The 57671-nt window shown below is 64.7% G+C and carries 46 protein-coding genes and 2 pseudogenes (1 of these 48 only partly in view); 22 read left to right on the forward strand and 26 right to left on the reverse strand.

The annotated features are described in order from the left end of the window. Positions 1 to 195: 195 nt before the first annotated feature. The 8 genes from J1M87_RS15360 to J1M87_RS15395 form a co-directional block, all read right to left on the reverse strand. Positions 196 to 3960 (reverse strand): multifunctional oxoglutarate decarboxylase/oxoglutarate dehydrogenase thiamine pyrophosphate-binding subunit/dihydrolipoyllysine-residue succinyltransferase subunit, encoded by a 3765-nt coding sequence (locus tag J1M87_RS15360; protein WP_206490245.1) that lies wholly within the window; start codon positions 3958 to 3960, stop codon positions 196 to 198. Between the two features lie 110 nt (positions 3961 to 4070). Continuing rightward, on the reverse strand, positions 4071 to 7829 hold the full coding sequence (locus J1M87_RS15365) for an ABC transporter ATP-binding protein (RefSeq protein WP_241257026.1): 3759 nt from the start codon (positions 7827 to 7829) through the stop codon (positions 4071 to 4073). 246 nt (positions 7830 to 8075) lie between these two features. Next, the gene (locus J1M87_RS15370) at positions 8076 to 8846 is read right to left on the reverse strand and encodes an ABC transporter permease (RefSeq protein WP_206490246.1); all 771 of its coding nucleotides are present in this window, start codon (positions 8844 to 8846) and stop codon (positions 8076 to 8078) included. Continuing rightward, positions 8843 to 9904, reverse strand: coding sequence for an ABC transporter ATP-binding protein (locus J1M87_RS15375; protein WP_206490247.1), 1062 nt, complete (start codon positions 9902 to 9904; stop codon positions 8843 to 8845). The genes J1M87_RS15370 and J1M87_RS15375 overlap by 4 nt, the downstream gene beginning before the upstream one ends. 108 nt (positions 9905 to 10012) lie before the next feature. Then, on the reverse strand, positions 10013 to 10861 hold the full coding sequence (locus tag J1M87_RS15380; protein ID WP_206490249.1) for an LLM class F420-dependent oxidoreductase: 849 nt from the start codon (positions 10859 to 10861) through the stop codon (positions 10013 to 10015). A 43-nt stretch (positions 10862 to 10904) separates the two neighbouring features. Next, positions 10905 to 11624, reverse strand: coding sequence for a hypothetical protein (locus J1M87_RS15385; RefSeq protein ID WP_206490251.1), 720 nt, complete (start codon positions 11622 to 11624; stop codon positions 10905 to 10907). A 47-nt stretch (positions 11625 to 11671) separates the two neighbouring features. After that, positions 11672 to 12688 (reverse strand): glutathione S-transferase family protein, encoded by a 1017-nt coding sequence (locus tag J1M87_RS15390; protein WP_206490254.1) that lies wholly within the window; start codon positions 12686 to 12688, stop codon positions 11672 to 11674. Between the two features lie 71 nt (positions 12689 to 12759). Then, positions 12760 to 13503, reverse strand: a complete 744-nt coding sequence (locus J1M87_RS15395) for a GNAT family N-acetyltransferase (protein WP_206490255.1) — start codon at positions 13501 to 13503, stop codon at positions 12760 to 12762. A gap of 173 nt (positions 13504 to 13676) precedes the next feature. Between J1M87_RS15395 and J1M87_RS15400 the strand changes: the two genes are divergently transcribed. From J1M87_RS15400 to J1M87_RS15410, 3 genes are all read left to right on the forward strand, one after another. Further along, positions 13677 to 13880, forward strand: a complete 204-nt coding sequence (locus J1M87_RS15400) for a cold-shock protein (protein ID WP_008714360.1) — start codon at positions 13677 to 13679, stop codon at positions 13878 to 13880. A gap of 303 nt (positions 13881 to 14183) precedes the next feature. Continuing rightward, positions 14184 to 14801 carry a PadR family transcriptional regulator gene (locus J1M87_RS15405; protein ID WP_206490256.1) on the forward strand — a complete coding sequence of 206 codons (618 nt, stop codon included), beginning with the start codon at positions 14184 to 14186 and terminating at the stop codon, positions 14799 to 14801. Then, the gene (locus tag J1M87_RS15410; RefSeq protein ID WP_206490258.1) at positions 14798 to 16252 is read left to right on the forward strand and encodes a DHA2 family efflux MFS transporter permease subunit; all 1455 of its coding nucleotides are present in this window, start codon (positions 14798 to 14800) and stop codon (positions 16250 to 16252) included. Before J1M87_RS15405 ends, J1M87_RS15410 begins: the two co-directional genes overlap by 4 nt. Positions 16253 to 16265: 13 nt before the next feature. Here the strand turns inward: J1M87_RS15410 and J1M87_RS15415 are convergent, their stop codons facing one another. Beyond that, positions 16266 to 17411: an acyl-CoA dehydrogenase family protein gene (locus J1M87_RS15415; protein ID WP_206490260.1), complete on the reverse strand. Its 1146-nt coding sequence runs from the start codon at positions 17409 to 17411 to the stop codon at positions 16266 to 16268. An 87-nt stretch (positions 17412 to 17498) separates the two neighbouring features. On the opposite strand from J1M87_RS15415, the gene J1M87_RS15420 reads away from it, so the two are divergent. Next, entirely contained in the window at positions 17499 to 18290 is a 792-nt protein-coding gene (locus J1M87_RS15420) for an enoyl-CoA hydratase/isomerase family protein (protein WP_206490262.1), read from the forward strand. A gap of 10 nt (positions 18291 to 18300) precedes the next feature. Next, complete coding sequence (locus tag J1M87_RS15425; protein ID WP_206490264.1) at positions 18301 to 19242, forward strand: adenosine deaminase; 942 nt, start codon at positions 18301 to 18303, stop codon at positions 19240 to 19242. Position 19243: 1 nt separating this feature from the next. On the opposite strand, the gene J1M87_RS15430 is transcribed toward J1M87_RS15425, so the two are convergent. Both J1M87_RS15430 and J1M87_RS15435 read right to left on the reverse strand, forming a co-directional pair. Beyond that, positions 19244 to 20731 (reverse strand): molybdopterin-dependent oxidoreductase, encoded by a 1488-nt coding sequence (locus J1M87_RS15430; protein WP_206490266.1) that lies wholly within the window; start codon positions 20729 to 20731, stop codon positions 19244 to 19246. Positions 20732 to 20792: 61 nt separating this feature from the next. Continuing rightward, the gene (locus tag J1M87_RS15435; protein ID WP_206490268.1) at positions 20793 to 22106 is read right to left on the reverse strand and encodes a D-arabinono-1,4-lactone oxidase; all 1314 of its coding nucleotides are present in this window, start codon (positions 22104 to 22106) and stop codon (positions 20793 to 20795) included. Positions 22107 to 22205: 99 nt separating this feature from the next. Between J1M87_RS15435 and J1M87_RS15440 the strand changes: the two genes are divergently transcribed. Together J1M87_RS15440 and J1M87_RS15445 are read left to right on the forward strand one after the other, a co-directional pair. Further along, a complete protein-coding gene (locus J1M87_RS15440) occupies positions 22206 to 22847 on the forward strand; it encodes a TetR/AcrR family transcriptional regulator (protein ID WP_206490270.1) in 642 nt (213 codons plus the stop codon). A gap of 72 nt (positions 22848 to 22919) precedes the next feature. After that, positions 22920 to 24134 (forward strand): alanine racemase, encoded by a 1215-nt coding sequence (locus tag J1M87_RS15445; protein WP_206490273.1) that lies wholly within the window; start codon positions 22920 to 22922, stop codon positions 24132 to 24134. Here J1M87_RS15445 and J1M87_RS15450 read toward each other — a convergent pair. Then, positions 24104 to 27586, reverse strand: a complete 3483-nt coding sequence (locus J1M87_RS15450; RefSeq protein WP_206490635.1) for a bifunctional RecB family nuclease/DEAD/DEAH box helicase — start codon at positions 27584 to 27586, stop codon at positions 24104 to 24106. The genes J1M87_RS15445 and J1M87_RS15450 overlap by 31 nt on opposite strands. An 81-nt stretch (positions 27587 to 27667) precedes the next feature. Here J1M87_RS15450 and J1M87_RS15455 point away from each other — a divergent pair, with 81 nt between their 5' ends. Next, positions 27668 to 28285, forward strand: coding sequence for an alpha/beta hydrolase (locus tag J1M87_RS15455; RefSeq protein ID WP_206490275.1), 618 nt, complete (start codon positions 27668 to 27670; stop codon positions 28283 to 28285). A 59-nt stretch (positions 28286 to 28344) separates the two neighbouring features. Here the strand turns inward: J1M87_RS15455 and J1M87_RS15460 are convergent. Then, positions 28345 to 30131 (reverse strand): annotated as a pseudogene (locus J1M87_RS15460) (long-chain fatty acid--CoA ligase). Between the two features lie 279 nt (positions 30132 to 30410). On the opposite strand from J1M87_RS15460, the gene J1M87_RS15465 reads away from it, so the two are divergent. From J1M87_RS15465 to J1M87_RS15480, 4 genes are all read left to right on the forward strand, one after another. Then, positions 30411 to 32201 carry a DEAD/DEAH box helicase gene (locus J1M87_RS15465; protein WP_241256970.1) on the forward strand — a complete coding sequence of 597 codons (1791 nt, stop codon included), beginning with the start codon at positions 30411 to 30413 and terminating at the stop codon, positions 32199 to 32201. Between the two features lie 99 nt (positions 32202 to 32300). Continuing rightward, positions 32301 to 32804, forward strand: coding sequence for a 2Fe-2S iron-sulfur cluster-binding protein (locus J1M87_RS15470; protein ID WP_206490277.1), 504 nt, complete (start codon positions 32301 to 32303; stop codon positions 32802 to 32804). Beyond that, the gene (locus tag J1M87_RS15475) at positions 32801 to 33814 is read left to right on the forward strand and encodes a xanthine dehydrogenase family protein subunit M (protein ID WP_206490279.1); all 1014 of its coding nucleotides are present in this window, start codon (positions 32801 to 32803) and stop codon (positions 33812 to 33814) included. The genes J1M87_RS15470 and J1M87_RS15475 overlap by 4 nt, the downstream gene beginning before the upstream one ends. Then, positions 33811 to 35874, forward strand: coding sequence for a xanthine dehydrogenase family protein molybdopterin-binding subunit (locus J1M87_RS15480; protein ID WP_206490281.1), 2064 nt, complete (start codon positions 33811 to 33813; stop codon positions 35872 to 35874). Before J1M87_RS15475 ends, J1M87_RS15480 begins: the two co-directional genes overlap by 4 nt. A 5-nt stretch (positions 35875 to 35879) precedes the next feature. On the opposite strand, the gene J1M87_RS15485 is transcribed toward J1M87_RS15480, so the two are convergent. From J1M87_RS15485 to J1M87_RS15500, 4 genes are read right to left on the reverse strand one after another with little or no spacing between them, the layout of a single operon-like run. Further along, entirely contained in the window at positions 35880 to 36626 is a 747-nt protein-coding gene (locus tag J1M87_RS15485) for an amino acid ABC transporter ATP-binding protein (protein WP_274610940.1), read from the reverse strand. Next, positions 36623 to 38113: an ABC transporter permease subunit gene (locus J1M87_RS15490; protein ID WP_206490283.1), complete on the reverse strand. Its 1491-nt coding sequence runs from the start codon at positions 38111 to 38113 to the stop codon at positions 36623 to 36625. The genes J1M87_RS15485 and J1M87_RS15490 overlap by 4 nt, the downstream gene beginning before the upstream one ends. A 39-nt stretch (positions 38114 to 38152) precedes the next feature. After that, a complete protein-coding gene (locus J1M87_RS15495) occupies positions 38153 to 38635 on the reverse strand; it encodes a RidA family protein (protein ID WP_206490285.1) in 483 nt (160 codons plus the stop codon). Between the two features lie 14 nt (positions 38636 to 38649). Further along, positions 38650 to 39204: a histidine phosphatase family protein gene (locus J1M87_RS15500; protein WP_206490287.1), complete on the reverse strand. Its 555-nt coding sequence runs from the start codon at positions 39202 to 39204 to the stop codon at positions 38650 to 38652. Between the two features lie 78 nt (positions 39205 to 39282). Here J1M87_RS15500 and J1M87_RS15505 point away from each other — a divergent pair, with 78 nt between their 5' ends. The 3 genes from J1M87_RS15505 to J1M87_RS15515 all read left to right on the forward strand — a co-directional run bounded on the left by J1M87_RS15505 (position 39283) and on the right by J1M87_RS15515 (position 42735). Further along, positions 39283 to 40458 (forward strand): acyl-CoA dehydrogenase family protein, encoded by a 1176-nt coding sequence (locus tag J1M87_RS15505; protein WP_206490289.1) that lies wholly within the window; start codon positions 39283 to 39285, stop codon positions 40456 to 40458. A gap of 16 nt (positions 40459 to 40474) precedes the next feature. Continuing rightward, the gene (locus tag J1M87_RS15510; protein ID WP_206490291.1) at positions 40475 to 41602 is read left to right on the forward strand and encodes an acyl-CoA dehydrogenase family protein; all 1128 of its coding nucleotides are present in this window, start codon (positions 40475 to 40477) and stop codon (positions 41600 to 41602) included. A gap of 224 nt (positions 41603 to 41826) precedes the next feature. Then, positions 41827 to 42735: a phosphodiesterase gene (locus J1M87_RS15515; RefSeq protein ID WP_206490638.1), complete on the forward strand. Its 909-nt coding sequence runs from the start codon at positions 41827 to 41829 to the stop codon at positions 42733 to 42735. Here the strand turns inward: J1M87_RS15515 and J1M87_RS15520 are convergent. From J1M87_RS15520 to J1M87_RS15530, 3 genes are all read right to left on the reverse strand, one after another. Further along, on the reverse strand, positions 42732 to 44231 hold the full coding sequence (locus J1M87_RS15520; RefSeq protein WP_206490639.1) for a stealth family protein: 1500 nt from the start codon (positions 44229 to 44231) through the stop codon (positions 42732 to 42734). The genes J1M87_RS15515 and J1M87_RS15520 overlap by 4 nt on opposite strands. 153 nt (positions 44232 to 44384) lie before the next feature. Then, positions 44385 to 44747 carry a VanZ family protein gene (locus J1M87_RS15525; protein ID WP_206490293.1) on the reverse strand — a complete coding sequence of 121 codons (363 nt, stop codon included), beginning with the start codon at positions 44745 to 44747 and terminating at the stop codon, positions 44385 to 44387. A 10-nt stretch (positions 44748 to 44757) separates the two neighbouring features. Then, positions 44758 to 45429 (reverse strand): bifunctional 2-polyprenyl-6-hydroxyphenol methylase/3-demethylubiquinol 3-O-methyltransferase UbiG, encoded by a 672-nt coding sequence (locus tag J1M87_RS15530; RefSeq protein ID WP_206490296.1) that lies wholly within the window; start codon positions 45427 to 45429, stop codon positions 44758 to 44760. A gap of 80 nt (positions 45430 to 45509) precedes the next feature. Here J1M87_RS15530 and J1M87_RS15535 point away from each other — a divergent pair. Next, positions 45510 to 45984: pseudogene (locus J1M87_RS15535) on the forward strand (phosphoribosyltransferase). A 1-nt stretch (position 45985) separates the two neighbouring features. Here J1M87_RS15535 and J1M87_RS15540 read toward each other — a convergent pair. Then, the gene (locus J1M87_RS15540) at positions 45986 to 47020 is read right to left on the reverse strand and encodes an NADPH:quinone reductase (RefSeq protein ID WP_206490297.1); all 1035 of its coding nucleotides are present in this window, start codon (positions 47018 to 47020) and stop codon (positions 45986 to 45988) included. A 97-nt stretch (positions 47021 to 47117) separates the two neighbouring features. Here J1M87_RS15540 and J1M87_RS15545 point away from each other — a divergent pair, with 97 nt between their 5' ends. Next, positions 47118 to 47627: a DinB family protein gene (locus J1M87_RS15545; RefSeq protein WP_206490299.1), complete on the forward strand. Its 510-nt coding sequence runs from the start codon at positions 47118 to 47120 to the stop codon at positions 47625 to 47627. A 3-nt stretch (positions 47628 to 47630) separates the two neighbouring features. On the opposite strand, the gene J1M87_RS15550 is transcribed toward J1M87_RS15545, so the two are convergent. Both J1M87_RS15550 and J1M87_RS15555 read right to left on the reverse strand, forming a co-directional pair. Beyond that, positions 47631 to 48125, reverse strand: a complete 495-nt coding sequence (locus tag J1M87_RS15550) for an SRPBCC family protein (protein ID WP_206490301.1) — start codon at positions 48123 to 48125, stop codon at positions 47631 to 47633. Further along, positions 48122 to 48946, reverse strand: coding sequence for an SDR family oxidoreductase (locus tag J1M87_RS15555; protein WP_206490303.1), 825 nt, complete (start codon positions 48944 to 48946; stop codon positions 48122 to 48124). The genes J1M87_RS15550 and J1M87_RS15555 overlap by 4 nt, the downstream gene beginning before the upstream one ends. A 102-nt stretch (positions 48947 to 49048) precedes the next feature. Between J1M87_RS15555 and J1M87_RS15560 the strand changes: the two genes are divergently transcribed. Beyond that, complete coding sequence (locus J1M87_RS15560) at positions 49049 to 50095, forward strand: iron-siderophore ABC transporter substrate-binding protein (RefSeq protein WP_206490305.1); 1047 nt, start codon at positions 49049 to 49051, stop codon at positions 50093 to 50095. Positions 50096 to 50275: 180 nt separating this feature from the next. Here the strand turns inward: J1M87_RS15560 and J1M87_RS28705 are convergent, their stop codons facing one another. Next, complete coding sequence (locus J1M87_RS28705; RefSeq protein WP_241256971.1) at positions 50276 to 50476, reverse strand: hypothetical protein; 201 nt, start codon at positions 50474 to 50476, stop codon at positions 50276 to 50278. Positions 50477 to 50570: 94 nt separating this feature from the next. On the opposite strand from J1M87_RS28705, the gene J1M87_RS15570 reads away from it, so the two are divergent. Then, entirely contained in the window at positions 50571 to 51554 is a 984-nt protein-coding gene (locus tag J1M87_RS15570) for a DoxX family protein (RefSeq protein ID WP_206490307.1), read from the forward strand. A 138-nt stretch (positions 51555 to 51692) separates the two neighbouring features. Here J1M87_RS15570 and ilvD read toward each other — a convergent pair whose 3' ends face one another. Together ilvD and J1M87_RS15580 are read right to left on the reverse strand one after the other, a co-directional pair. Beyond that, entirely contained in the window at positions 51693 to 53534 is a 1842-nt protein-coding gene (gene ilvD / locus J1M87_RS15575; RefSeq protein WP_206490310.1) for a dihydroxy-acid dehydratase, read from the reverse strand. Between the two features lie 61 nt (positions 53535 to 53595). Beyond that, entirely contained in the window at positions 53596 to 54147 is a 552-nt protein-coding gene (locus J1M87_RS15580) for a PH domain-containing protein (protein ID WP_307830822.1), read from the reverse strand. A 257-nt stretch (positions 54148 to 54404) separates the two neighbouring features. On the opposite strand from J1M87_RS15580, the gene J1M87_RS15585 reads away from it, so the two are divergent. The 3 genes from J1M87_RS15585 to ilvC all read left to right on the forward strand — a co-directional run. Continuing rightward, entirely contained in the window at positions 54405 to 56363 is a 1959-nt protein-coding gene (locus J1M87_RS15585) for an acetolactate synthase large subunit (RefSeq protein WP_206490314.1), read from the forward strand. Next, positions 56360 to 56863 carry an acetolactate synthase small subunit gene (gene ilvN, locus J1M87_RS15590; protein WP_206490316.1) on the forward strand — a complete coding sequence of 168 codons (504 nt, stop codon included), beginning with the start codon at positions 56360 to 56362 and terminating at the stop codon, positions 56861 to 56863. The genes J1M87_RS15585 and ilvN overlap by 4 nt, the downstream gene beginning before the upstream one ends. 62 nt (positions 56864 to 56925) lie before the next feature. Beyond that, positions 56926 to 57671: the 5' portion of a ketol-acid reductoisomerase gene (gene ilvC, locus J1M87_RS15595; protein WP_170944858.1), read on the forward strand. It continues 256 nt past the right edge of the window; the window shows 746 of its 1002 coding nt (coding positions 1-746); the start codon lies at positions 56926 to 56928; the stop codon falls past the right edge of the window.

Raw genomic sequence — 57671 nt, forward strand, 5'->3', positions numbered from 1 at the left:
CGCCTGCGTCAATGGACCCTTGCACTCCTCAGACGTATGCAAGGGTTCATTCACGCAGCCCCTAACTCTGCGTGAATAGACCGTTGTACTGCTCAGACGTATGCAATGGTCCATTGACGCGGAACGGGGGGAGCCCAGAAACGACAACAGCGGCCCACTCCCGAAGGAGTGGGCCGCTGTCGTTACCGAACTCTTCTAGCCTTCGCCGACCGCGTTGAAGGCCTCGTCGATGATTTCGAGCTGCTCGACGGCGTGGACCTTGCTCGAGCCCGAGGACGGGGCGGACATTGCGCGACGCGAGATGCGCTTGATTCCGACCAGCTTCTCGGGCATGAGCTCGGGCAATGCAAGACCGAAGAACGGCCATGCACCCTGGTTCGCGGGCTCTTCCTGGACCCAGCGGAACTCGGTTGCGTTGGGGTAGCTCTCGAGAGCCTCCCGGATCCGGTGCACCGGCACGGGGTAGAGCTGCTCGACTCGCACGATCGCGACGTCGTCGCGGTTGTCCTTCTGCTTGCGAGCGAGGAGCTCGTAGTAGAGCTTGCCGCTGACCATGAGCACGCGCTTGACCGCACTGCGGTCACCGGTGCCGGTGTCGTAGGTGGGCTCGTCGAACACCGAGTGGAACTTGCCGTCGGTGAAGTCCTCGATATTGCTCACTGCAGCCTTGTTACGCAGCATCGACTTCGGGGTGAAGACGATCAGCGGGCGACGGATGCCGTCACGCGCGTGCCGACGCAGAAGGTGGAAGTAGTTCGCAGGCGTCGAGGGAACTGCCACCGTCATCGATCCCTCGGCGCACAGCGTCAGGAAGCGTTCGATGCGACCGGACGTGTGGTCGGGGCCCTGGCCCTCGTGTCCGTGCGGCAGCAGCAGTACGACGTCGGAGAGCTGACCCCACTTGGCTTCGCCGGACGAGATGAACTCGTCGATGATGGACTGCGCGCCGTTGACGAAGTCGCCGAACTGCGCTTCCCACATCACCAGCGCGTCCGGGTTACCCACGGAGTAGCCGTATTCGAAGCCCACGGCGGCGAACTCGCTCAGTGCGGAGTCGTAGACCATGAACTTGCCGGGGTTGTCGCTGCCGATGTTCTGCAGCGGCGTGTACTCGGCACCGGTCTTGCGGTCGATGATCACCGAGTGCCGCTGCGTGAACGTGCCGCGGCGGGTGTCCTGGCCGGAGAGACGGATGTTGCGTCCTTCGTCCACGAGCGATCCGAGCGCGAGGAGCTCGCCGAAGGCCCAGTCGACCTTGCCCTCGTGCGCCATCTCGCGACGCTTCTCGAGCACCGGCTTGACGCGGGGGTGCACGTTGAAGCCGTCGGGTACATCGAGGTGGGCGTCGCCGATGCGGTGCAGCACCGACTTGTCCACAGCTGTCTTGAGCTTGGTCGGCAGCTGCTGGTCGAGCTCCACGGACTCGCTGGGCTCGGGGGTGTACTTCTCGAGTTCGCGTACCTCGTTGAAGACGCGTTCGAGCTGGCCCTGGTAGTCGCGGAGGGCGTCCTCGGCTTCCTTGAGCGAGATGTCTCCGCGGCCGATGAGCGATTCGGTGTAGCTCTTGCGGACGCTTCGCTTGGTGTCGATCACGTCGTACATCGCCGGCTGGGTCATCGAGGGGTCGTCGCCCTCGTTGTGGCCGCGGCGGCGGTAGCAGATCATGTCGATGACGACGTCCTTGTGGAACTTCTGACGGAAGTCCACCGCCAGCTGAGCAACCCAGGCGCATGCCTCCGGGTCGTCGCCGTTGACGTGGAAGATCGGGGCGGCGATCATCTTCGCCACGTCGGTGCAGTACTCGGAGGAGCGCGAGAACTCCGGCGAGGTGGTGAAGCCGACCTGGTTGTTGACGACGATGTGCACAGTGCCGCCGGTGCGGTAGCCGCGCAGATCGGACAGGTTCAGGGTCTCGGCTACGACGCCCTGACCCGCGAACGCAGCGTCACCGTGCAGCATCAGCGGCAGAACGGAATATCCGCCCTGGCCGGTGCCCTTGTCCAGCATGTCCTGCTTGGCGCGGACGAGGCCTTCGAGAACCGGATCGACGGCTTCGAGGTGCGACGGGTTGGCGGTGAGCGAGACCTTGATGTCGTTCTCGCCGAACATCTGGATGTAGGTGCCCTCGGCACCGAGGTGGTACTTCACGTCGCCGGAGCCGTGAGCGGCGGCCGGGTTCATGTTGCCTTCGAACTCGGTGAAGATCTTCGAGTAGGGCTTGCCGACGATGTTGGCGAGCACGTTCAGCCGGCCGCGGTGCGGCATGCCGATGACAACCTCGTCGAGGGCGTATTCGGCGCTCTGGTCGATGACGGAGTCCATCATCGGGATGACGGACTCGGCACCTTCGAGCGAGAAGCGCTTCTGCCCGACGTACTTGGTCTGCAAGAACGTCTCGAACGCCTCGGCTGCGTTGAGCTTGCTCAGGATGTATTTCTGTTGCGCCACAGTCGGTTTGACGTGCGTGGCTTCGACGCGCTCCTGCAGCCACGACACCTGCTCGGTTTCGAGGATGTGCGTGTATTCGACGCCGACGTGGCGGCAGTACGAGTCGCGCAGCACGCTGAGCACGTCCCGCAGCTTCATCTTGTCCTTGCCGTGGAATCCGCCGACCTTGAACTCGCGGTCGAGGTCCCACAGCGTGAGGTCGTGGCTGATCACGTCGAGGTCCGGATGCATCCGGAACTTGTCCTTGGTGAACTGCAACGGATCGGTGTCGGCCATCAGGTGACCGCGGTTGCGGTACGCGGCGATGAGCTCGAGCACGCGGGTGTTCTTGTCGACAGTGCCCTCGGGCAGATCCTTGCGCCAGCGGATGGGCTCGTACGGGATCTTGAGCGAATGGAAGAGCTCGTCGTAGAACTCGTCGCTGATCAGCAGGTTGTGGATGGTCTTGAGGAAGTCGCCGGACTCCGCGCCCTGGATGATGCGGTGGTCGTATGTCGAGGTCAGCGTCATGAGCTTGCCGACACCGATCTCGGCGAGGCGCTCGTCGCTGGCTCCCTGGAACTCGGCGGGGTATTCCATCGCACCGGCACCGATGATGGCACCTTGACCGTTCATCAGACGCGGCACGGAGTGGACGGTTCCGATGCCGCCGGGGTTGGTCAGCGAGATGGTGACGCCCTGGAAGTCGTCACCGGTGAGCTTGCCGTCGCGGGCGCGGCGAACGATGTCCTCGTACGCGTTGTAGAACTGCGTGAAGGTGAAGTCCTGGGTGTCCTTGATGGCGGCGACGACGAGGGAACGATTCCCGTCCTTGCCGGGCAGGTCGATCGCGAGGCCGAGATTGATCGATGCCGGGGTGACTGCGTTCGGCTTGCCGTCGACCTCGGCGAAATGACGATTCATGTTCGGGAACGCCTTGACGGCTTGCACGATGGCGTAGCCGAGAAGGTGTGTGAACGAGATCTTGCCACCGCGGGTACGCGCGAGATGGTTGTTGATGACGAGGCGGTTGTCGACCATGAGCTTCGCCGGGATCGCACGCACACTGGTCGCGGTGGGGATCTGCAGCGAGGCAGACATGTTCTTCGCGACCGCAGCTGCGGCACCGCGGAGGACCTTGCTCGACTCTTCGCCGAATTCGGCTGCGGCGGGCTTGGCCGGAGCTGCCTTCTTCTCGGCAGGCTTCGGTGCATCGGACTTGGGAGCAGCGGCCTTCGGTGCCTCGGTCTTCGCTGCGGACTTCGGCGCAGCGGACGCGGCAGGCTTGGCCGGAGGTGCAGGTGCTGCAGGGGGAGCAGACTTGGTGGAGCTACCGTTCGAGGCCGCGCCGTTTCCGGACGCACCGTTGGAGTCAGCGGCTGTCTGGTCCTCGGTCACGGCATCGGGGTCGTACCCGGTGAGAAACTCGTGCCAGCTTGCGTCGACGGAGGAAGGGTCCTGCTTGAATCGCTGGTACATCTCGTCGACCAGCCATTGGTTCTGTCCGAATTGGGTAGTAGAGCTGCTGCTCACGGCAGTAGTTCGCCTCGTTTCTGTCTTCGTTCCCGTTCAGCGCGCGTACACGTCCAGGCTAGACCTTTGGTCCAGCTCACATGCGTCCGGGACGTAGCTGTGATATGTACTCACCGGTAACCATCGGCCTCGTTGTCGATGACTCCTTGGACTATCGAATTATTCCCTCGGTTCGTTTCGGCTGCAGTCCACAATTGTTCGTAGAAGCCGCCGCTGGATCGAAGTTCGGTGTGGTTCCCCACTTCCACGATACGGCCGCCGTCGACCACCACAATGAGATCTGCCCGCGCTGCGGTCGCCAACCTGTGCGCGACGACCACGGCGGTTCGGGTGCGCGCGACGGCGTTGCTGGCCGCGAGCACCGTCCGTTCGGTCGCCGGATCGAGTGTGGCGGTGGCCTCGTCGAGGAGGAGAAGATCGGGGTCGACCAGCTCGGCTCTGGCGAGTGCGATCAACTGCCGTTGTCCCGCCGACAAACCTTGCCCGCGTTCTCCGACGGGTTGATGCATACCGCCGCGAAGTGCAGCGATAGTGCTCAGAGCGCCGACCGAGCGTGCCGCGTTCTCGATATCGGCCCGGCTGGCGTCGGGTCGGCCGTAAGCGATGTTCGACGCCACGGTGCCGGTGAACAGATGCGCCTCCTGCGGTACGACGCCGAGCCTTTGCCGGTAGTCCGACAGGCGATAGTCGCGCAGATCGTGGCCGCCGACCCGCACCGATCCCGAGGTCGGGTCGTAGAAGCGGGCCAGTAATTTCACCACCGTGGATTTGCCTGCGCCGGTGCGGCCGACCAAGGCGACCGTGGTGCCGGCGGGAATGGTGAGAGATACCTCACTCAGGGCGTCGCTGTGAGATCCGGCATACCGAAATCCGACGTCGACGAGATCGATGTCGGTGCGTAGCCGCCCGCCGGGAAGTGCTGTGGGGTCTGCGGCGGTGGCCGTTTCGATCGAACTGGTGGTGCGCAGCAGATCGCCGATGCGACCGACTCCGACTCGTGCCTGCTGGTAGCCGTCGAAGACCTGCGAGAGCTGTTGGATCGGGCCGAAGAGCAGCCCGAGGTAGAGCACGAATGCCACGAGGGTTCCCGCGGTGGTCGTGCCGGTCGCAATCTGATGCGCGCCGACGAACACGACGACGGCGAGGGCGATGTCGGAGAGAAACGTGATGAGCGGAAAGAACACCGAGATCGCGGTCTGGGATCGCATTCGGCTGGTCCGGTAGCGGTCGGAGCGTTCGGCGAATCGAGACGCGGCGTACTGCTCACGGCCGTATGCCTGTGCCGCGCGTAGGCCCGTGACGTTTTCTTGAAAATCGGCGTTGACGATCGAGATGCGTTCGCGGGACGTCGAGTATGCCGCTGAGGAGATGCGCCGAAAGATGACGGTGGCCACGGCCAGGGGCGGAACGACGGCCAGCGCCACCAGCCCCAGAACGGTGTCGGTGAACAGCAGTGCTGCCGCGATGCCCAGCACGGTCAGTGCGCTCACCACAGCCGTCGATGCGCCCGTCTGGATGAACGACGAGAGCGCGTCGACGTCGGTGGTCATCCGGGTCATGATGCGGCCCGACAGTTCTCGTTCGTAGTAGTCCAGACCCAGCCGCTGAATGTGCGCGTAACTGCGCACGCGCAGTCCGAAGAGCACTCGCTCTCCTGCTCGTGCGGTGATCACCGTCGTCCAGCAGACGACGAACCAACTCGCCACTGCCAGTGCCACGCCTATCGAGGTGGCGATCCACAGGGTGTTCGAGTCTCCGCGTGCCACTCCGCTGTCCACTGCGTAGCGAACGAGTGAGGGAAACGCGATCGAGGCGAGCGAGTCCAGCGCGAGCAACACCACCACTGCTGCAAGGAGAAGCCGGACCGGGCCGAGCAGCCTCGACAGCCGGAATCCGGGGTCGGGGGTGCGAAGTTCGGATCCCGCGACGCCGGGATTCTCGGTTGCCGGTGGCAAGGCTGCGACGGCTGCCGCAATCGCGGGTGTGGGTGCCAATGAACCGAAGGCCCCTGCCATGGCCGCGCCGTGCGTACCGCCGCCCCCGGGGTCGGCCGGGCCGGGGACGCCGGGCTCGGCTGTCGCTGCCGGGGCGATCTGCGGCCACAGGGCCTCTGCCGAGGGCTCGGCGGTCGGATCCGGCTCCGGCGCGCCTACCTCGTCATTGCTCTCGTCGTCACCGCTCTCGTCGTCACTGCTGGCCAGCAACGTGCGGAACAGGGGACAACGTCGATCGAGTTCCTCGACCGTTCCGGTGTCGATGATGCGGCCCTTGTCGAGTACGGCGACGCGGTCGGCCAGCGTCAGGGTCGAGCGGCGGTGAGCGAGGACGAGCGTCGCGCGGGTTCGGACGCCGCGTAGCGCGTCGTAGATTGCCGCCTCGGTTTCGGCGTCCACGGCCGAGGTGGCGTCGTCGAGGATCAGGATTCGGGGATCGACGAGCAGAGCGCGCGCCAGGGCGATGCGTTGCCGTTGTCCTCCGGAGAGCGTGAGTCCGCGTTCGCCGACGAGGCTGTCGTAGCCCTCGGGGAGAGCGTCGATGAAGGTGGACGCCTGTGCCAGGCGCGCGGCGTGCTCGATGTCCTCCGCAGAGGCATCGGGCCTGCCCAAGGCGATATTGGCGGCGATGCTGTCGGAAAACAGGAACGGCTCGTCGAAGACCAGGGATACGGCCTCGCGCAGCGATGTGGAGTCGAGATCGTCGATGTCGATGCCCGTGGTGCCGGACGTCAGTGCGATCTGCCCCTTCGATGGGCGGTAGAAGCGTGGGAGCAGTAGGGCGAGCGCGGTCTTACCCGAACCTGCATGCCCGACCACGGCGACCGTCTCCCCGGGCGAGATGGTCAAGTTCAGGCCGTCGAGTACGTCCCGCTCGGGCTCGAATCCGAAGGTGACATCGTGGATGTGAACTCCGAGTGGGCCGTCGGGGAGCGCGATCGGGTCAACAGGCTCGGGCTCGGTCGGTTCGGTGTCGACCACCTCGTAGACGCGTTCGACGGCAGCGCGAGAAAGCTGGGCCATGATGACCACCGAGGAGACGGTTCGGGTGACTGCGGACAGCGTCGCGACGTAGGTGGCGAATGCGAGGAACGTGCCGATGGTGATGTGGCCGTGCAGTGCCAGATAGCCGCCCAGAGCGATGACACCGACGAGACCGAGTTGGGGGATGGTGGCCATCGACGGTGCGAACCGCGAGTTGATCCGTGCCGATCGCATCCGCTCGGAGAACAGTGTGCGGCCGAGTGTTTCGATGCGGTCCACCGCGCGCGCTTCCTGTCCGAAGCCCTTCACCACTCGAACCCCGGTGACGGTTTCTTCGACATGCTGAGCGAGGTCGGCGGCCCGTTGCTGCGCCGACCAGGTGGCCGCGAACAGCCTCGGCCGCGTGCGGTACACGACGATGCCGACGGCGGGAACGATCAGAATCGCGACGACGGTGAGCAGCGGCGACAGGTACGCCATCACGATCAGCGCGAGAACGAACTGCAACAGCGCCCCGGCCGACAGCGGCACCATGGCCAGCAGCCCCTGCACGAGCTGCAGGTCGGTGATCGATCTCGACACGACCTGACCGGTACGGATCTCGTCCTGCTTGCGTCCGTCGAGTCGCTGCAGCGAGGCGAGCAGGTCCAACCGCAGATCGTGCTGGACGTCGATCGAGAGTCTTCCGGCGAGCATGCGCCGACCGAATTGGCAGGCGAAGCGCAAGACACCCAGCAGTGCGATGGCGATGGCGACCGTGAGGATCACCTCGCTCTTGCCCGCAGTCGCGTCGTCGATCGCCAGCCTGGTGAGCAGCGGGAAGGAAATATCGATCACTGCGGCGAGCATCGTCACGCCCAGCGCGCCGAGGGCCGTGCGCCGGTGCAGCATGCACTGGGTGATCAGACGCCGAATCCAGCCGGGTGAAGTACTCGACGCATCGTGCCCGGCGGGGACTTCGCTGCTCGGCCGGCCCGGTGCGAGAAGACCGGACCGAACACGGGTGCCCTCGTCGACCGTATCGCGGTTTCTCGCCGCGCTACGGTTCGTCACCGAGTTGCTGTGTGTCATCGATTCACCACGTTAGACCCGCACACCGACAGGTCGTGCCGACGAACGCGCCGAACGGCGTCGACCTCAGTCGATGTCGCGGGTGCGGGCCAGGAACCAACCGGCACCGGTGAGGATCGCGGCCCACAACGCCAGTCCCAGCGGTGCCCACGGCCACGACAGCAGATCGCTGGCATCGTCGAGTTGAGTCGCCGCCATAGTCGGCAGTGTCAGATTCGACGGCAGCACGGTGGCCACCGGTCCGAGTCCCACACCGAACAGGATCAGCGAGAGTAGACCTTCGCCGAACGGGAGCCACGCGACGAGCACGATGGCGGCCCAGGTCGGGGACTTCAGCAGCAGGCCCAGGCCGGCACCGATCATCGACCACAGCACCACTGCCAGGAGGCAGGACACCACGACGCCGATGAACGGGCCGTCGAGTACCACGGTGCGCTCGTTGAAGATCAGCAGGCAGAGCAAGCTGGCCAGTAGTACCACCAGGCCGTATCCGAGGCCGAACAGTGCAGTGACGACGAGCTTGGCCGCGATCACTCCGTCCCGCCCGCGGGCGGTCAGGAAACTGGTGGTGATGGTCTGGTGGCGAAATTCAGTGCCTGCATTGACGGCTCCGAAGATGCCGGCGAACAGAATGGCGGCACCGGCGGCGACGTACAGGCCGATCGAGGCGACCCCACCGGAAATATCCAGGTCCTCTTCGAATTCGCCCAGCTGGTTCGCGATCACGGAGGTGATGACCGACGCGAACACCCCGACGACGATCGGGGCGATCGCCAGCGCCCACCAGAACTTCAGTGTCGTGACCTTGCGGATCTCCGACGTCAGCAGTGCGTTCATCGCGGACCCCCGTTCCAGTTCTGCGGCGGGTCGTAATTCTGCGGCGGCGGGCCGTAACCCGGCGGCGGGCCGTAGCCCTGGTGGTGACCCGGCGGCGGGCCGTACCCCGGCGGCGGCCCGCCGTACGGATTCTGCTGAACGGGTGCGGCGGTGTATTGACCCGCCGTCATCGACAGGAACACCTGCTCGAGGTCGACGTGCTCGCTGGTGGTCCCGAAGATCGTCACCTGCGCGTCTGCCGCGATGCGCGCGATCGTGGCCGCGTCGGTCCCGGCGACGCCGATGCGTCCGTCGGGTAGCAGTTGGCTGTCGTTGAACCCACTCGATGCCAGCGCCAATGCCAGGCCTGCGGGGTCCGATGCGGCCACCAGTACGCGGCTCGGACGCGTGGACCTCAGCTGCGCGATGGAACCCTGATACACGAGTGCACCGGCGCTGACGATCACCAGATTGTCGACGGTCTGCTCGATCTCGCGCAGGATGTGACTCGATACCAGGACCGTTCGTCCCGACGCGGCGAACCCCTTCAGGAAGTCGCGGAGCCAGGCGATTCCTTCGGGGTCGAGGCCGTTGGCGGGTTCGTCGAGTACGAGGATTTCCGGGTCTCCCAGCAGTGCCGTCGCCAGTGTGAGGCGCTGACGCATGCCAAGTGAGAACCCTCCTGTGGCGCGGTCGGCGGCATTGCCGAGGCCCACCAGGTGCAACACGTCGAGTGCGCGGCTGTCGGGCACACCGATCGCCGCGGTGTAGATCTTCAGATGTCCTGCGGCGCTGCGCTTGGGATGCAGACTCAGCGAGTCCAGGACGGCCCCTATGGTGTGGGCCGGGTGCGTGGCCGTATGGAAGGGCGCGCCGTTCACCAGGCCGACACCCGAGGTGGGGCGGACGAGCCCCAGCAGCATGCGCAGCGTGGTGGTCTTGCCGGATCCGTTGGGGCCGAGGAACCCGGTGACGGTGCCGCGTGGCACGACGAAGCTCAGCTCGGACACCGCGCGAACGGTGCCGAATTGCTTGGTCAGTGCCTGCGCTTCCAGCGCTGCCCCCGGATAGCTGGTCATCTGTGCGACATCCCCCTGGCCTTGGATCACCTCGGATACCGGCTGCACTCGGCAACCGGTACCCGAGGCTACGGGGTGCTTCCGACGCTTTCTCGCCAGTACCCGATGTCAGGTATGCAGGGCCGCTGCGATCTCCCGATAGGTGGTGAGCGGATCGCCGTCGTCGGGGAGCGAATGCAGTGTCACGTGCGAGGCGCCGGCGGCGAGGTGCTCGTTCAATCGAGCGGCGATCTCCTCGGCCCCACCGTGCGCGACCAACGCATCGATCAGTCGATCACTACCGCCGTCGCCGATCTCCTCGTCGGAGTAGCCCAGGCGGTTCAGATTGTTGGTGTAGTTGCGCAGGTGCAGGTACGGGTCGTTGACCGGCGGACGGCCGATCGCGCGCGCCTTCTCCGGATCCGACTCGAGGACCACCTTGTGTTCGGGGGCCAGTATCTTGTTCGGTCCCAGTGCTTCTCGCGCCTCGCGGGTGTGCTCGGGAGTGGTCAGGTACGGATGCGCCCCTGCGGTGCGGTCGGCAGCCAACGCGAGCACCTTCGGTCCGAGGGCGGCGAGGACGCGTCGCTCCACCGGCACTCCGGCCTCGTCGAGACCGTCGAGACCGTCGAGATAGGCCACCAGCGCGTCGTACGGCTTGGTGTATTCCTGCGTCGCCTCCGGATGGCCTGCCCCGATTCCGAGGACGAAACGACCCGGGTGCTTGCTCTCCAACCGGTGATACGACGCGGCGACGTCGGCCGCGGCGTCCGACCAGATGTTGACGATGCCGGTGGCGACGACGACGGTCTCGGTGGCGTCGAGAATCTCTTCGGTGGTCGTCAGGTCCGCAGGCGGTGAGCCGCCGAGCCAGATCGTGCCGTAGCCGAACGATTCGATCGACCGGGACAGTTCGGGTGTGAACGCCGAGTGTCGTCGCCAGACGCCGTACTTACCGAGTTCAGGTGTGGAAGTCATGTTCGTAGTCAACGCGGCAGGATCGCTATGATTCCGCGAACTCTCATTCGTCCGGCTCGATGATTCTGTTTTCGGGGAATCGGGCGGGCGGTGGGCCGAATGCGTCACGGGCGTTCTTGATGACGCCCTTGCCGACCGCGCGGTTGCCCGCGCCGCCGATCGCCGCGCCGATCCCGGCGGGAAGCATCTTGCCCACCACCAGCGCGCTGCGCTTGGCCAGATACTTGGTGATGAACTTCTTCACCAGCGACTTGTTCATGTTCGTCATCGCCCCGCCGGGTATGCGGGAGGTGATCAGTGGTCCCCAGTTCTTGGCGGTGGTGCCGACCGTCCGCTGAACGATCTGCATGCCCGACTCACCCAGTGCGACAGACAGAACGAGTGCACGACGCTGTTGGTGGTTCTCGACGGGGATGCCGTGCACGGACGCGACTGAGAGTGTCAGCAGCGCCGAGGACTCGATGAAGAAGGCGGTTTCTGCCCCGACCGCGGCGAGTGAGGTGACAGTTCCGATTCCCGGGACCGCCGCTGCACCGCCGACGGCCGAGCCGCTGCCGGTGACCGCGAGCAGGAACCGCTTCTCCAGGCGTTCGATGATCTGCGCCGGCGTGTCGTACGGGTGCGCCCGACGCACGTGCGCGACATATTTGTCGACGGCGGGACCCTGTAGGCGGCTGGCGTTGTCGAGGATGTTGACCAAGGCCCGTTCGAGCTTGCCTCCGTTCGGGCCGTCGATCTGTGCGTCGTCCTTCTTGCCTGCCATCGATGCCTCTTTCGGTCGCGAGTGTAGTGGCCGGTCGATTCGCAGGTTCAGCGCACCCAGTGATCGGGTGGAACGAGCTCGTCGGATTTCGGAGGCGGGGGAGCGGTGCCGTCACCGAACGGTGATCCGCCGAGGGCTTCACGCCCGTGCGGTTCGAGCCATCCGGACAGGTCGGGGCCCTTGGGCACGATGCCCGACGGATTGACGTCGGTGTGCACCTCGTAGTAGTGCCGCTTGATGTGGTCGAAGTCGACGGTGTCGCCGAAACCCGGGGTCTGGAACAGATCGCGCGCGTAGTTCCACAGCACCGGTATCTCACTGAGTTTGCTGCGGTTGCACTTGAAGTGACCGTGGTAGACGGGGTCGAAGCGCACCAGTGTGGTGAACAGGCGCACATCGGCCTCGGTGATGTGGTCGCCGACGAGATAGCGCCGTGTGGCCAGGCGTTCGACGAGCCAGTCGAGGCGGGCGAACAGTCGGTCGTAGGCCTTGTCGTAGGCCTCCTGGGAGCCGGCGAATCCGCAGCGGTACACACCGTTGTTGACGTCCTCGAACACCAACTGGGCCACTTCGTCGATCTCGCCGCGCAGGGCCTCCGGATACAGATCGGGGGCTCCGTCGCGGTGGAACTGCGTCCACTCGGTCGACAGGTCGAGGGTGATCTGTGGGTAGTCGTTGGTGACGACCTGGCCGGTGGGAACGTCGACGATGGCAGGGACGGTGATGCCGCGCTCGTAATCGGGGAAGCGGGCGAAGTAGGCGTCCTGCAACCTCGGGATCTGCAATACCGAGTCCAGGCCGTCCGGTTCCTCTTGGAAGTTCCAGCTGCGAGGGTCGTGGGTCGGTCCGGGAATGCCGAGGGACAGTGCGTCTTCGAGTCCCAACAGTCGGCGCACGATGATGGACCGGTGCGCCCATGGGCAGGCCCTTGCGGCAATCAATCGATAGCGCCCTGCCTCCACCGGATAGCCGTCACTGCCGTCGGCGGTGATTCGCGTCGAAATGTAATTGGTATCGCGGGTGAATTCCTTGCCCGGTTCCACGTATGCCGCATTGTCGCCCATCGAGTCGACTCCTCACATCGTTCGGTCGGTCATGCACGACGCTACCCAGTTCACCCGCACCTCAATCTCCATCACGAGGTGAGGACGGCCGTGTGGCATGCGCCGATTTCCACGTAACCGAGTCGCGCGCCGAGGCGTCGAGCAATGGCGTTTTCGGGTCGGGATCGCCATTGAGGTATCAGGCCGTCGTCGATTGCATCGTTGGTCGCCAGTCGGCCGACCACGTGGGCGTGACCCCGACGGCGGTGCTCGGGGTCCGTGAGCACGCGCATGTCCGCCAGGATCGACTGCTGTTCGGAGTATCCGGCCGAGGACAGCGAGCTCGCGGAGTCGGCGGGTCGATCGTCGCCGAGCATCGTGAACCAGTGGCGTGAGACCGGTTCGCCGAAGGCCTCCTCGACGTCGGCGGCAGTGCAGTGCGCCGCGAGGTTGCGGGCGTGCGCGGCGTCGTGGGAGATCAACGGGTCGTGCACCTCGATGGAATGACCGATCTCCGTGCCGTAGGCAAGCGTGTGGCTGTCGATGGCGTAGCGCTCGGCGAGGTTCCCGAGCAGTGACGACATCCAGGTTCGGTCCGTACCTGCCTGGTCGGTGATCGATCGCGATGCGCCCACCGCCCAGGCCGGAGCGCTGATGACGGTGGTCTCGGCCAGTCGCAGCACCGTGATGTCCGTGGAGTCGACGACGTGCTCGACGCGTCGCGCGTCGGTGGCGAGGGCGTCGTCGGCCAGGTGGAGTTGTCGACACCAGGCAAGGCGAACGATATCGAGTTTGTGCGAGTCGAAAAGGCCGGCGTCGAGACGGGGGAAATCCACGTATCGAGATTAACCATCGTGGGCTCGAGCGACGTTCTGGTTTTGCCGTCAGGAAGCAATCTTTGGGACTTTTTCGCCCCCGGTGTATCGCTGAGCGCCGAGAGATGGCAGACTCGGCGTTGAGATTAGAGCTTCGACGTGAAGATCTAGCTCGCTTACAGAAGGTTTACAGAATGACGCAGGGCAGTGTGAAGTGGTTCAACGGCGAAAAGGGCTTCGGCTTCATCGAGCAGGATGGTGGCGGACCGGACGTTTTCGTTCATTACTCGGAGATTCAGGGTAGCGGCTTCAAGTCGCTCGACGAGGGCCAGCGCGTGGAGTTCGAGGTGGGCCAGGGTCAGAAGGGCCCCCAGGCTACCGGCGTCCGCGCCATCTGATTCAAGCTTCGTAACCCGATTTCTCCTGGCGGAGTGACCTTCTCGAAGTAATCTCAACCAGAAACTCGGTGACAAGGCCGGATACACGGAAGAAATTCCGAGTATCCGGCCTTTGTCTGTTGGTAGGGCATGTCTGTTTGTAGGGCATATCTGTTGGTAGGGCACCGTCTTCGGTCGGTGTCCTTGTGTGGTTTGTATGTCCGTTTGATCCTCTGATCAGAGGATTGTCCTGGTTGCTTTCGTTCGAGCCCTGACCCTATATTCCAGTTGGAATAATTCGGACGGGGTATCGAGGGGGCAGCGATGCGGGGCGAGGTGGTGAACCCGCTGGGCGTCTCGGTCCTGGCGCTGCTGTCGGAAGCACCGATGCATCCCTACGAGATGTATCAGCTGCTGGTGGAGCGAAAGGAAGACCGGATCGTCAAGGTCCGACCCGGATCGCTTTATCACGCCGTGGCGCGACTGCACGAGCGAGCGCTGGTCGCCGAAGTCGGCACCGACCGCGGCGGCAATCGTCCCGAGCGCACGACGTACGAGATCACGCCTGCCGGACGGCGAATTCTGGTCGATCGGCTTGCCGAGATTCTGCGCACCCCGGTACGCGAATATCCGCGGTTCGCTCTCGGCCTGTCCGAGATGCACAATCTGCCGGCTTCCGAGGTACTCGCGTTGCTCCGGGCGCGCATCGAGGACCTCGGTCGTGAGATCGAGGAACTGTCCGGTTACCAGCGCCTCGCGGCGGAACGCGCAGTGTCCGAAGTCTATTGGGCTGGAATCGATTACACCTATCACATGCTCACGGCCGAAATGAACTGGTTGACGAGCTACGTACATCGAGTCGACAGCGGCGAGCTCGCGTGGCCGCACGAGATCTCTGCACACCACATCACCCCGACCGATCGGGACGAGGAGAGACAATGAACGCCGTCGAGACCGCTCCGCTACAACGCGAGATCAGGCCCTGGCCCGCGCTGTGGGCGCTCTGCCTGGGATTTTTCATGATCTTGGTGGACACCACGATCGTGGCCGTCGCACAGCCTGCCATCCTGGCGGGCCTCGGTACCGACATCAACAACGTCATCTGGGTGACCAGTGCGTACCTGCTGGCCTACGCGGTGCCGCTGCTGGTCACCGGACGTCTCGGTGACAAATTCGGTCCCAAGAATCTGTACGTTGCCGGCCTCGTCGTGTTCACCCTCGCCTCGGCCTGGTGTGGACTGTCGGGATCGATCGAGATGCTCATCGCGGCCCGCGCGGTGCAGGGTCTCGGTGCTGCGATGATCACCCCGCAGACGATGGCAGTGATCACCCGGGTGTTCCCGGCCGAGAAGCGTGGAACGGCCATGGGGGCATGGGGAGCCGTCGCAGGAGTGGCGACCCTCGTCGGCCCCATCCTCGGCGGTGTACTCGTCGACTCGCTCGGTTGGGAATGGATCTTCTTCATCAACCTGCCGGTCGGAGTCGTGGCAATTGCGTTGGCGCTCAAATTCGTCCCGGCGCTGCCCACCCACGACCACAAATTCGATCTGCTCGGTGTCGCATTGAGCGCCGTCGGACTGTTCTGCATCGTGTTCGGCATCCAGGAAGGGCAGAAGTACGACTGGGGTACCGGTATCTGGGTCCTCATCGGCCTCGGACTGCTCGTCTTCGCAGGGTTCCTGTACTGGCAGGCGGTGAACACGAGCGAACCGTTGGTGCCGCTGGCGCTGTTCCGTGATCGCAACTTCTCACTGTCCAATATCGGCATCGCGGCAATGGGTTTCGCAATGTCCGGCATGATGCTGCCGATCATGTTCTACGCGCAGAGCGTCACCGGCCTGTCGCCGACCCGTTCGGCGTTGCTGTTCGTCCCGATGGCGCTGCTGACCGGCATCCTTGCGCCCAACGTCGGCAAACTCGTGGACAAGACGCACCCCCGCTACATCGCTGGATCAGGACTGTTCATTCTCGCTGCGTCGCTGCTGTGGTTCGCCTACGAAATGACGCCCACCACCGCCATTTGGAAGCTGCTGCTTCCCGTCGCGGCCATGGGTGTGGCGAATGCGCTGATCTGGTCTCCGTTGGCGGCCACCGCAACTCGCAACCTGCCGATGAGTCAGGCGGGCGCAGGTTCGGGAATCTACAACACCACCCGGATGATCGGCTCGGTACTCGGTAGTGCTGGTATCGGCGCGCTCATCCAGTCGCGACTGGCCGTCGAACTACCGACCAGTGGATCGGCAACGGGGGCCAACGAATTCGCCGGGCGAGTGCCCGAGATGCTGCGCGACGGATTCACCACGGCGATGGCGCAGTCGCTGATTCTGCCTGCAGCCGTGCTGATCTGCGGCATGATCGCGGTCTGCTGCTACGCCCGGCCCGCATTCAAGTAAGTGTCGCAGGCGCTCACAGTCCCAGATCGCGGCCGATCAGTTCCTTCATGATTTCGTTCGATCCGGCCCAGATCTTGGTCACGCGAGCGTCCTTCCATGCACGCGCGGCGCGGTATTCGTTCATGAATCCGTAGCCGCCGTGCAGCTGCACGCAGTGATCGAGGATCTCGTTCTGCACCTGCGAGCTCCACCACTTCGCCTTGGCCGCGTCGATGGCCGTCAGCTCGCCTTCGCCGTGCGCGGTGATGCAGTTGTCGATGTAGGCCTGTGCCACATCGAGTTTGGTGACGAGCTCGGCGAGCAGGAACTTGTTCCACTGGAGTGAGCCGATCTGCTGGCCGAAGGCCTTGCGGTCCTTGGCGTACTGCAGCGTCTCCTCCAGGATGGGGCGAACGTGACCGAGGTTGGCCGCCGCGCAGCTGATGCGTTCTTGGGGAAGAAGCTGCATCATGTGGATGAAGCCGCCGTCGAATTCGCCGATCATGTTCGCGCTCGGCACCCGCACGTTCTCGAAGAACAGTTCGGCTGTGTCTGATTCGGGCTGCCCGACCTTGTCGAGTTTGCGGCCGCGAGTAAAGCCCTCGGTGCCGTTCTCGACGGCGAAGAGAGTGATGCCCCTGGCCTTCTTCTCGGGCGTCGTACGGGTGGCGACGACGACGAGGTCGGCGGAGTTGCCATTGGTGATGAAGGTCTTGGACCCGTTGATGATGAAATCGTCGCCGTCTTTGACAGCAGTGGTTTTCAGCGCGGCCAGGTCGGAGCCGCCGGAGGGTTCGGTCATCGCGATGGCAGTGAGGATTTCGCCGCTGCAGAAGCCGGGCAGCCAGCGCTTCTTCTGCTCCTCGGTGGTCAGCTTCACCAAGTACGGAGCCACGATGTCCACGTGGATACCGAAGCACGACGCCACCGCGGCGCTCGAGCGGGCGAGTTCCTCACCGAGCACGGCGTTGAATCGGTAGTCCTCGGCTCCGCTGCCGCCGTATTCCTCGGGTACTTCGAGTCCGAGGAAGCCGTTGCGTCCGGCTTCGAGCCAGATGTCGCGGTCGATGTAACGCTGTTCGATCAGCTTTTCCTCGACGGGCGCGATGGTCCTGGCGACGAACTCGCGTACCGATGCGCGGAAGTCGTCGTGATCGGACTCGAACAGGCTGCGCTTCACTTGCTTGTTCCTCTCGGTAACGGCTAGTGGTCTGAACAATACTCGCTGGTAACAATCGTCCGGAAGGGGTGTGGCACTATGCGAGACATGGTTGACGCACCCACTTCGCTCGTTCGATCCGTTACCGAGGCCGGGGCGGAGGTTGCCGTGCTCACCTTCGATCACGGCCCGCTCAATCTCTTCGATCAAGCGATGTTCGACGCGGTGGCGGCGAATGTGGCCGATCTCGTCGCGAACCCGCCACGTGCGGTGCTGTTGCGCGCCGAAGGGAAGGTCAACTCTGCGGGCGTCGACGTGCACGTCTTCGAGGGTTTGTCCGCCGCGCAGGGTGCCGACCTGTGGCGTGGCCTGTTCGCCGATATCGCCCATCCACTCGAGGCGCTGCCCTGCCCGGTCGTCTACGCAGCGCACGGCTTGACCCTCACCGCGGCCTTCGAGATCTCGTTGGCCTGCGACATCATTCTTGCCGGACCGAAGGCGAAGTTCGGTCTGGTCGAGACCGTCGTCGGGTTGACGCCGTCGATGGGTGGGCCGCAGCGGTTGGCCGAACGAGCCGGTTCGGGTCGGGCTCGCGAGCTCGTCATGACCGGTGATCTGTACGACGCTCAGACGCTGCAGGAGTGGGGCGTGGTCAATCAGATCCACGACGACGTCGACGCCGCGGCGATCGCACTGACCCATCGCCTGGCCGACGGCCCCACCGCCGCGCATGCGGCAACGAAACAGATTGTGGCGGCGTGGCGTTCGGGAGGGGTGGCACACGCGGACGAGATCACCTCCGAGGTCTCCGGCGCGCTGTTCGAGACCGATGATCTGCGCGGTGCGGTCAAGAGCTTCCTCGAGGTCGGCCCGGGGCATGCGACCTACACGGGCAAGTAGCATCGAGTGAGTGAGTACTGATCAACTGGCCGAATTGCACCTGCACATCGAAGGGTCTCTCGAACCTCCGTTGATCTTCGAGCTCGCCGAGCGCAATGGACTGTCGTTGCCCTACAACGACATCGATGAACTGCGCGCGAAATACGAGTTCACCGACCTGCAGTCGTTCCTGGATCTGTACTACGCGAACATGGCAGTGCTGCAGACGGCAGAGGACTTCGCCGATCTCGCTCGGGCCTATTTCCGACGTACAGCGCAGGCCGGAGTGACGCACGCGGAGATCTTCTTCGATCCGCAGGCGCACACCGAGCGCGGCGTCCCCCTCGCGGCCGTCGTCGACGGACTGGCCGACGCGTGTGCCTCCAGTGAGCGCGAATTCGGCGTCACCAGTGGATTGATCGCGTCGATCCTGCGAGACAAGCCGGTACTGCATGCGAATCAGTTGCTCGACGACCTGTTGGCGATGCAGGCCCCGATCATCGGGCTCGGACTCGATTCCGCAGAGGTGGGCTACCCACCGTCGCTGTTCGTCGACGTATTCGCCAAGGCGCGTGCCGAGGGCCTCCATGTCGTTGCTCATGCCGGTGAAGAAGGTCCGCCGGAGTACATCTGGCAGGCGTTGGATCTGCTGAAGGTCGAGCGCATCGATCACGGCGTGCGATGCCTGGAAGACGAGGCGCTGATCGATCGTCTCATCGAGGAGCAGATTCCGCTCACCGTCTGCCCACTGTCCAATGTTCGGCTCAAGGTGGTCGACGAGGTCCAGCAGGTGCCGCTGCGTCGAATGCTCGAGCGAGGACTGTCGGTGTCGATCAATTCCGACGACCCCGCCTACTTCGGTGGCTACGTCGACGACAACTTTGCTGCCCTCGAAGCGGGGATGGGTCTCACTACGGCCGAGCGAAAGCAGCTGGCCGAGAACTCGATCCGCGCGAGCTTCGCGAAGCGGTAGCTCAGGTCGCCGTCAGCGAGATCCTCGGGTAGCCGGTGGCCCCGTCGGGAACGGTGTCGGCGGTCTGGTTCGTTTGCAGCTCACCAGCGGAGTTGGTGGCGCGGGCGCGGACCGAATGCTGTCCCGCAGGCAAGTCGAGCTCCACCACCCACTGCCTCCAGGTGTCCTTGGAGTACTCCTGCGAGAGCGTGGCCGGCACCCAATTGCCCTCGTCCACTTGTACTTCCACGCCGTCGATGCCGGTGTGCTGATCCCAGGCGACGCCCGCGACCACCGTCTTCCCGGCAGGCACCGAGCTGCCCGATCGCGGGGTGTCGATTCGAGAGGCCGTCTTGATCGGTCCGCGCGCTCCCCAGCCTCGGTCGGTCCAGTACGCGGTCACGCGATCGAATCGGGTGATCTCGATATCGGTGACCCATTTGGTCGCCGAGACGTAGCCGTACAGGCCGGGGACGACGAGCCTCGCCGGGTAGCCGTGCTCCACGGGCAACGGTGCGCCGTTCATGCCGACAGCGAGCAGCGCGTCGCGGCCGTCGAGCAGCACCTCGATGGGCGTGCCCGCGGTGAAGGCGTCACTGCTCGACGACAGGGCCATGTCCGCATCCGGCGAAATGCCTGCTTCCTCGAGAATGTCCTTCAGCGGGTAACCGATCCACGTCGCATTGCCCACCAGATCGCCGCCGACGATATTGGACACGCAGGTCAGGGTTATCGTCTTCTCCACCGCCTGACGTTGTGCAAGATCGGCGAACGTCAGCACGATCTCGCGGTCCACCATCCCGTGGATACGCAGCGACCACGTGTCCGACGCCACGCGCGGCACGACCAACGCAGTATCGATGCGATAGAAGTCCTCGTTCGGCGTGATGTACGACGCGAGGCCGTCGATCTTCAGGTCTGCCCCGTCCGGTATCGGGGGCTGCGGCGTCGGCGTCGGGAGCATGAAACCGAGACGATCGGCGGTGACTGCTCGGGCCGAGGTCAGCATCCGTCCGGCTGTTCCGGCGACCACTCCGAGTGCCGCGGCACCGGCGGCGAGAGTCAGGAAGCTGCGTCGGTTCATGCCTTCGGTCGCAGGGGCAGCGGCACCGATGAGGGCGTGCAGGACGACGATGCCCACGATGACGCCGCCGATGGTCGGAACCGCATAGACGACTGTGGCGTCGGGGCGGGTGACGGCCGCGAGGACGCCGAGTACACCCAGAGCCGCGAACACCGCTGCACCGATCGGCTTGCGGGCGATACCTGCCGCTGCGGCGACAGCGGCGATCACGAGGGCCATGCCGACGAACAGGGCGAGTTTGTCCGAGGTGCCGAATGTATCGATGGCCCACTCACGGACCGGGGCCGGACTGTGGTCGACGGCCGAGGACCCGACGGCGGTCAGCGGCGACGAGGTCGGTCCGATGGGTACGGCGATCAGCTCACCGACGCCGAGGACGACTCCGGCCGCGATGATGCCGGACAGCGCGCGTTTTCCTGTACTCACTCGCTCCAATGTAAGCGAAACGGTCGTGCGCGGTATTTCGTGGCAGTGTGCGAACCGCCGCTCACGACAACAAACGTTCGAGGTAGTCGCTGCCGAACAACTTTCCCGGGTCCATCGCATTGCGGATGCGTAGGAAGTCGTCGAAGTGATCGTAGGAATCGCGCAGTTCGGCGCTGCTGAGTGAGTGCAGTTTGCCCCAATGTGGCCGACCGCCGACGCTGCGGCAGATGGCTTCGACCGCATCGAAGTATTCTCGGTGGTCACGCCGGTGATATTGGTGCACGGCGAGGTACGCCGTCGGGCGTCCCGACGCGGTGGAGAGCCAGATGTCGTCGGCCGCGGCGAAGCGTACCTCGACGGGAAACGCGATGGACACCGCTGATCGCTCGAGCCAACGATCCACCTCGCGCAGCACCCACCCGATCTCGGACACCGGTACCGCGTACTCCATCTCGACGAACTTCACGGTCCGCGACGACGCGAACACCCGGTACGAGCGGTCGGTGTACTCGCGGGCAGACAGCGCCCGGGCCGAGACCGCATTGAGCGCAGGAATCAGAGCAGGCACACGCGTCACCAGGCGATTGAGGCCCTCGAAGACGGTGTTGGACAACAGTTCGTCGTCGACGTACGAGCGCACTCTTCCCAGTGGTCGCAGCGTCGCGTCACCGGGCAGGCGGGTGTTGCGTTTGGTCAGCACTCGGTCGGTGTGCGGAAACCAGTAGAACTCGAAGTGGTCGACGCCTGCGATGGTCTCCTCGATGTCCTCGAGGGTTTCCCGCAGCGTCGACGGCTCCTCGACGGCGCGCAGGGCGAAGGCCGGCACGCACTCGAGCGTCACCCGGGTGATCACACCGAGCGCACCGAGGCCGACGCGGGCCGCGTCGAACACATCGGAGTTTTCCTCGCGAGAGCACTGCACCAGCTTTCCGTCCGCCGTCATCAATTCCAGCGCACGTACCTGGGTGGCGATGCCGCCGAAGCGTGCTCCGGTTCCATGAGTTCCCGTGGAGATGGCTCCGGCGATGGATTGCTCGTCGATATCGCCCAGATTGGTCATGGCCACCCCGAGGTCCCACAGCCGAGCGGTCAGCTCGTGCAGCCGAGTGCCGGCAAGTACCGTCACGTCCGCGCAGCCGTCGGCCCCGCGAACGACCGATTCGATCCCGCGCAGTGAATCCAGGCCGATCTGGACTCCGTCGGTGACGGCAATCGGGGTGAAGGAATGCCCGGCACCGACACACCGCACCGACTGGGACCGCGCCGCGGCAGCCTGCACTTCGACTCGGAGGTCGTCCACCGACGAGGGTTCGGCTGTGTGCGAAGGGAACGCACACTGATTGCCCGCCCAGTTCTGCCACGACCGCTCGATCATCGAATCACTATGTCAAATAGTCGTTCCGCAGGCTCATGTGAGTCGTTCCGCATGAGTCAATCCGAGGCACAGACTCAGGCTGCGCCCTAGTATCGGGTCATGCAATCGAGGCTGCCTGCGGATGTGCGACGCGCACAACTGGTGCAGTCGGCGATCGACGTTGCCGAGCGAGTGGGAATCGAGTCTCTGACGGTCCGCGCGCTCTCGGAGTACGCCGGTGTCACCAAGGGCATAGTGCAATACCACTTCGAGACGAAGCAGGATCTGGTGATCGCGATGGGGGAGCACCTCATCGTCGACGTCACCGAGATTCTGCACGCCGCTCTGGCCAGCGCAGTGGACACCCGCGAGCTGCCGGGCGTGCGGGGTCTGCGCGAACTGGTGCACGGCGGGCTGAGCGCGGTGTGGTTGTTGATCGAGAAGTCGCCGGACCGGCAGTTGCTCGCTTACGAGATCAAGACCTACCTGCTCAGACACCGCGCGCTCGGGTCGGCCACGGCAGCCGAGATCGCCAGTGGCCAGTATCGGATCAGAGATACCGAGGCGCGGCAGTTCTTCGAGAACTGTTCCGATCACACCGGTACACGGTGGTTGGAGCCGGTGGAATCGATTGCCCGTTTCGGGATGGCCACCCTCGACGGCTTGGTGTTGCGGTGGTTGGTCGACGGTGATGATCTCGAGGTGCTGGCGCAGATAGACGACCTGTCGGGTCTGATCGCGGCCAAGGCCCAGGACCGCTGAGTGTTCGCCGGGACTTCTCGGCGGCGGAGTGCTTGACTGTGCAGGCCCGGCAACGACGAAGGAATGAGCCGTATGAGTTCGATCGCTGGTGTCGCAATCACCGACTCGACACCATTGTCCCGCATCGCCGCCGCCACCGAGGGGCTCGAATCCCCCTTGGCTGCAGTCGATTCGACGGCTCTCGATGCCAACGCATCGGCGCTGCTGGCTCGAGCGAACGGGGTCCCCATCCGGATTGCGAGCAAGTCGGTGCGGTGTCGGGCAGTGCTTGATCGGGTTCTCGCGAGCGAGGGCGTGCGTGGGGTCATGGCGTACTCGTTGCCCGAAGCCGTGTGGCTGGCACGCAACGGCGTCGACGACATCGTGATGGGATACCCGAGCGTCGACCGCACCGCGCTCGCCGAGGTCGTCAACGATCGGGTGCTCTCGGGTCGTGTCACCTTGATGGTCGACGATCTCGCACAGCTCGAGATCGTCCGTGAGGTAACCGACAGCGAGTTGCTCAAGCCGCGCATCTGCATCGACGTCGATGCCTCGCTGCGGATCGGGCCGCTGCACATCGGGGTCAGGCGTTCGCCGTTGCGCGAACCCGAGCAGGTCGCTGCTTTCGCGCGGGCGGCGCGATCACGCGGGTTTCGGGTGGTCGGTCTGATGTTCTACGAGGCGCAGATCGCCGGTGTCCCCGATTCCAATGTCGCGGTGGAATTGATGAAGTCGTTCTCTGCTCGCGAGATCTCCACGCGCAGAGCTGCGGTGGTCGAGGCGGTGACTGCTGCGATCGGCCCCATCGAGATCGTCAACAGCGGGGGCACTGGTTCGATCGACTTCTCTGCGGCAGATCCGGCCGTCACCGAGGTCACGGCAGGATCGGGCCTGTTCGCGCCGACGCTGTTCGATCGGTATCGCGCGTTCTCGGCCGAGCCCTCGCTGTTCTTCGCCCTGCCTGCGGTGCGTAAGCCCACCCCGCAGATCGCCACGTTGTTCGGCGGTGGATACATCGCCTCGGGGCCCGCGTCGGCGTCGAGATCACCTCGTCCGGTCGCGTGGTCGAGGAAGGTCGCAGGAGTGGTGACATCGGGTCTGAAGTTGCTGCGCAACGAGGGCGCGGGCGAGGTGCAGACTCCGGTGAGTGGGGCCGAGGAGGTGCAGATCGGTGATCGCGTCTGGTTTCGTCATGCGAAGGCGGGCGAGTTGTGCGAGCGGTTCGACGCACTGCAGCTGGTGCACGCGGACGGATCTGTCGAGGCGGTGCCCACCTATCGTGGCGAGGGAATGGCTTTCGGCTGAATTCCGTTCTCGCACAAGGCCATGAAGGTTCCGAGGGTGCTCAGTCCGGTCGGCGTCGACGGTAGGTACTGCGTCAAGGCTCGCGATCGGATCAGTATGGCGGCCCACTGACCACGGGAGACCGCGACATTGAGTCTGTTGCGCGAGAGCAGAAATCCCATGCCCCGCGGAACATCCTCGATCGCCGATGCTGCCATCGAGATCAGTACCACCGGGGCTTGTCGGCCCTGAAATTTGTCGACGGTGCCCACCGAGACGTCGCCGAGTCCCGCAGCTGCGAGTCGTTCGACGATGACGGCGACCTGAGCGTTGTAGGCCGCGACGACCAGGAAGTCGGTCTGTTCCATCGGCCGGGATCCCTCGAAGGACTGGGGGTCGCTCCACGGTCGGCCCAGCAGGTCCTGCACTCGGGCAACGATCTCGTCGGCTTCCTCCACCGAATCGGTGGAGTTTCCATGATGGTCGAGATAGACGATGTGCAGGCCGGGCTCGAGAGCATCGAGTGAACGTGCCTGTGTCACAGTGCTGTTGGACTCGAGTTTGCCCTCGTACGACAATGCCGAGACGGGTGCACACAGATCCGGATGCATCCGCCACGTCGTCGCGAGGAAATAGCCGCGGTCGGCGGGCAGCGTCGGGTGGCCGTCGGTGATCCAGCCGAGCGCCGACTCGTCCACGGGTTCGGGATGGGTGCCTTGGCTGACCTGTGGCAGCTGCGCCGGATCGCCGAGCAGCAACAGATTGCGGGCGGAGACCGAGACGGCGATGGTGTTGGCCAGAGAGAACTGTCCCGCCTCGTCGACGACGAGTAGATCCAGGGCCCCGGGCGGTATCCGGCCCGGGTTGGAGAAGTCCCAGGCGGTGCCGCCGATGACGCACCCTGCCTCGGCGTCGGTGACGAAACGAGAGTAGTCCGAGGGGTCCACGACTGTGTGGGCAGTCGGGGCCTTCTTGCCCACTCGGGCCGGGTCCACTCCGGCCGCCACGACGGTGTCCAGCAGATTGTTCACCACGTGGTGCGACTGGCCGACGACGCCTATTCGCCAGTGATGAACATCGACCAATTCGGCGATCACCCGCGCTGCGGTGTAGGTCTTCCCGGTTCCGGGCGGCCCCTGCACGGCTACGTAGGAGTTGTCCAGATCGAGCAGCGCAGCGGTGACCGCAGTGGCATAGTCGCTGCCCTGCACCGCGGGGAGGCCGTTCCCGGAGCGAGTTCGGGGCGCAGAGGAGGTCAGCAGATCGGCGACGGCGGTGCGCGGCAGCTGCGGCAGGGCGGTGCTGACCTCGCCGGCAACTCCGGCGATGGCCTCTTCGAGATACTTGGTGGCAGGCGGCGGCTCCGGTGCGGTCGCGATGGGGAAGTCGATGTAGGCGTCCACACCCTTGCGCAGGTTCTCCTGCACCACGACCATGTCCAAGGGGCCCTCGTAGCCGGTCTCGACGATCTCCACCGACGTGGTCGCCCGATGGTTCGGCTGCTGCTTCGGTAGTCCCTCGGGGGCGGGATCGGCATACAGCAGTTTGACCTTCGCGCCCGAGAGTGCACCGTTGCTCAGATGCCCCAGCAGCTTGATCTGTCGACGCAGTACCCGTTGCGTCGGCGCTGTCTTCATCCAGTCGTGCACCAGTTCTGCGCGTTCGACTTTCAACACCTCTGCCGCGTCGGCCCACTCGTCCAGGGGTTGGGTGAGGCGATCGAAGTGCGCCCACCAGAACGGCTTTCGCTCGCGCCGGTGGTAACCGATGGCACCGGAGAACAGGGCGACGGCCTGCTGGGTCGGGGTGCGGTCCCAGGCCAGTCCTGCGTATTCGGCGAGCGCATGTTCGAGCGGACTCGCGCTGTCGCCAGCGCGCTCCTGGGGCGCGAGCTGCTGATCCGCTCGCGGTGCCACACCGGCGTCCGCCGCTCGGTCGAGCAACCAATCACGCAGTCGCAGAGTCGATTCACAGTCGGTCCGGTTGTACTCGGCGATGTCTGCGAGCAACGCCGCGGCCTCGGCCGTCTTGCCCTGGTCTCGTAGATCGCACCAGTTCGCGTATTCGACGATCGACGCAGCCGCGTCGGTGACGTCTCCGTCACGGGCCGCGGGCATGTACAGGGGTTCGAGCTTCTTGATGCTGTAGGACCTGGCCCCGATGCGCACCGCGGATCGCACGACGGGATACAGGTCCACCAGAACGTTGTCTCGCAGTAGGTCGTCGACGGCGTCCTCGCCTACTCCGTGCCGACCGGCCAGGCGCAGCAGCGCGGTCTTCTCGTACGGCGCGTAGTGGTAGACGTGCATGTTCGGGTAGGCCGCGCGACGGGTGGTCACGTAGTCGAGGAACTCGATCAGGGCGCGGCGTTCCTGGGCGCGATCGTGCGCCCAGAACGGGAGGAAATCACCGTCGGCGGTGTAGACACCGAAGAGGTACTCGAGTCCCCACTCCGGGAGTCGAGCCCGCGGTACGCCCTCAGGTGCCGAACTGCCGGTCTCCGCCCACAGTGGGTCGCCCTCGAAATCGAAGAAGATGTCGCCCGGATCGGGCTCGGGGATCACGCCGAGGGCCTCGGCGTCGAAGATTTCGAATTCGGGGTTGCCGCTACGTTCCTGGCGCACCTGCAACTCGGCCTGCGCTCGCAGATTCGTGATCGTGCGGCTGGAGATTCCGTCCACCGTCCCGGTCGAGGCGGCGAGCTCGTCGACGGTGGTGATTCCCGCGTCGAACAGTTTCTCCCGTGTGCTCACGCGCATGCCTGCGACGAGAACCAGGTCGCGATGGAGTTCGACTTCGACGGTGCAGGACGCACACTGTCCGCAGCCGGAGTAGCGCGGATCGAACCAGTCGACCACTGTGCCTTCGGCGTGGTGTTCGTCGAGGATGTGCTGCAGATGGTCGCGAGACTGGCGATAGACCGGAAGGATCTCGGTCAGAGAGTGTGCGGAGTCGCTCCCGTCGCCGAGCATCAGGTGGGCGGTCTCGCTCGGGGTGATGCCGCCGGCACGCAACGCATCGGCATAGGCCGCCAGCTGCAGCAGCGCAGGCACTTTCGCGTGCCGCGACAGTTTGGTGTCGTAGACCGCGTAGCCGGATCCTTCGGCCACCAGGAAATCGCAGAAACCCAGGAATCGACCGTCGAAGAACGTGGCTTGATACAGCACGGGGGTACGAGCGGTCAGGGCGGTGAACGTCGCCCACGAGGCATCGGCCATCTCCTGCGCAGTGCGACCCGGTCGCTCCATCGTCAGTACGCCACCGGGGTAGCGCTGCTCGAATGCGTCGAGCTGACGGCGTTCGTGCTCGAATCCGAGGGCAGAGGTGCGGTCGAGCATCGGATCGGGCTCGGCCACTGTGCGCGGGAGCAGTCCGGTCAGCCCGTCCAGCCTGCGCAGCAGCCCGAATTCGCAGGACGCTGCCGCCGCCAGATCGCTGGCGCTGTAGATGACCCGATCGCCGAGGAGGAACACAAGCGCCAACCCTAGCCATCGGTGGATGCGGCACCGGTCACGTTGTTCGCGGAAGCGGCCACGAGAAGGCAAAATGATCGAATGCCATTTTTCGACGGAGCCACCGGTGCTGTCCATTACCGAAACTGGACTGTTCCCGATGCTCGTTTCGGTCTCGTCTTCTTGCACGGTCTCGGTCAGAACAGCGGCCACTATCACCGCTTCGCCCGGATCCTCAACGGTCGCGGAGTGGATGTGTGGGCCGTCGATCACGTCGGTCACGGCCTCACCGAGGGAGAGTTGCTCGATGCGGCCCAGATTCCGGGCCTCGCACAGAATGCGCTGCAGTTGCTCGACATCGCCGAGGCCGAGCATCCCGAGTTGTCGTTCGCGCTGATGGGCCATTCATTGGGTGCTGCGACGGCCATCGCAGCTCTCGGTGCGCACCCCGAGGCGGTCCGCTGTGCCGTGCTGTGCGGCACCCCGAAGTCCGTGACCGGTTCGGCCGACGATCTGACAGACAACGTGATTCCGATTCTCGCCGTGCACGGCGTCGACGACCGGTTGGCTCCGGTCGACGCGGTGCGTGACTGGATCGCCGGTGTTCCCGACGCATCTCTGCAAGAGTTCGACGACGGTGGTCACGACTTGTTGCACGAGAAGATCCACCTGAAGGTGACGTTGGCGGTCGCGGAGTTCCTCGACGACCACATGTCCTGAAGCTCGACAACGACAAGGGCCCGGCGATACGCCGGGCCCTTGTCGTTCGTGTGAGCGATCTAGGAGTAGATGGCCTCGATGTCATTGCCGCGCTCGGCGTGAATGATGTTGCGCTTGAGCTTCATCGTCGGGGTGAGCTCGCCGGTCTCGACGGTGAAGTCGTTCTCGAGGATCGTGTACTTCTTGATCTGCTCGGGGCTGGAGACCTTCTTGTTGGCCTCCGCGACGGCCTTGTCGATCTCGGCTACCAGATCGGCATTCTTCGACAGTTCCGCGAACGGGACGTCGGCGGCGAGCCCGTGTCGTTCGAGCCAGCCCGGCAGCGCCTCGGCGTCGAGGGTGATGAGGGCACCGATGACGGCTTCGCGTCGCCGACCACGAGGCACTGACTGATGATGGCGTTGGCGCGCAGGGCATCCTCGAGCACCGCGGGGGCGACGTTCTTGCCGCCTGCGGTGACGATGATCTCCTTCTTGCGGCCGGTGATCGAGACGTAGCCTTCCTGATCGATCGCGCCGAGATCACCGGTGTGGAACCAGCCGTCGACGATCGCCTCGGATGTGGCCTTGTCGTTGTGCCAGTAGCCGCTGAAGACGACCGGTCCCTTGAGCAGCAGTTCGCCGTCCTCGGCGACCTTGACCGCGTGGCCGTTGATCGGCTTGCCGACGGTGCCGACGCGCTGTTCCTTGGTGGTGTTGACGGTGACGGCCGCGCTGGTCTCGGTCAGTCCGTATCCCTCGTAGACCGGTACGCCTGCACCGCGGAAGAAGTGGCCGAGGCGAGCACCGAGTGGGCCGCCACCGGACACTGCGCGTTCGCAGTTGCCGCCGAGGGCCGCGCGCAGCTTGGAGTAGACGAGCTTGTCGAAGACGGTGTGCTTGAGGTTCAGTAGCAGCCCGGCGCCGCCCTTCTCCTGCGCCTCGCTCCATTCGATGGCCGTCGCGGCGGCCTTGTCGAAGATGCTGCCCTTGCCGCCGTCGTGCGCTTTCTGCTTGGCGGAGTTGTAGACCTTCTCGAACACGCGCGGTACCGAGAGGATGAAGTCCGGCTTGAACACGGCGAACTGCTCCACCAGGGTCGATACGTCCGAGGTGTGGCCCACTGTTGCTTTGGACTCGAATGCTCCGAACGAGATGGCGCGGGCGAACACGTGCGCCATCGGGAGGAACATCAGGGTGCGGTTGCCCTCCTTCATCGAGTCGTGCAGAGCGATCTGGGTGGCCTGGACCTCGGCGTAGAAGTTCGAGTGCGTCAGCTGGACGCCCTTGGGACGGCCGGTGGTACCCGAGGTGTAGATCAGTGTCGCCGGTGATTCGGCGGTGACCTGGTGCCGACGCGCATGCAGGTCCTCGTCGCTGACCCCCGCGCCGCGGCTGGTCAGCTCGTCGATGGCTCCGGCGTCGATCTGCAGCACCTCACGCAGGTCCTTGGCACCCTTGGTGACCTCGTCGAGGTTCGAGGCGTGCGCCGCAGTCTCGACGACGAGCAGCTTGGTGGCGGAGTCCTCGAGAATCCACTGGGCCTGGTCTGCGGAGGAGGTTTCGTAGATCGCGACGGTGCATCCTCCTGCGGTCCAGATGGCGTAGTCGAGGACGACCCACTCGTACCGGGTCGCGCTGAGGATGGCGACGCGGTCGCCGAGTTCGACGCCGGAGGCGATCAGACCCTTGGCCACTGCGGCGACTTCCTTGGCGAACTGGGCCGCGGTGACGTCGGTCCAGTTGCCGTCGACGAGTCGCTGGAACGGTACGAGATTCGGCGATTCCTTTTCGTACCGGAATACGGTGTCGGCCATGGACGCGTCGTCGGGAATGGTGAACGACGCCGGCACAGAATATTCGCGCACTGCTGGACCCCTTACGGATAAATAGCGTGGTAGTTGTGCATTTCATCACACCCGAGTCCGTAACGCATCACCGAGGTTGTCCGGTTTGTGTATTTCTTCGGCCGATTCGGAGCGATGTGAGTGTGACTGGGAGTACAACCTAACTGTGCGTAGTCGACCATCTCCGTGGGGGCAGATGTGTGAGGGCACTCGCATCCCGCGTTCGAGGACGCCGTTTTCGTCACCTGATCAGCGCAGAAGGAGTCGAAGCGGCCTGGCAGGTACTAAACTCGGTTGCATATGAGCACTTCAGAATCTGATCAGGATGCCGCCGTGACGTCTGACGAGACGAGTTCGCCCTCACCGGGGTCGGCTCCCGTCGTCGACGGTGAGGACATCACCTTTGTCGATCTCGGAATAGACGAGCGGGTCCTGAAGGCCCTGCGTGATGTCGGGTACGAGACCCCCTCGCCCATCCAGGCGGCCACGATCCCGCCGTTGATGTCGGGCAACGACGTCGTCGGCCTCGCACAGACCGGAACCGGCAAGACCGCCGCGTTCGCGGTACCGATCCTGTCGCGTCTCGATGTCTCACGTCGGGTGCCGCAGGCGCTGGTGCTGGCACCGACTCGTGAGTTGGCGCTGCAGGTCGCCGAGGCATTCGGCAAATACGCCACCCACATTCCAGGTCTGCACATTCTGCCCATCTACGGTGGCCAGGCGTACGGCATCCAGCTCTCGGGCCTGCGAAAGGGTGCTCAGATCATCGTCGGTACGCCGGGCCGCGTCATCGACCATCTCGAGAAGGGCACGCTCGACCTGTCCGGCCTCGAATACCTGGTGCTCGACGAGGCAGACGAGATGCTGAAGATGGGATTTCAGGAGGATGTCGAACGCATCCTCTCCGATACTCCCGAGTACAAGCAGGTCGCATTGTTCTCGGCCACGATGCCTGCTGCGATTCGCAAGATCTCCAAGCAGTACCTGCACGACCCGGTTGAGATCACCGTCAAGACGAAGACGTCGACGGCACCGAACATCACCCAGCGCTACGTTCAGGTGGCGCATCAGCGCAAGCTCGAGGCGCTCACTCGAATCTTCGAGGTCGAAGAGTTCGAGGCCATGATCATGTTCGTGCGCACCAAGCAGGCCACCGAGGAGCTCGCAGAGAAGCTGCGCGCGCGAGGGTTCTCCGCAGCGGCGATCAACGGCGATATCGTGCAGGCGCAACGCGAGCGCACCATCGGCCAGCTCAAGAACGGCCAGATCGACATCCTGGTGGCTACCGACGTGGCCGCCCGCGGTCTCGACGTCGACCGCATCTCGCACGTCATCAACTACGACATTCCACACGACACCGAGTCGTATGTGCACCGCATCGGTCGTACCGGCCGTGCAGGCAGAGCCGGTCAGGCACTGCTGTTCGTTGCACCGCGTGAGCGGCACCTGCTCAAGGCGATCGAGCGCGCGACACGGCAGCCGATCACCGAGATGCAGTTGCCCAGCGTCGACGACGTCAACGCCCAGCGCGTGACGAAGTTCAAGGACTCCATCACCGAGAGCCTGGGCAACGAGAATCTGGCGCTGTTCCGACGCCTGATCGAGGACTACCAGCGCGATCACGACGTGCCCTTGGTCGATATCGCCGCAGCACTGGCCATCCAGTCTCGCGACGGCGAAGCGTTCCTGCTCAAGCCGGAACCGCCCGCCCCGCCGCGCGCGCCTCGCCAGCCGCGGGAACCTCGTCCGCCGCGCACGTTCGACGAGGATGCGGCCAGTTCGCATCACCGTAAGACGGGGCAGCAGATGGCCACCTACCGCATCAGCGTCGGCAAGCGGCATCACGTCGCCCCCGGTGCGATCGTCGGTGCCATCGCCAACGAGGGCGGTCTGCGTCGAAGCGACTTCGGACACATCAGTATTCGACCCGATCATTCGCTGGTCGAGCTTCCGGCCGATCTCGCCGACGAGACCGTCGAGGCATTACGCCGCACCCGAATCAGTGGCGTGTTGATTCAGCTGCAACCCGACACGGGTCCTCCCGGACGCAGCGGCGGACCTCGCGGCGGAAAGTTCAAGGGGAAGCGCTAGCTGCACTCCGGCTCGTAGCCTCCGACGGTCCTCGACCGATCCGAGGATCGAACCAGGCATCGGCGTTTGGTGGACGAGGCCTCGGGTATCTGCCATCGCATGACCACCGTCACACTCCGTGTCAATGGGGCCGATCGCGAGTTCGATTGCGACACCCGAACCACCTTGCTCGACGCGCTACGCGAGAATCTCGATCTGATCGGTGCCAAGAAGGGCTGCGACCACGGGCAGTGTGGTGCCTGCACGGTTCTGGTCGACGGTCGGCGGATCAACAGCTGCCTGACGTTCGCGATCGCCCAGCACGATCGCGAGATCACCACCGTCGAGGGGCTGGCCGACGGAGACACACTGCATCCCGTGCAGCAGGCGTTCGTCGACCGCGATGCGTTCCAATGCGGATACTGCACCTCGGGGCAGATCTGCTCGGCGGTCGCGGTGATCGAGGAGGCGAAGCAGGGTTGGCCGAGCGCGGTCACCGATGACCTCGAGGCCACCGACATCGACCTCGATTCCGGGGAAGTGCGTGAACGTATGAGCGGCAACCTCTGTCGGTGCGGTGCCTATGCCAATATCGTTCCGGCCGTCCAGGACGCCGTCTCGTGAAAACCTTCGAATACGAGAGCGCCACCGCAGTCGACGACGCCCTCGCCCGGTTGGCCGAGGACGAACACGCCATGGTGCTCGGCGGAGGAACCAACCTCGTCGACCTCATGAAACTCGGTGTCGCGCACCCGGGAACGCTGATCGACGTGACGCGCCTGCCGCTGCACGACATCGAGACGGTCGACGACGGTTCCCTGCGCATCGGTGCGGCCGTGACCAACAGTGATCTCGCCGTGCATCCGGTGGTCCGTCAGCGCTATCCGGTCCTCGCGCGCGCGGTGCTCTCCGGTGCCTCGGGCCAACTCCGCAACATGGCCACCACCGGCGGAAACCTGTTCCAGCGCACCCGCTGCGTGTACTTCATGGACGCCTCCAAGCCGTGCAACAAGCGTGAACCCGGCTCGGGCTGCCCGGCGCGGACGGGTGAGCACCGAAACCTGGCCATCCTCGGTGCCTCCGAGTCCTGCGTGGCAACCCATCCCTCCGATATGGCAGTCGCGCTCTCGGCGCTCGATGCGCGCGTGGTCGTTCAGAGCGTCGACGGTGAGCGCGTTCTGGCAATCGACGACTTCTACCGACTCCCCGGCGACGCGCCGGAGCGCGACAACACCGTCGGACGGGACGAGATCGTCACGGCCATCGAAATCCCGAAGCCTGCCGCCGACGCCCACTCCACGTACCGCAAGGTGCGCGATCGGCAGTCCTACGCATTCGCGGTGGCGTCGGTCGGCGCGGTGCTCGATGTCGAGGACGGGATCGTTCGAGGAGTGTCCATTGCGCTGGGCGGCGTCGCACACAAGCCGTGGCGGGCGCGCACGGCCGAGCACGCACTGCTCGGCACCGCCGCCGAGGAGGCGTCGTTCAGGCGGGCGATCGGTCTCGAGTTGGAGACTGCGGAACCGCTGCGAGACAACGCTTTCAAAATTCCACTGGTGACCAACCTCGTGGCTCGCACACTCGTCGAACTGACCGAGACCGGCGCACGCACAGAACGGGGAGACCGGTCATGACCGCATCGATCGGACAGTCGATTCGCCGCACCGAATCGATCGCGAAGGTCACCGGTCGAGCCCGGTATGCAGCGGAGCAGCCGCCGACCGTCGGGCAGCTGTACGCCTGGTACGTGCCCGCGAAAATTCCCGTAGGCACAGTCGAGCACGTCGAGCTCGACGCTGATCCGGCGGTGCACGCCGTCCTGTGGCACGGCAACACCGAGAAGCTCGGCGACCTCGAGGACGCCGAATTGCATGTGCTGCAGTCGAACACCGTCGCATATCGCGGCCAGACGGTGGCGGTCGTCATGGCGGAATCCCTCGACGCCGCCCGAGCGGCCGCCGCCCGGGTGCAGGTGCGTTACGGCGATGTTCGTGCCCCCGACAACACCCTCACCGCCGATCACGCCGCGCTGTACGCACCCGAGTCCGTCAATGCCGGGTTTCCCACCGATGTCACCGTCGGCGATCCGGACAGTGCGCTGGAGACGGCCGCGCACGTCGTGGACAACTGGTACTCCACGGCCCCGATGCACAACAGTGCGATGGAGCCACACGCCACCACCGCGCAATGGTCCGAGGGCGTGCTGACGGTGTGGGATTCGACGCAGGCGCCGTCCGGAGTCCAGGGCGATCTGGCCACGGCATTCGGCCTGGAGCCGGAGAATGTTCGCGTGATCGCCGAGAACGTCGGCGGCGGATTCGGCGCGAAGGGCAGCACGCGTCCCAACGCGGTACTGGCTGCGATGGCCGCGAGGGCGACCGGAAAGACCGTCAAGCTGGTGCTACCACGGCAGGCGTTGTTCGATCTGGTCGGCTACCGCACGCCGACGCTCAATCATGTTCGTCTCGGCGCTGATTCGACGGGGACGTTGCAGGCGATCACGCACGACTCCTTCCAGCAGACCAGCACCATCTTCGAGTTCTGCGAGCAGACCGCCGAATCCAGTAGACACATCTACGCGTCCGCGAACCGCCGCACCACCCACCGCCTGGCGCCCCTGGACGTGGGGACACCGCGGTGGATGCGGGCACCGGGGGAGGCGCCGGGCATGTTCGCGGTCGAGACGGCGATCGACGAACTGGCGTCGGTCACCGGCATCGATCCGATCGAACTGCGCATTCGCAACGAGCCGGACCTCGACCCCGCCAGCGGCAACGAGTTCAGCTCGCGCAGTGTTGTGCAGTGCCTTCGCGAGGGAGCGGAGAAGTTCGGCTGGGAGCGTCGTCAGGCCGATCCCGGTCAGCGCCTCGAGGGCCGGAAGCTGATCGGAATGGGGGTGGCCACGGCGAGCTATCCGGTGCTGATCTCGCCCAGTACCGCCTCCGCGCGAGTGCAGCAGGACGGCACGATCACGGTGTCCGTTGCTGCCACGGACATCGGAACCGGTGCGCGCACCGTGCTGCGGCAGATCGCAGCCGATGCTCTGGGGGTCGATGCAGACTCTGTCACCGTCGAACTCGGTGACAGCGCTCTACCGACCGCTCCCGGAGCAGGTGGATCCTCGGGTACCTCGTCATGGGGCTGGGCGGTCACCAAGGTGTGCCGTGCGTTGAAAGCTCAGGGGCCGTACGCTCCGGGCAACTCCGCCGATGCCGATACCACCGACGACGTCGAAGGCCAGAAGGAGCTGGCGCGCATGGCGTTCGGCGCACAGTTCGCCGAGGTCGCGGTCGACATCGACACCGGTGAGATCAGGGTCCGAAAGATGCTGGGAGTCTTCGGCATCGGCGCGGTCATGAATCCTTCTCTGGCACGCTCTCAACTGATCGGCGGCATGACGTTCGGGCTCGGGATGGCGCTGATGGAGAACGGCGCCGTCGATCACGAGTTCGGCGGATTCGCCAATCACGATTTCGCGGAGTACCACATCCCGGCATGTGCGGACGTCACCGAACTCGAGGCCGTCTGGGTCGAGGAAGTCGATACCGAGCTCGCGCCGATGGGAGGCAAGGGAATCGGTGAGATCGGTACCGTCGGATCGCCTGCGGCCATCGGTAACGCGGTCTACAACGCCACCGGGGTTCGGGTGCGTGATCTGCCGATCACACTGGACAAGGTGCTGCCGCACCTCTAGCCGGGCTACGCCAAGATCCGCTGCAGGAACTGCCGTGTCCGGGGCTCGGTCGGGTTCACCAGCACCTGGTCCGGCGTGCCTCGTTCGAGGACGACGCCGTTCTCGATGAACAGCACCTGATCGGCGACCTGCTGGGCGAACCGGATCTCGTGGGTGACGATCACCATCGTCCAGCCTTCGGCGGCAAGGCCTTTGATGACCGAGAGAACCTCGCCGACCAGTTCGGGATCGAGCGCGGAGGTGGGCTCGTCGAAGAGCATCAGCTTGGGACGCAGAGCGAGAGCTCTGGCAATTCCGACGCGTTGCTGTTGGCCACCGGAAAGCTGGAACGGGTACTGGTCGGACTTGGCGTCGAGACCGATCTGGTCGAGGATCGCATGAGCGTCGCGGACGGCGTCCTCCTTCGCGCGTTTCTGCACGACGACCGGTCCTTCGATGATGTTCTGCAGCACCGTCTTGTGTGGAAAGAGGTTGTGGCTCTGGAACACCATGCCGCTCTGAGCACGAAAGTGTCGCAGCTGTGCGGCATCGACGGGTTGGGCGAAATCCACCGACACCTCGCCGATTCGGATGACTCCCGAGTCTGCCCGGTCGAGTGCATTGAGGGAACGCAGCACCGTGGTCTTGCCCGAGCCGGACGGGCCGATGATGACGGTGACTGTGCCGGAGGGCACGGTGAACGAGATGTCTTCGAGTACCTCGAGTTCGCCGAACGATTTGTTCAGTGCGGATACTTCCAGCAGGTCTGTCATGTGGCCACGTACCTGTCGAGTCGGACTTCGAGCTTGCCTTGGAAGAACGAGAGAATGATGCAGATCACCCAGTAGTAGAGAGCCGCGACGGAGTAGAGCGTGAAGAAGTCGAAGGTCGGGGCTGCGGCGAGCTGAGCGACGCGCAGCAGTTCGGTCACCAGAATCGTCGATGCCAGTGAGGTGTCCTTGACCAGCGAGATCAGTGTGTTCGACAGTGGGGGTACCGCAGTACGGAGGGCCTGCGGAAGCACGATGCGTTGCAACGTGGTTCGGTAGCCCATCCCGATGGTCTGGGCGGCCTCCCACTGGCCCTTGGGCACGCTCAGAATCGCGGCACGAATGACCTCTGCGGCGTAGCCGCCGACATTCAAGGAGAACGCCACCACCGCGGCCGGGAACGGCGAGATCACGATACCGAACTGTGGCAGCCCGTAGAAGATGATGAACAGCTGCAGCAGTAGGGGAGTGCCGCGGATGATCGAGACGTAGAACCGGGCGACCGCAGCGAGTGGCTTCATCGACGAAATGCGTGCCAGCGCAACCGCCAAGGCGATGACGAGCCCGATCACGAAGCTGATCGCGGTCAGCGGAATGGTCATCGTGACGGTGGCTTTGAGCATCGGCCACAGATTGTCGAGAACCAACTGCATCTTCGACGGAGCAGTCGACGCAGCCTCGTCACCGACCGGGGCCGCAGTGTCTGCGGTGGGTGCGGCGACATCGCTGCCGAAGTACTTCCGCGAGATCTCGGCGAGAGTGCCGTTCTCCCGCAAGGTGTCGATCGCGGTGTCGACTTCGCCCATCAGCCCACTGTTCTTGCGGGCCACGAACGATTGCAGAGTCGTGTCTCCGGTATCGGCCGCGATTTTCACGCCGGTGTCGCCGGTCTGCTGCAGGTACTCGGCGATGGCGAGGGAGTCGTTGACGGTGGCGTCGACGCGTCCGTCCTTGACGAGAGTGACGGCCTGAACGAATCCTTCGACGGCCTCGACGTTCGCGCCTGCGTTCGCGGCGACCTCGGCCCAGTTGCTCGTCGACGATTGCGCTGTGGTCTTGCCTGCCAAGTCGGCCAGCGAGGTGATGGTGGTGTTGTCTGCGGCAGTGAGGATCTGGCCCTGCGACACCGTGTAGGGCTTGGACAGGTCGTACGCGGATTGTCGAGCGGGAGTGATCGAGACCTGATTGGCGATGAGGTCGAATCGCTGCGACTGGAGGCCGGCGAAGATCGAGTCGAACGGGGTCTGCACGAAGTCCACGCGCACGCCCAATTCGGCACCCACCGCGTCGATCACGTCGATGTCGTATCCGGTGAGTTGCCCGTCCGCTCCCTGGTAGCTGAACGGGCTGTACGTGCCCTCGGTGCCGACCACCAGCACGCCCTCGTCCCGCACGCGGTCCAGTAGCGACTGCGAGGACGAACTGCATCCGGACAACCCCAGGATGCCGATCAGGATCGCGACCAGAGCCAGGGTTGATCTGCGCACCATTTGCGCCTGCTTTCGCTGTATTGACGAGTGGAGAAAAACCTACCCGTCGATCTCCAACTCCGCTGACACCACCACGGTGTTGTTCATCGGCAGCGCGGCCACCCCGAGTGCGGTGCGTGCATGAGCGCCGATCTCGGGGCCGAAGACGGCCAGCACCAGATCCGAGAAGCCGTTGACGACCGTGGTGGTCTGGGTGAAGCCGTGATCGGCGTTGACCGACCCGGTGACGGTGAGCCACGCACTGATTCGATCGAGGTCGCCGACGGCACGGGCGACGCTACCGAGCAGCGCCAGCGCCGTATCGCGCGCGGCGTCGGTGGCCGCATCGAGACTCACCTGTGACGGGACGGCACCGAACGGGCCCGCGAGAGTGCCGTCCGGTGCCAAGGGAGAATGCCCCGAGGCGAATACGCGGTTGCCGCGCACACGTGCCCACTCGAAGGAGAACTCGAATCCCGGGGGTGCGGTCGGTTCACCGGGCAACGTGAAGCCGAGTTCGGTGATGCGGCGTTCGATCTCCATGAACGAAAATCCTGTCAGACCACAACACCGTTGATGGTGCGAACGGTCCAGCGGATACCGTCGTGTTCGAGGGTCGAGACGCCGGCATTGAGAATGCGCGGTGAGTGTCGGCGACGAATCGAGTCCAAGATCGCCCGGATGACGCCCCCGTGTGCGACGGCGACCACTGCCGAATCGGGATGCAGGGAGGCGATCTCGTCGACCGCGCGCACACCCCTGAGCATCAGATTCGAGCGCGGCTCCAAACCGGGGTATCGACCGTCGGGCCAGTGCGAATAGGCATCCCAGTCCGTGAATCCCTCGGCCTCGCCGAAGTGCCGTTCGGCCAGATCGGGGAATTCGGCTGTTCGTGTCAGGCCTATGTGAGCACCGATGATGTCGGCGGTTTCCGCTGCTCGGATCAGCGGTGAGCTGACAAGCTGGTCCCAAGGCCGGTACGCGAGTTCGTAGCCGGCCTCACGGGCCTGAGCGCGGCCGGTGTCGTTGAGAGGAATGTCCGATGAGCCTTGCAGACGCCCGTGCAGATTCCAGTTCGTTTCGCCGTGCCGAACCAGCGCCAGAAAAGTCATAGTGAGCGGAGAATATCCCACAGTTACCTGGGAGTACGGTCGATACGAAGATACGCGAACGAGCACGGAGGATTGTCGATGAATCTTGCCCTGACAGAAGAAGAGGCCGCGTTCCGCGACGAGATGCGGACGTTCTTCACCACGAAGATCCCTGCCGAGATTCGCGAGAAGAACGCGACGGGCCAGGAGTTGAGCAAGGACGACGTGGTCACGACCATGCGGATCTTGAACGAGAACGGCCTGGCGGTGCCGCATTGGCCAGCCGAGTTCGGCGGCCGGGACTGGACCGCAGTGCAGCGTCACATCTGGCTCGACGAAATGCAGCTGGCATCGGTGCCGGAGCCGCTGGCGTTCAACGCCTCGATGGTCGGCCCGGTCATCGCGACGTTCGGCTCCCAGGAACTCAAGGAAAAGTTCCTCCCGAAGACGGCGAACCTCGACATCTGGTGGTGCCAGGGCTTCTCCGAGCCCGAGGCCGGATCGGATCTCGCCTCGCTCCGCACCACCGCAATTCGCGACGGCGACGACTACATCGTCAACGGGCAGAAGACATGGACCACGCTCGGTCAGTACGCCGACTGGATCTTCGCACTCGTACGGACCAACCCGGACGCGCCGAAGAAGCAGGCCGGAATCTCGTTTCTGCTCATCGATCTGAGCACCCCCGGCATCGAGATGCGACCGATCAAGTTGGTCGACGGCAGTGTCGAGGTCAACGAGGTCTTCTTCGACAACGTCCGCGTTCCGGCCGAGAACCTCGTCGGCGAGGAGAACCAGGGTTGGAGCTACGCCAAGTTCTTGCTCGGTAACGAGCGCACCGGAGTCGCCCGCGCCGGACACACCACGGTGCGGCTGGGACAGGCGAAAAAGCATGCCGCGCAGACGAAGGTCGGCACCGGCACGCTGCTCGAGGATCCGTTGTTCGCGGCGAAACTGGCCGAGGTGGAGAACGAACTGCTCGCTCTGGAGCTGACCCAGCTGCGGATGGTGTCCAGCTCGGACGACGGCAAGCCGAACCCTGCGTCGTCCATCCTCAAGTTGCGAGGATCGGAGTTGCAGCAGGCCACCACCGAATTGCTGATGGACATCGCCGGACCCGACTCGCTGCCGTACGAGGCAGGCGATGACATCGAGAGCGACGGGTGGGCACAGCGATCCGTACCGAATTACCTCAATTACCGCAAGGTCTCGATCTACGGTGGCTCGAACGAAGTTCAGCGCACCATCATCGCCTCGGCGATCCTCGGACTGTAAGGGAGCATCTGAAGACATGGATTTCGATTTCAGCGAAGAACAGAAGCTGCTGCGCGACACCACTCGTGAGGTCCTCTCGCGGGCCTATGACACCGAGAAGCGCAACAAGGTCGTTGCCGGTGAGCTGGGCTGGAGCACCGATGTCTGGAAGCAGCTGGCCGAGGTCGGGCTACTGGGCCTGACATTCGGCGAGGAGGACGGTGGCATGGACGCCGGTCCCGTGGAGATCATGGCGGTCATGACCGAGGTCGGACGCAGATTGGCTCCGGAGCCGATTCTCGACGCCGTCCTCGTCCCCGGTGGGTTGATCTCCGAACTCGGCAGCGCCGATCAGCGCCGGAGGCTGTTGCCGCCGGTGGCAGAAGGATCGTCGATGTTGGCGTTCGCGCACAACGAATCCGGTAGCCGCTGGCCGAACATCGAGGTGGCCACCACCGCCACCGAGGACGGTGGATCGTGGTCGATCACCGGCGTCAAGAACCCGGTTCCGCACGGCGGTAGCGCAGACGTGATCGTCGTCAGTGCCGTGCTTCCCACCGGTGGAACGGGACTGTTCGTCGTCGATGCCGACGCGACCGGTGTGACACGCAAGTCCTATGCCACCCACGACGGCCAGCGCGCGGCGCAGCTCGAATTCGTCGACGTTGCAGCGGAACCGCTCGGCACCGCAGAGAACGCGGCAGCGGCGATCACCGGTGCCGAGGTGCGGGCGCAGGCCGCGCTGTGCGCGGAGGCAATCGGTGCCATGGAGGAGGCGCTGCGGCTGACCACCGATTATCTCAAGCAGCGCAAGCAGTTCGGGGTCCCGCTGGCCAAGTTCCAGGCGCTCACTTTCCGTGCGGCAGACATGTACGTGCTGCTCGAGCTGGCCCGCAGCATGAGCCTTTACGCCACGATGTCGTTGTCGGACGGCAACGTGGACACGACAATCGCCTCGCGTGCGAAGCTGCAGATCTCGCGGTCCGGTCGCAAGATCGGCCAGGAAGCGATTCAGCTGCACGGCGGGATCGGCGTCACCGCCGAGTACCCGGTGGGGCACTACACCAGCCGGCTCGTGGCTATCGAGCACACTCTCGGTGGTGCCGACGAGCACCTGCGCATCCTGGCCTCGAAGGTCTCCGATCACGATCTCATCGGGATCTGAGTACACCCAAACCCAGGTCGTGTCACTCTGGGCCCGGTTGCCGTCGAACGGTGGCCGGGCCCAGAGTCGTGTGCGGGGCCTGCACCCGGTGTTTGCGCGCTGTTCACCGTCGAGATTCGACCAGCCTGGTCTCAGGGAACGCTCGTATGCTTGGGTTGCAGTAGCGGCGGTCGTCCAATCCGGACGATTGCGAAACGGTAGGTCCGATCGTGAGCGAGAGTTCGATGAAGTCTCGGATGGCCGAGTACCCACGTCCCCACCACTGCTTGCTGCATGTCAGCGACACGCATCTCGTCGACGGCGGTCGGTTGTACGGCGGCGTGGACAGTGAGCTGAGGCTCGAGCAGGTCTTGACCGATGTGCGCAACTCGGGTGTGCGCCCCGATGCGCTGGTGTTCACCGGAGACCTCACCGACAAGGGCGAGCCGGGCGCGTACGAGAAGCTGCGGGAGTTGGTCGAGCCGGTCGCAGCGGAACTGGGCGCGCAGATCGTGTGGGCGATGGGCAATCACGACGATCGTTCGGCGTTCCGGCAGAAGTTGCTCGACGCGGAACCGAGCGGCCAGTCCATCGATCGGGTGCACGATGTCGATGGTCTTCGGGTCGTCACCCTCGACACGACGGTTCCAGGTGAGCACCACGGCGAGCTCGGCGACGAGCAATTGGCTTGGTTGACCGAGATTCTCGCCACACCAGCCCAGTTCGGTACCATCCTGGCGATGCATCACCCGCCGGTACCCACCGTGCTCGATCTCGCGGTGCTGGTCGAGTTGATCGATCAGTCACGCCTCGCCGAGGTGCTGCGCGGAACCGACGTGCGATCCATTCTTGCTGGGCACCTGCACTATTCGACCACTGCCACCTTCGCAGGCATTCCCGTGTCGGTCGCGTCTGCCACGTGCTACACCCAGGATCTCAACGTGCCTGCCGGCGGATTGCGCGGCCGCGACGGAGCCCAGGGATACAACCTCGTGCACGTCTACGACGACACCGTCGTCCACTCGGTTGTGCCTACGGGCTCGTACGACACTGTGGGAGAAGCGGTCTCGGCCGAGGAGACGGCACGCAGGCTCGATGCGGCTGGAGTCACCATCGCAGACAGTGCTCGCCGGAAGACGTTCAGCGACGCCTAACGCTGTTCGCGTTCCCACGGCGCGACGATGGGGAAGTACTTGTCCAGGAACTGCGTCACCGTCCGAGTGCGCAGGTCCAGGTCGACTTCCGGGAAGCTGCCGTCGTTGAGGCAGAAGAAATCCACCGACCGTTTGGGGAGCAGTTTCGCCATCGCGTCGAGGCCGGCTGCGGTGGTGGTGTCGATGTATCGCACCTTGGCGTCTTTCTGCACCACGGCGCGGCCACTCATCAGCGCGTAGTAGTGGTACAGCGAGTTCGTCACCGAGATGTTGGTACTCGCGCGGAACGCGCTGGCAGCAGTGGAAGCGAACTCGTCCGGAAACTCGTTCTCCATTTCCTGCATCACGCTGCGGCGCAACGGGGTTGCCGCATGTTCGAGATGTCGGGTGGTGGTCATTCCGAATCGGTCCTGCAGGATACGACGGTTCACTCGCGCCGCGTTCTCGAATCCGCTGCGGTCGGCGTCGCTGTAACCCAACCCGATTCGCGTTGTCGCCTCGATGAACATGCTGATTCCGCCAGGGGAGAAGAACATCGACGGGTTGACCGGACGGCCGAAGAACATGTCGTCGTTCGAGTACAGGAAGTGCTCGGACAATCCGGGGATATGGTGCAGTTGGCACTCGACGGCCTGCGAATTATGGGTCGGCAGAACGGAAGTGTCGACGAAGAATGCCTCGCTCGGCACGAACGTCACCTTCGGATGCTCGGCCAGCCACGCCGGTCTCGGCGAGTCGGTGGCAACGAAGATGCGTCTTATCCACGGCGCGTACAGGTGAATCGACCGCAGTGCGTACTTCAGTTCGTCGATCTGTCGATAGCGGGCTGCCGAGTCGTCGCCTTCGCCGACGACGTAATTCGCCATCCGGCGAGCGCGCTGTGCCTGAAATTCCGCTGACGAGCCGTCGACCCAGGAGAAGACGATGTCGATATCGAAATTGATGTCCGAGGCGTGGTCGGCGAACATGTTCTCGATGGTCGGCCAGGTCCTGCCGAAGCGTTCGACGGTTCCGCGGACGGCCTCATCGGGCCGGATATTGCGTCTGGTCAGGGAGTTCTCGATGGGTAGCACGATCTCGCTCGGCGAGAACGACCACAGTTCGATCTGCACTGCCGTCGATGCGCCGTAGTACAAGCCGCTGAACGGTTCGACCCGCGGACGGTACAGGCGCACGATCCGCGCGTTCGCGGACGGCGAGAGGGTGCCGTCGGCCACCAGCACCGCTTTTCCGCGGGCGTCGACGGTCTTCGAGTAGAACGGCTCGGCGCGGCAGGCGTGCGCCAGCGCAGTGGTGAGTACCTCGCGGGAACTCAGTTCGATGGCGATGACGGGTCGTTCGTCGTTGCCGCGAACGAGCAGGTATTCGATGCCTGCGGCGTCGAGAACTCCGCGCAGGAACAGCAGGTCCTCGACCATCGCCTGGTGGGGAGTGGTGGAGGTGATCGTCAGCGCGTAGCGGCCATCGTGGCTGACCACGTCGGAACGTTCGCTCAGTCGCGCCGCGGATGCTGCTGATTCTCGAGTGACGGCATCGTTCGTCTCGTGCTCCGGTGGAACGAGGTAGATATCGTGCGGGGCAGAAGACGAGGTGATGGCGTTCCTTCCGGAGTGAACTCGCTGGCCGAGGAAACCCGGTGCTTCATCAGTCTAGTGCAGGTCCGGGGCTTGTTGAACGCGCTGCGGTAGAACCCTGCTCGCCGTGGCCAGGCCGACTGCGATTCCAGCGGCGTCGGCGAGTGCGTCGGCGACCGACCCGGAGCGTCCCAGAGGCAGGATCGCCTGAAGGAACTCCGAGAGCACCGCGAATCCCAGCACCCACAACGCGGTCCCGGCCCAACCGATTCCAGCCATGCGTGAGGTGTACGCGAGGGCGGCGAAGAGCACCAAGTGAATGATCTTGTCGCTGTGCTCGAAACCAGAGGGCACCCCCGACGCGGGGGTGAACAGCACGACCAAGGCCACGACGAATGTGACGCCCAGCGGAATTCGATACGTCGACGGCGAGAACACCGCGAGGAGTTTACCGGCGTTGCAGCACCACCACCGTGTCGATTCGCTCGTCACCGTCCGGCGTCGTACGGGTGCGGTGTTCGGCGTGGATCACCTCGAACCCGTCGCCTGCCGCGGCGACAACCGGTTCCGGCCCGAACATTCGATTCTGGGCCGGATGCTGCGATGCGTGGCTGTCGTTGGGGCTGTGGCCGACGATCAGTAGACGTCCTTTCGGCGCAACTGCTGCGGCGAACCTGCGCGTGGTCAGTTCGAGTTCGTCGGGTGGCACCTGCAGGAAGTGCACCGACACCAGATCGAACGCCGCGGCCGGAGGAGTCCAATCCAGAACGTCTTCCTGTCTCCACTCCACCGCGAGTGTCTGCGACTCGAGTGCCTGTTGTGCCGCACGAGCGCGGCCGAGGGCGACATCGGAGATGTCCACGCCGGTGACGTTCCACCCTTCACCGGCCAGCCACAGGGTGTCGGCACCTTCTCCGCAGCCGATGTCCAGGGCGCGGCCCGGGGTCAGCTCGGACGCCTCTTGTACCAACACGGCGTTGGGGTTTCCGCTCCAGATGGAGGTGCGTTGGTTGTAGAGGTCGTCCCAGAACGCTGCGTCGAACGCGCCGTTCTCGAAATCCGGTTCTGCGTGGCCGCGGTCGTTCTCGGCGTGGATGTGTGCGTGCTTGTGCTCTGCCATGGTTCGAGAGTGCCCGCCGACGAGGCTTGGCGCAAATATCTTTGCTCGATTGGCAAAAGGGTCTGGGTAGAGTCATGATCATGACCGAACAGGAACGCGAAGTGCTGACGTGGGAAGCCTTCGGAGACGCCTCGCGTGAACTGACCCGAGTGATCGTCGACGACGGCTTCGTTCCGGACATCGTCATCGCGATCGCCCGTGGCGGACTCATTCCCGCGGGCGCGATTGCCTACGCGATGGGAGTCAAGGCTGCGGGCACCCTCAACGTCGAGTTCTACTCGGACATCGAAGAGACCTTGCCCGATCCTGTTGTCCTGGAACCGCTTCTGGACACCGACGCCATCGTCGACAAGAAGTTGCTCGTCGTCGACGACGTCGCCGATTCCGGCCGCACGCTCGCCCTGGTGATCGATCTGCTGAAGGCACACACACCCGACGTCCGGTCGGCAGTGATCTACACCAAGCCCAGAACCATCGTGCAGCCGGATTACTCGTGGCGAGAGACCGACAAGTGGATCAAATTTTCCGTGGTCCACATTGCCGGTCATCACCTGAGTTATTCGCTGGAGACGTCGATGAGCACCTTGCCGACGGTTCCGTTTTCGACGGCGTCGTGAGCCGCAGCGGTCTCGCTCAAAGAGAAGCGGTGCAGCGGTAGACCGGTGGCTTCACCCACCTCCAGCACACCTGCGGCTGCCGCGGCGCTGACATCTGCTTCGGCGTTGCGCAGCGCCTCGTCGCCCACGGTGTAGAGGAGTACGAACTGGTAGCGGGTGTTGAGCACCATGTTCGGCCGGACGTCGAGGGTCACGGTGTCGCCACCATTGTTGGCGTACACCGCGATCGATGCGCGGTTCGCTCCCACGGCTGCGTTGAGTGCGGCGTTCTGTGCGGGAGCGACCTCGACGATGAGGTCGATTCCGTCGGGGACCAATTCACGGATCTCTGCGGCGGCGTCGCCGGTCTTGTAGTTCACCACGTGGTGCGCGCCCGCGGCGGTGGCCAGTGCGCCCTTCTCAGGGCCGCTGACCGTCGTCACCACAGTCGCGCCCGCCCAGCGGGCCAACTGGATCGCGGCATGTCCGACGGCACCGGCACCACCGGCGACGAGTACAGACTTGCCGTTCAGTGCGCCCGGGTGCAGTCGGGTGGGTCCGTCCTCGGAGACGGTCAGTGCGCGATGCGCCGTCATCGCGGGCACTCCGAGGCTGGCACCCACGTCGAAGCCGACGCCCTCGGACAGAGGCACCACCCGAGAGGCGGGCAGGATCGCAAACGACTGTGCTGTTCCGGTCGGACGCTGATGCTGGGCCAGGTACACCCAGACGCGATCTCCGACGGAGACGCCGTCGACATCGGGGCCGACTGCGTCGATCACGCCGGCACCGTCCTGGTTCGGAACCACCTCGTCGAATGCCAGCTTCTCACCCGGCCCGGAGCCGGTTCGGTTCTTCCAGTCCGTCGGATTGACGCCCGAGACGACGATGCGGACGCGGACTTCGCCTGCGGCGGGCTCGGTCACCTCACGATCCTTCAGCTCGAGGACGGAGGAATCGCCGGTGCGGGTGTACACGATTGCTGGAGCTGTCATATTCGGTTCAACGCGCCTGGAGGACCCGGATGTTCCCTGCGACGCAATCGGGGTATGCATGACTGGTTATCAGTGCTCGACGAAAGAGGGGTATTCGATGAACCACAACGACCTGCTCACCGACGCGTTCGGTCGGATCAAGGAACTCGTCCACTCGGTGCTGGACGAGATTCCGGCTGCGGCGTTGACCTATCGCCCCGATTCCGAGGCCAACAGCATCGCGTGGTTGCTGTGGCACCTGACGCGGGTGCAGGACGATCACATCGCTGGTGTGGCCGGAAGCGAGCAGGTCTGGAATTCGGATTCGTGGTTCGAGCGCTTCGATCTTCCGTTCGACCGCTCCGACATCGGGTACGGCCAATCGTCCTCCGAGGTCGCTCAGGTCACCTCGAGCGCCGAGTTGCTGCGTGAGTACCACGACGCCGTGCACTCGAAAACTGTTGCGTACCTGAGCGGTATCTCGACCGACGATTTGGACCGGATCGTCGACGAGAACTGGGATCCGCCGGTCACATTGGGGGCGCGGCTGGTGTCCGTGGTCGCCGACGACCTTCAGCATGCCGGGCAGGCCTCGTATGTTCTCGGCCTGTACACCCGGCAGGCCTAGCCGTCAGGCGTAACGCTTCTGCAGGTTCTCCAGCGTCTTACGGATGTTTCGACGCTGGAACTGCGGAAATGTCTTGCCGCTGGTGACGATCTTGTCGAACACTAGGGCCAGGGCGTCGGGCCATTTCGTTCGGTCGTCGGTCCAGGTCTCGGTGACTCTCGTGCCGCCGGCGACAGGCTCGAAGTCGTATCGCCAGGTTGCGTTCGCGCCCTTGATCTTCGGAGCGCTCTTGCCGATGGCGTGGACACGGAACTCGAAGGTCTTGCCCGGGTCGGCCGCCGTGACGGTGCAGCGAGTGATCCACTTCGCCCGGCCGCGCTTGTTGGTTCCGTCGAACACCATTCCCACGTAAGCGCTCTCGCGGGGTTCGTGGACCGTGGCACCGGTATTTTCGGGGCTCCACTGGCCCATCTTGGTGGGGTCGCTGATCGCAGCGTAAAGAGTGTCGGCGTCGGCGGCGACGACGATGCTGTCGGAGACTTCGAGTTCGCGTTTCATGAGGACGCACCGTTCTTCAGGCCGGGATGAATTCGAGTGAGCATGGGCACCAGCAGGGTTCGCGGGGTGATTTGGGCGAAGATCGATCCGATGCGGTTGGCGGGCCCGGGGATCGATACCATGCGTCCCTTGGCCATGTCGTCGACGGCAGTCTTCGCCACCGCTTCTGCCGACACCCACATGATCGATGGAAGTGCTTTTTCGGCATCGTCTTTCGCGAAACCTGCGGCCTCACCGAATCCGGTGTGCACCGGGCCGGGGCACAGCGCAGTTGCGGTCACACCGGTGCCGCGCAGTTCGCCGGTCAGAGATTGGGTGTAGGAGAGCACGAATGCTTTGCATGCGCCGTAGCCGGCTTGGCCGGGCAAGGGCTGGAACGCGGCGGTCGAGGCGACATTGAGCAGTGCGCCGCGTCGTCGTTCGGTCATGCCGGGCAGGAATCGGGTGCACAGATCTGCGACGGCGACCACGTCGACCTCGATCATGTGCATCTCGGCGTCCGGGTCGGATTCTGCGACCGGTCCGAGCGTGGAGAGCCCGGCGTTGTTGATCAGGATGTCCGGGATCAGGCCGAGTTCGGTGATACGACCGAGTAGTTCGGCGCGCGCGCTGCGATCGGACAGGTCTGCGGCGAGCACTTCCGCTCGGACTCCCCGTGCTCGGATCTCCTGTGCCAACTCTTCGAGCTTGTCGGCGCGCCGGGCGACGAGAGTGACGCCGTGGCCTCGGGAGGCGAGTTGGCGAGCGATGGCGGCCCCGATTCCGGAGGACGCTCCGGTCACCACGGCTGTCCGGTCAGGTGCTGGGCGGGGAAGGCTCATGTGTCCCACCGTAGCGAACGTCTGCTGTGCAGCGCATTTGAGTCAGAATAGAAGGGTAGCCTACTCTTACTTCACGCTGTGATTGTTCGTCGAGAGGTAGCCATGTTTTCAGCTCCCAGGGTCGGTCCACGGACTGCCCGCCGTGCGTCTCTACTGTCCGCGCTCGCCGCTTCAGTTCTTGTCGTCGTCGCGTGTTCGAGTGTCGAGGACCGCGAACCCGATCGTTCCGGCGGTGAGTTCACGGCCGTGACGATCGACTCGGCCTTGGGCCAGGCGGTCATCACCGAGAAGCCCGAGCGCATCGTCACTCTCGGTCAGGGTTCGGCGGAAACGGCGATCGCGCTGGGTACCGTCCCGGTCGGCGTGGAGGAGTATTCGTGGGGTGCCGACGACACCGGCTACCTGCCGTGGATTCATGACGCGGTCACCGAAGCGGGGGCCGAGCTTCCCGAACAGTTCACCGGCGGAACCGAATTGAACATCGAGGCCGTCGCCGCTCTCGATCCCGATCTGATTCGGGCGCCGTGGTCGGGAGTGACGCAGGATCAGTTCGACAAGTTGAGCGCGTTCGCTCCGGTGGTCGCGTACGAGGAGCAGCCGTGGACGACGACTTGGGAAGATCAGATCACCGTCATCGGCAAGGCCATGGGTGAGGAGCAGAAGGCTGCGGAGGAGATCGACAGGATCGAGAGCCGCTTCTCGGATGCCGCTGCCCAGCACCCCGAGTATGCGGACGTGAGCTTTTCGTACATCTACAACACCGGTCCCGGGACGCTCGGAGTGTTTCTCGCCGACGAGCAGCGCGTCGCGATGGTCCGCGGGCTAGGGCTGCAGGTAGATCCGGTGGTGAACACACTGGACGAAACCGAGGGCACCGATTCGTCGGTCATCGGGTTGGAGAACGGGAACCTGCTCAACGATTCCGACCTGATCTTCACGTTCTACTCGGACCCGCAGAACCGAACGGACACCGAGAATCAGCCTGCCTACAAGCAGATTCCGGCCGTGTCCCGCGGTTCGGTCGTGGCACCGACGGATCAGTCGTTCGTCACCGGGTCGTCCATCATCAATCCGCTGACGGTGCCCTGGGCGCTCGAGCGCTATGTGCCGATGATCGACGACGCGGTCGCGAAGCTCGACGCGAACTAGGTCAGTAGACCTCGCGCTGTCGTGCTGTACCAACACCTGCTCGAGGTGATGTGGCACGGCCGCGGTGTCTGCTCCTTGATTCGACCGAATCAGCCTGTCGAATGACCTCTTCCGGCCCCGCACCGTGTTTTCGGTGCGGGGCTGGATTGCGTTTCGGGGGTCGTTCAGGTGTGGGCGGGTTCAGGCGTTCGGATACGGTGGTGGCGAGGTCTCGGCGGGGGTGGTCGGTCTGAGCTCGGCGGCACCGATGTCCGGTGCCGGCGTGAAGGGCGAGGAATTGGAGTCGTCGAAGCGGGCGCACCCGGCGAGCAATACGGCGGTCATCGACATGGCGACGACGGCGGCGGTTGCAGTTCGCGGAAACGCTCCGACCGGCTTCATGGTTCGAACGTTACGTCAGCAGCGGTACAGACTCGCCACGCGGCCATGAGCGCGAACGAGGGTGATCGGGGTACATCGCCTCTACTCTGGAGTGGTGACCGATACACCGCGCGACCCCAACCGGCCGGATACGTCGTACGAACCGGCCGAAAGCCCGTACGACAATCCCACCGAAAAGATTCCGCCCTCGCGCTCCGCTTCCGACACACCTGCACCGGACCGGACCGAGACCTCCGGTGAATCGACGACCGCATTCGGTGCCCAGCGGTCCGACCGACTGCCTCGCACCGACGACGAACTCGACTTCCCGTACTCGGCACCGTCCGACACGGGCGCATCCGACGCCCAGCCCACCGAGAAGATGCAGACATTCCGGCCCTCGGCGTACTCCGACTCGTACTCGGACTCGTCCACCGGTCGCACATCGGCGTCCGCGTCGACCTCCTCGACCGCATACTCCGATCGGCCCACCGAGCACATCGGTACCTCGACGGCCGCCGCAGCACCCGCGGTCGTACCGGAGCCCGAGGTGCGAACCGAGACCGTCGAGATCCCCGCGCGTCGAGGCAGCACCGACCTGGGCTTGTTCGTACTTCGGGTAGCAGTCGGAGCAGTGTTCCTCGGCCACGGACTGCAGAAACTGGTCGGGCTGTGGAACGGGCCCGGACTGGACGGTTTTCAAAGCCTGCTCGAGGACGCGGGCTTCCGGTACCCGGAGATTCTCTCGATCGTTGCCGCTGCCGGCGAAACCCTCGGCGGAGCGCTGCTGATCCTCGGATTGGCGACGCCGCTGGCAGGAGCAGCCGTGCTGGCGACCATCATCAACGCCTGGTGCTTCAAGCAGATGGCCTCGCCCGGTCTGCAGTTCTTCGGCGCAGACGGCGTCGAGTACGAAACTGTGCTCGGCTTCGCAGCGGCGGCGCTCATCCTCACCGGTCCCGGAAAGATCGCATTCGACGGTCGCCGCGGATGGGCCACTCGCCCGCGGATCGGATCGCTGCTCGCGCTCGTCATCGGCATCGCCGCCGGAGTCTGCATCTGGATCTTCCTCAACGGAGCCAATCCCGTCGTCCGCTGATCTCGCACGACGATCACCCCAGGTGAGTGCAACCTCGTAGCCGGCTACGAGGTTTCACACACCTGGGGTGATCCGCAGGCTGCACTCCCGCCTGTCCGGGTCGTTCCGCAGGCTGCACTCCCGCCTGTCCGGTACTGCTCACGGGACGTAGCGGACTGCGCCCTTGTCTGCCGAGGTTGCCAAAGCCGCGTAAGCACGCAGGGCGGTGGTGACCGTGCGCTGACGATCCACCGGCTGCCACGGACGCTCGGAGGCCGTCATCTTCGCCCGACGCGTCTCGAGGGTCTCGTCGTCGACCAGTATCTCGAGCGTGCGCGTGGCCACATCGATGCGGACCTGGTCGCCGTTCTCGACGAGCCCGATCACTCCGCCCGCGGCGGCCTCCGGAGAGATGTGCCCGATGGACAGGCCCGAGGTTCCACCGGAGAACCGGCCGTCGGTGATCAGTGCGCAGACCTTGCCCAGACCGGCACCCTTGAGGAAGGCGGTCGGGTGCAGCATCTCCTGCATGCCCGGTCCGCCCTTGGGGCCCTCGTACCGAACCACCAGCACATCACCGGGTTGGATCTTCTTCTGCAGGATGGCCGAGACGGCCTCCTCCTGGGACTCGACGACCAATGCCGGACCCTGGAAGGAGAACAGGTCCTCGTCGATGCCTGCGGTCTTGAGGATCGCACCGTCGACCGCGATGTTGCCGCGAAGCACCACCAGGCCACCTTCGACCGTGTAGGCATGTTCCAGATCTCGGATGCAACCACCTGCGGCATCGGTGTCCAGAGACGACCAGCGGTTGCCCGTGGAGAACGGCTCGACGGTACGAACCCCACCCGGAGCGGCGTGGAACAGTTCTATCGCCTCGTCCGATGCATTGCCGGACCGGATGTCCCAGGTGTCGAGCCAGTCGTCGAAGCTCTTGGTGTGCACCGTCGAGACATCGGTCTCGAGCAGGTTCGCGCGGCGCAGTTCACCGAGCAGTGCCGGGATTCCGCCGGCCCGGTGCACGTCTTCCATGTGGTAGTCGGAGTTCGGTGACACCTTCGAAAGGCACGGGACCCGACGGCTGATGGCGTCGATGGTGTCGAGATCGAAGTCGACCTCGCCCTCCTGCGCGGCGGCGAGAGTGTGCAGCACGGTGTTGGTGGATCCGCCCATCGCCACGTCGAGCGCCATGGCGTTGCGGAATGCGGCCGGTGTGGCGATGTTGCGGGGGAGGACGGAGTCGTCCTCGTCGCGGTAGTACCTCAGCGCGGCCTCGACGACGGTCGTGCCTGCTCGCGTGAACAGGGCCCGGCGAGCCTGGTGCGTGGCCAGGGTGGAGCCGTTGCCGGGGAGTGCCAATCCGAGCGCCTCGGTGAGGCAGTTCATCGAGTTGGCGGTGAACATGCCCGAGCAGGATCCACAGGTGGGGCACGCGCTGCGCTCGACCTCGTCGAGGCCGGCCTCGGACACCGCGTCGCTGGCACTGGCGGAGATAGCGGTGATCAGGTCCGTCGGGGCCTGCGCGACGCCGTCGACGACGACGGCCTTGCCTGCTTCCATCGGTCCGCCGGAGACGAACACGGTAGGGATGTTCAGGCGCATCGCGGCGTTGAGCATGCCCGGAGTGATCTTGTCGCAGTTGGAGATGCACACCAGCGCATCCGCCGTGTGGGCGTTGGCCATGTACTCGACCGAGTCGGCGATGATCTCGCGGCTGGGCAGCGAGTACAACATCCCGCCGTGACCCATGGCGATCCCGTCGTCGACGGCGATGGTGTGGAACTCGCGGGGAACGCCGCCTGCAGCTCGGACGGCATCGGCGACGATCTCGCCGACATTCTTCAGATGCACGTGGCCGGGGACGAACTGGGTGTACGAGTTCGCAATGGCGACGATGGGTTTCCCGAAATCCGAATCGGTCATCCCGGTCGCGCGCCACAGCGAGCGTGCGCCCGCGGCGTTGCGTCCGACAGTGGTGACCCGTGAGCGTAGCGGCGGCATAGTGCGTTGTCCTCGTTCGTTGCAGCGGTATTCGCACGGACGAGGTTACTCGGCGGGTCTGCTAGCGATTCTCGGGAGCCCGCTCGTCCTCGTGTTCGGCTTCCTCGGCTTCCGCTGCTTCCTCTGCTTCCGCTCGGGCTCGATCCGCGGCGGCCGCTGCATAGGGATCGGTGATGCGTCCTCCACTCGCGGCCGCGAGCTCGGGGAGCAGGTCGAATCGCACCAAGGGGAGCGACTTCTCGGTCTTGTCGGTCAGGACCACACGGGCCCAGCGGCGGTTCGGAAAGTGCAGCCCCTGTACCGAGTTCCACTCGATCACATCCGAGCCGATGAACCGTCGGGCGGTGATGGCCTCGGGAGTGATGACGGTGCGCACGCGAAGCACCCAGATGCAGGCGAGGATCGGCAGAATCAGTAGCCATCCCAGGGCAGCCGGCCAGCTGACGGCAGGCAGCGCCGTGCCCAGCAGTAGCAGCCCCACGGCGACGAGGGCCAGGCGCGGCAGGCGAATGACCTGCGTGGTCGACGGCTGCCGTCCGTCGGCGCCGTTCGGTGCCTCGGGAGCGGTGTGGGAGGATGACAGTGGTGGTTCGGACTGCTGCGAAGACGACACCCATTCATCTTCGCATTGCATCTACGCGATCTCACATAATGGGATTGCGTCGTGACGAGCTTGACTCTTCCCGGAGCGCGCGCCTACCGTCGAGCGCGTGAAGCGGAATTGGATACTCGTAATCGGCCGGCGCGTCATCGCCTGAGCCGATTGTTCAAGCTCGCATCGACGCGCCACCCTCGTACAGCACACGCTGGCGGGGGTTTTTTCTTGCCCAGAGATCGCCCAGCAATTCGACATTCCTGAGGAAGCAATCAGTGAGCGCACCAACCGCACGCCCCGGGCCCACGACTCGTAAGCCGGGGTCAGCCGCAAGTCCGTCGACCAGCAGCCCGTCCGCAGACGCGGCGACCAACGGATCGCGACGCCACGTCGCGCCGGAAAAGGTCTCCGGTGCGCAGTCGGTCGTACGAGCACTGGAGGAACTCGACGTCGACACTGTCTTCGGCATTCCCGGTGGCGCGGTCCTTCCGGTGTACGACCCGCTCTTCGACTCCAAGAAGGTTCGGCACGTCCTCGTTCGTCACGAGCAGGGCGCAGGCCACGCTGCCACCGGATACGCCCAGGCCACGGGCCGCGTCGGGGTGTGCATGGCGACTTCGGGTCCGGGAGCGACGAACCTCGTCACCCCGCTCGCCGACGCCCAGATGGACTCCGTTCCGGTCGTCGCGATCACCGGGCAGGTGGCGCGCAGCCTCATCGGTACCGACGGCTTCCAGGAAGCCGACATCTCGGGAATCACCATGCCCGTGACCAAGCACAATTTCCTCATCACCGACGGTGCAGACATTCCGCGCATCATGGCCGAGGCGTTCTACATCGCCGCCTCCGGTCGCCCCGGTGCCGTGCTCGTGGACATCCCCAAGGACGTTCTGCAGGCGCAGACGACGTTCTCGTGGCCGCCGGAGATGCGTCTGCCCGGCTACCGGCCGGTGACCAAGCCCCACGGCAAGCAGGTCCGCGAGGCAGCGCGCTACATCGCCGACGCCAAGCAGCCGGTGCTGTACGTCGGCGGTGGTGTCATCAAGGCCAACGCGTCGGCCGAGCTGCTCGAGCTTGCCGAACTGACCGGAATCCCCGTCGTCACCACCCTGATGGCGCGCGGCTCGTTCCCCGACACTCACCAGCTCAACCTGGGCATGCCCGGTATGCACGGCACCGTCGCGGCCGTGGCCGCGCTGCAGCGCAGTGACCTGTTGATCACGCTCGGTGCCCGGTTCGACGACCGCGTCACCGGCCAGCTCTCGTCGTTCGCCCCGGGTGCCAAGGTCATTCATGCCGATATCGACCCGGCCGAGATCGGCAAGAATCGATTTGCCGACGTGCCGATCGTCGGTGACTGCCGCGAGGTCATCACCGAACTCATCGAGGCGTTGCGAGCCGATCGTGCGACCGGAACCACCCTCGACCTCGAGCAGTGGTGGGTGTACCTCGACGGCATCCGCAAGACCTACCCGCTGAGTTACGACCGCCCCTCCGACGGTTCCATGTCGCCCGAGTTCGTCATCTCCTCGGTCGGTAAGTTCGCCGGGCCCGACGCGATCTACTGCGCAGGAGTGGGCCAGCACCAGATGTGGGCCGCGCAGTTCATCAACTACGAGAAGCCGCGCACCTGGCTCAACTCCGGTGGCCTCGGCACGATGGGGTACGCGGTTCCGGCCGCCATGGGTGCCAAGATGGGCCTACCCGACGCCGAGGTGTGGGCCATCGACGGTGACGGCTGCTTCCAGATGACCAACCAGGAACTGGCGACCTGCGCGGTCGAGGGCATCCCGATCAAGGTCGCGCTCATCAACAATGGAAACCTCGGCATGGTTCGTCAGTGGCAGACGCTGTTCTACGAGGAGCGATACTCCAACACGAACCTCGGCACCCACGGTGCCGTCCGAATTCCGGATTTCGTCAAGCTGGCCGAGGCGTTGGGTTGCGTCGGTCTGCGGTGCGAGCGGGAAGAGGATGTCGACGCGGTGATCGCCGAGGCGCGTGCGATCAACGATCGTCCGGTCGTCATCGACTTCATCGTCGGAGCCGACGCTCAGGTGTGGCCGATGGTCGCAGCCGGAACCGGTAACGACGAGATCATGGCTGCCCGCGGAATTCGGCCGCTGTTCGACGAGGACGAGACCGTCGGCAGTGAGCCGGGACTCGACGAGGCGATGCACCGTGAGCAGGCACCACATCCGCAGCACAACGACGTGAAAGGCACCGACCAGTGAGCACGAGCCATACCCTCAGCGTCCTCGTGGAGGACAAGCCAGGTGTGCTGGCCCGCGTCGCTGCGTTGTTCTCGCGCCGCGGCTTCAACATCTCTTCGCTCGCCGTCGGTGGTACCGAGATCCCCGACATCTCCCGCATGACCATCGTGGTGACCGTCGACGAATTCCCGCTCGAGCAGGTGACCAAGCAGCTCAACAAGCTGATCAACGTCATCAAGATCGTCGAGCAGGACGAGGATTCCTCGGTGGCGCGCGAGTTGGTGCTGATCAAGGTTCGGGCCGACGCAAGTGTTCGCAGCGAGGTCATCGAGACGGTCAATCTGTTCCGCGCCAAGGTGATCGACGTCTCGCCCGAGGCGGTCACGGTCGAAGCGACGGGCACCCGCTCGAAGCTCGATGCGCTGCTGAAGATGTTGGACCCCTATGGAATTCGAGAAATAGTTCAGTCGGGAGTCGTTGCCGTCGGACGTGGACCGAAATCGATCACTGCGTCGCGGTAGCGACCGAAGTGACGAACACACGTAAAACCCAAGAGGAAAGGTAACAACCAGTGGCAGTCGAGATGTTCTACGACGACGATGCTGATCTGTCGATCATCCAGGGCCGCAAGGTCGCCGTGATCGGCTACGGAAGCCAGGGCCACGCGCACTCGCTGAGCCTGCGCGACTCGGGCGTCGATGTGCGCATCGGCCTCGCAGCCGGATCGAAGTCCCGCGCCAAGGCCGAGGAGCAGGGTCTGAAGGTCGGCACCCCCGCCGAGGTCTCCGAGTGGGCCGACGTGATCATGGTGCTCGCACCTGATACCGCCCAGGCCAAGATCTTCTCCGAGGAGATCGAGCCCAACCTCAAGGACGGCGACGCGCTGTTCTTCGGTCATGGACTCAACATCCACTTCGACCTGATCAAGGCTCCGGAGTTCGTCACCGTCGGCATGGTCGCCCCCAAGGGCCCCGGACACCTCGTGCGTCGCCAGTTCGTCGACGGCAAGGGCGTTCCGGCTCTGATCGCCATCGATCAGGACCCCAAGGGCGAGGGCCAGGCGCTCGCGCTGTCCTGGGCCAAGGGCATCGGCGGAACCCGCGCCGGAGTCATCAAGACCACGTTCAAGGAAGAGACCGAGACCGACCTCTTCGGTGAGCAGGCCGTGCTGTGCGGTGGCACCGAAGAACTGGTCAAGACCGGCTTCGAGGTCATGGTCGAGGCGGGCTACGCACCCGAGATGGCGTACTTCGAGGTGCTGCACGAGCTCAAGCTCATCGTCGACCTGATGTACGAGGGTGGCATCGCCCGGATGAACTACTCGGTGTC

The organism is Rhodococcus sp. KRD162, assembly GCF_017168335.1.
Classification (GTDB): Bacteria; Actinomycetota; Actinomycetes; order Mycobacteriales; family Mycobacteriaceae; genus Rhodococcoides.

Coding starts and splice junctions, on each gene's coding strand:
- J1M87_RS15445 (WP_206490273.1), top strand. CDS start 22,920: ATGAGTTCGATCGCTGGTGTCGCAATCACCGACTCGACACCATTGTCC.
- J1M87_RS15435 (WP_206490268.1), bottom strand. CDS start 22,106: ATGATCGAGCGGTCGTGGCAGAACTGGGCGGGCAATCAGTGTGCGTTC.
- J1M87_RS15420 (WP_206490262.1), top strand. CDS start 17,499: ATGGTTGACGCACCCACTTCGCTCGTTCGATCCGTTACCGAGGCCGGG.
- J1M87_RS28705 (WP_241256971.1), bottom strand. CDS start 50,476: ATGAAGCCGGTCGGAGCGTTTCCGCGAACTGCAACCGCCGCCGTCGTC.
- J1M87_RS15440 (WP_206490270.1), top strand. CDS start 22,206: ATGCAATCGAGGCTGCCTGCGGATGTGCGACGCGCACAACTGGTGCAG.
- J1M87_RS15410 (WP_206490258.1), top strand. CDS start 14,798: ATGAACGCCGTCGAGACCGCTCCGCTACAACGCGAGATCAGGCCCTGG.
- J1M87_RS15555 (WP_206490303.1), bottom strand. CDS start 48,946: ATGAGCCTTCCCCGCCCAGCACCTGACCGGACAGCCGTGGTGACCGGA.
- J1M87_RS15540 (WP_206490297.1), bottom strand. CDS start 47,020: ATGACAGCTCCAGCAATCGTGTACACCCGCACCGGCGATTCCTCCGTC.
- J1M87_RS15515 (WP_206490638.1), top strand. CDS start 41,827: ATGAAGTCTCGGATGGCCGAGTACCCACGTCCCCACCACTGCTTGCTG.
- J1M87_RS15370 (WP_206490246.1), bottom strand. CDS start 8,846: ATGAACGCACTGCTGACGTCGGAGATCCGCAAGGTCACGACACTGAAG.
- J1M87_RS15455 (WP_206490275.1), top strand. CDS start 27,668: ATGCCATTTTTCGACGGAGCCACCGGTGCTGTCCATTACCGAAACTGG.
- J1M87_RS15365 (WP_241257026.1), bottom strand. CDS start 7,829: ATGCTGCACCGGCGCACGGCCCTCGGCGCGCTGGGCGTGACGATGCTC.
- J1M87_RS15405 (WP_206490256.1), top strand. CDS start 14,184: ATGCGGGGCGAGGTGGTGAACCCGCTGGGCGTCTCGGTCCTGGCGCTG.
- J1M87_RS15505 (WP_206490289.1), top strand. CDS start 39,283: ATGAATCTTGCCCTGACAGAAGAAGAGGCCGCGTTCCGCGACGAGATG.
- J1M87_RS15385 (WP_206490251.1), bottom strand. CDS start 11,624: ATGGCAGGCAAGAAGGACGACGCACAGATCGACGGCCCGAACGGAGGC.
- J1M87_RS15390 (WP_206490254.1), bottom strand. CDS start 12,688: ATGGGCGACAATGCGGCATACGTGGAACCGGGCAAGGAATTCACCCGC.
- J1M87_RS15480 (WP_206490281.1), top strand. CDS start 33,811: ATGACCGCATCGATCGGACAGTCGATTCGCCGCACCGAATCGATCGCG.
- ilvD (WP_206490310.1), bottom strand. CDS start 53,534: ATGCCGCCGCTACGCTCACGGGTCACCACTGTCGGACGCAACGCCGCG.
- J1M87_RS15490 (WP_206490283.1), bottom strand. CDS start 38,113: ATGGTGCGCAGATCAACCCTGGCTCTGGTCGCGATCCTGATCGGCATC.
- J1M87_RS15380 (WP_206490249.1), bottom strand. CDS start 10,861: ATGACTTCCACACCTGAACTCGGTAAGTACGGCGTCTGGCGACGACAC.
- J1M87_RS15560 (WP_206490305.1), top strand. CDS start 49,049: ATGTTTTCAGCTCCCAGGGTCGGTCCACGGACTGCCCGCCGTGCGTCT.
- J1M87_RS15400 (WP_008714360.1), top strand. CDS start 13,677: ATGACGCAGGGCAGTGTGAAGTGGTTCAACGGCGAAAAGGGCTTCGGC.
- J1M87_RS15545 (WP_206490299.1), top strand. CDS start 47,118: ATGAACCACAACGACCTGCTCACCGACGCGTTCGGTCGGATCAAGGAA.
- J1M87_RS15500 (WP_206490287.1), bottom strand. CDS start 39,204: ATGACTTTTCTGGCGCTGGTTCGGCACGGCGAAACGAACTGGAATCTG.
- J1M87_RS15530 (WP_206490296.1), bottom strand. CDS start 45,429: ATGGCAGAGCACAAGCACGCACACATCCACGCCGAGAACGACCGCGGC.
- J1M87_RS15550 (WP_206490301.1), bottom strand. CDS start 48,125: ATGAAACGCGAACTCGAAGTCTCCGACAGCATCGTCGTCGCCGCCGAC.
- J1M87_RS15465 (WP_241256970.1), top strand. CDS start 30,411: ATGAGCACTTCAGAATCTGATCAGGATGCCGCCGTGACGTCTGACGAG.
- J1M87_RS15495 (WP_206490285.1), bottom strand. CDS start 38,635: ATGGAGATCGAACGCCGCATCACCGAACTCGGCTTCACGTTGCCCGGT.
- J1M87_RS15470 (WP_206490277.1), top strand. CDS start 32,301: ATGACCACCGTCACACTCCGTGTCAATGGGGCCGATCGCGAGTTCGAT.
- J1M87_RS15375 (WP_206490247.1), bottom strand. CDS start 9,904: ATGACCAGCTATCCGGGGGCAGCGCTGGAAGCGCAGGCACTGACCAAG.
- J1M87_RS15510 (WP_206490291.1), top strand. CDS start 40,475: ATGGATTTCGATTTCAGCGAAGAACAGAAGCTGCTGCGCGACACCACT.
- J1M87_RS15485 (WP_274610940.1), bottom strand. CDS start 36,626: ATGACAGACCTGCTGGAAGTATCCGCACTGAACAAATCGTTCGGCGAA.